The organism is Nocardioides pakistanensis, from assembly GCF_054781215.1.
In genome coordinates this window covers 1-57671 of sequence record NZ_BAAGUV010000074.1, presented here as the reverse complement: position 1 = coordinate 57671, position 57671 = coordinate 1, and the positions used below count along the sequence as shown (strand labels likewise).

Annotated in this window: 49 protein-coding genes and 1 tRNA gene (1 of these 50 running past the window's edge); 20 read left to right on the top strand and 30 right to left on the bottom strand. The window is 72.4% G+C overall.

From position 1 onward, the window contains the following. On the top strand, nt 1-729 hold the end of the coding sequence (locus ACYVIH_RS21630; protein ID WP_460871621.1) for an NAD-dependent succinate-semialdehyde dehydrogenase. It extends 759 nt beyond the left edge of the window; 729 of the gene's 1488 nt are visible here — the last part of the coding sequence; the start codon falls outside the window, past its left edge; the stop codon is at nt 727-729. 15 nt (nt 730-744) lie between these two features. On the opposite strand, the gene pgm is transcribed toward ACYVIH_RS21630, so the two are convergent. Beyond that, complete coding sequence (gene pgm, locus ACYVIH_RS21625) at nt 745-2385, bottom strand: phosphoglucomutase (alpha-D-glucose-1,6-bisphosphate-dependent) (RefSeq protein WP_460871620.1); 1641 nt, start codon at nt 2383-2385, stop codon at nt 745-747. Nucleotides 2386-2553: 168 nt separating this feature from the next. Here pgm and ACYVIH_RS21620 point away from each other — a divergent pair, with 168 nt between their 5' ends. The 3 genes from ACYVIH_RS21620 (at nt 2554) to ACYVIH_RS21610 (ending at nt 5653) form a co-directional block, all read left to right on the top strand. Continuing rightward, nucleotides 2554-3636, top strand: a complete 1083-nt coding sequence (locus ACYVIH_RS21620) for an ABC transporter ATP-binding protein (RefSeq protein WP_460871619.1) — start codon at nt 2554-2556, stop codon at nt 3634-3636. Nucleotides 3637-4058: 422 nt separating this feature from the next. Next, the gene (locus ACYVIH_RS21615) at nt 4059-4466 is read left to right on the top strand and encodes a rhodanese-like domain-containing protein (RefSeq protein WP_460871617.1); all 408 of its coding nucleotides are present in this window, start codon (nt 4059-4061) and stop codon (nt 4464-4466) included. Then, nucleotides 4463-5653 carry an O-succinylhomoserine sulfhydrylase gene (locus tag ACYVIH_RS21610; protein ID WP_460871616.1) on the top strand — a complete coding sequence of 397 codons (1191 nt, stop codon included), beginning with the start codon at nt 4463-4465 and terminating at the stop codon, nt 5651-5653. The genes ACYVIH_RS21615 and ACYVIH_RS21610 overlap by 4 nt, the downstream gene beginning before the upstream one ends. Nucleotides 5654-5681: 28 nt before the next feature. Here the strand turns inward: ACYVIH_RS21610 and ACYVIH_RS21605 are convergent, their stop codons facing one another. Both ACYVIH_RS21605 and ACYVIH_RS21600 read right to left on the bottom strand, forming a co-directional pair. Then, complete coding sequence (locus ACYVIH_RS21605; protein WP_460871755.1) at nt 5682-6974, bottom strand: ATP-binding protein; 1293 nt, start codon at nt 6972-6974, stop codon at nt 5682-5684. Between the two features lie 29 nt (nt 6975-7003). Continuing rightward, nucleotides 7004-8149: an acyl-CoA dehydrogenase family protein gene (locus ACYVIH_RS21600; protein ID WP_460871615.1), complete on the bottom strand. Its 1146-nt coding sequence runs from the start codon at nt 8147-8149 to the stop codon at nt 7004-7006. A 160-nt stretch (nt 8150-8309) separates the two neighbouring features. On the opposite strand from ACYVIH_RS21600, the gene ACYVIH_RS21595 reads away from it, so the two are divergent. Next, nucleotides 8310-10121, top strand: coding sequence for an ATP-binding protein (locus tag ACYVIH_RS21595; RefSeq protein ID WP_460871614.1), 1812 nt, complete (start codon nt 8310-8312; stop codon nt 10119-10121). A gap of 4 nt (nt 10122-10125) precedes the next feature. Here ACYVIH_RS21595 and hemG read toward each other — a convergent pair whose 3' ends face one another. The 3 genes from hemG to ACYVIH_RS21580 all read right to left on the bottom strand — a co-directional run bounded on the left by hemG (nt 10126) and on the right by ACYVIH_RS21580 (nt 14213). After that, the gene (hemG, locus tag ACYVIH_RS21590) at nt 10126-11565 is read right to left on the bottom strand and encodes a protoporphyrinogen oxidase (protein WP_460871613.1); all 1440 of its coding nucleotides are present in this window, start codon (nt 11563-11565) and stop codon (nt 10126-10128) included. Beyond that, complete coding sequence (locus tag ACYVIH_RS21585; protein ID WP_460871612.1) at nt 11562-12680, bottom strand: TIGR04053 family radical SAM/SPASM domain-containing protein; 1119 nt, start codon at nt 12678-12680, stop codon at nt 11562-11564. Before ACYVIH_RS21585 ends, hemG begins: the two co-directional genes overlap by 4 nt. A gap of 129 nt (nt 12681-12809) precedes the next feature. Continuing rightward, nucleotides 12810-14213 (bottom strand): FAD-binding protein, encoded by a 1404-nt coding sequence (locus ACYVIH_RS21580; RefSeq protein ID WP_460871611.1) that lies wholly within the window; start codon nt 14211-14213, stop codon nt 12810-12812. Nucleotides 14214-14337: 124 nt separating this feature from the next. Between ACYVIH_RS21580 and ACYVIH_RS21575 the strand changes: the two genes are divergently transcribed. After that, nucleotides 14338-15246 (top strand): LysR family transcriptional regulator, encoded by a 909-nt coding sequence (locus ACYVIH_RS21575; protein WP_460871610.1) that lies wholly within the window; start codon nt 14338-14340, stop codon nt 15244-15246. An 81-nt stretch (nt 15247-15327) separates the two neighbouring features. Here ACYVIH_RS21575 and ACYVIH_RS21570 read toward each other — a convergent pair whose 3' ends face one another. The 5 genes from ACYVIH_RS21570 to selD form a co-directional block, all read right to left on the bottom strand. Then, complete coding sequence (locus tag ACYVIH_RS21570) at nt 15328-16611, bottom strand: L-lactate MFS transporter (RefSeq protein ID WP_460871609.1); 1284 nt, start codon at nt 16609-16611, stop codon at nt 15328-15330. A gap of 53 nt (nt 16612-16664) precedes the next feature. After that, nucleotides 16665-17744, bottom strand: a complete 1080-nt coding sequence (nrfD, locus tag ACYVIH_RS21565; protein ID WP_460871608.1) for an NrfD/PsrC family molybdoenzyme membrane anchor subunit — start codon at nt 17742-17744, stop codon at nt 16665-16667. Continuing rightward, nucleotides 17741-18703 (bottom strand): 4Fe-4S dicluster domain-containing protein, encoded by a 963-nt coding sequence (locus ACYVIH_RS21560; RefSeq protein ID WP_460871607.1) that lies wholly within the window; start codon nt 18701-18703, stop codon nt 17741-17743. The genes nrfD and ACYVIH_RS21560 overlap by 4 nt, the downstream gene beginning before the upstream one ends. Continuing rightward, nucleotides 18700-22008 (bottom strand): formate dehydrogenase, encoded by a 3309-nt coding sequence (fdh, locus tag ACYVIH_RS21555; protein WP_460871606.1) that lies wholly within the window; start codon nt 22006-22008, stop codon nt 18700-18702. Before fdh ends, ACYVIH_RS21560 begins: the two co-directional genes overlap by 4 nt. 74 nt (nt 22009-22082) lie before the next feature. Further along, nucleotides 22083-23063: a selenide, water dikinase SelD gene (selD, locus tag ACYVIH_RS21550; RefSeq protein ID WP_460871754.1), complete on the bottom strand. Its 981-nt coding sequence runs from the start codon at nt 23061-23063 to the stop codon at nt 22083-22085. Nucleotides 23064-23167: 104 nt separating this feature from the next. Between selD and ACYVIH_RS21545 the strand changes: the two genes are divergently transcribed. After that, a tRNA-Sec gene (locus ACYVIH_RS21545) sits at nt 23168-23262 on the top strand. Between the two features lie 15 nt (nt 23263-23277). On the opposite strand, the gene ACYVIH_RS21540 is transcribed toward ACYVIH_RS21545, so the two are convergent. After that, on the bottom strand, nt 23278-24006 hold the full coding sequence (locus tag ACYVIH_RS21540) for a helix-turn-helix transcriptional regulator (protein ID WP_460871605.1): 729 nt from the start codon (nt 24004-24006) through the stop codon (nt 23278-23280). Between the two features lie 65 nt (nt 24007-24071). Between ACYVIH_RS21540 and ACYVIH_RS21535 the strand changes: the two genes are divergently transcribed. From ACYVIH_RS21535 to ACYVIH_RS21525, 3 genes are read left to right on the top strand one after another with little or no spacing between them, the layout of a single operon-like run. Continuing rightward, nucleotides 24072-24512: a hypothetical protein gene (locus ACYVIH_RS21535; RefSeq protein ID WP_460871604.1), complete on the top strand. Its 441-nt coding sequence runs from the start codon at nt 24072-24074 to the stop codon at nt 24510-24512. Next, complete coding sequence (folE, locus tag ACYVIH_RS21530; protein WP_460871603.1) at nt 24509-25135, top strand: GTP cyclohydrolase I; 627 nt, start codon at nt 24509-24511, stop codon at nt 25133-25135. The genes ACYVIH_RS21535 and folE overlap by 4 nt, the downstream gene beginning before the upstream one ends. Next, nucleotides 25135-26355: an NAD(P)/FAD-dependent oxidoreductase gene (locus tag ACYVIH_RS21525; protein WP_460871602.1), complete on the top strand. Its 1221-nt coding sequence runs from the start codon at nt 25135-25137 to the stop codon at nt 26353-26355. Before folE ends, ACYVIH_RS21525 begins: the two co-directional genes overlap by 1 nt. A 58-nt stretch (nt 26356-26413) precedes the next feature. On the opposite strand, the gene ACYVIH_RS21520 is transcribed toward ACYVIH_RS21525, so the two are convergent. Together ACYVIH_RS21520 and ACYVIH_RS21515 are read right to left on the bottom strand one after the other, a co-directional pair. After that, complete coding sequence (locus ACYVIH_RS21520) at nt 26414-27226, bottom strand: hypothetical protein (RefSeq protein WP_460871601.1); 813 nt, start codon at nt 27224-27226, stop codon at nt 26414-26416. 227 nt (nt 27227-27453) lie between these two features. Next, nucleotides 27454-28215, bottom strand: a complete 762-nt coding sequence (locus ACYVIH_RS21515) for an IclR family transcriptional regulator (RefSeq protein WP_460871600.1) — start codon at nt 28213-28215, stop codon at nt 27454-27456. A gap of 114 nt (nt 28216-28329) precedes the next feature. Here ACYVIH_RS21515 and pcaH point away from each other — a divergent pair, with 114 nt between their 5' ends. The 4 genes from pcaH to ACYVIH_RS21495 all read left to right on the top strand — a co-directional run bounded on the left by pcaH (nt 28330) and on the right by ACYVIH_RS21495 (nt 32890). Next, nucleotides 28330-29130, top strand: a complete 801-nt coding sequence (gene pcaH / locus ACYVIH_RS21510) for a protocatechuate 3,4-dioxygenase subunit beta (RefSeq protein ID WP_460871599.1) — start codon at nt 28330-28332, stop codon at nt 29128-29130. Continuing rightward, complete coding sequence (gene pcaG / locus ACYVIH_RS21505) at nt 29127-29702, top strand: protocatechuate 3,4-dioxygenase subunit alpha (RefSeq protein WP_460871598.1); 576 nt, start codon at nt 29127-29129, stop codon at nt 29700-29702. The genes pcaH and pcaG overlap by 4 nt, the downstream gene beginning before the upstream one ends. A gap of 73 nt (nt 29703-29775) precedes the next feature. Further along, entirely contained in the window at nt 29776-31098 is a 1323-nt protein-coding gene (gene selA, locus ACYVIH_RS21500; protein ID WP_460871597.1) for an L-seryl-tRNA(Sec) selenium transferase, read from the top strand. Between the two features lie 4 nt (nt 31099-31102). Then, nucleotides 31103-32890 (top strand): SelB domain-containing protein, encoded by a 1788-nt coding sequence (locus ACYVIH_RS21495; RefSeq protein WP_460871596.1) that lies wholly within the window; start codon nt 31103-31105, stop codon nt 32888-32890. Between the two features lie 27 nt (nt 32891-32917). On the opposite strand, the gene ACYVIH_RS21490 is transcribed toward ACYVIH_RS21495, so the two are convergent. The 3 genes from ACYVIH_RS21490 to ACYVIH_RS21480 are packed head-to-tail and all read right to left on the bottom strand — an operon-like array spanning nt 32918 to nt 37141. Then, nucleotides 32918-33877 carry a pirin family protein gene (locus tag ACYVIH_RS21490; RefSeq protein ID WP_460871595.1) on the bottom strand — a complete coding sequence of 320 codons (960 nt, stop codon included), beginning with the start codon at nt 33875-33877 and terminating at the stop codon, nt 32918-32920. Nucleotides 33878-33879: 2 nt separating this feature from the next. Beyond that, nucleotides 33880-35973 carry a SpoIIE family protein phosphatase gene (locus ACYVIH_RS21485; protein ID WP_460871594.1) on the bottom strand — a complete coding sequence of 698 codons (2094 nt, stop codon included), beginning with the start codon at nt 35971-35973 and terminating at the stop codon, nt 33880-33882. A 7-nt stretch (nt 35974-35980) separates the two neighbouring features. Further along, a complete protein-coding gene (locus tag ACYVIH_RS21480; RefSeq protein ID WP_460871593.1) occupies nt 35981-37141 on the bottom strand; it encodes an acyl-CoA dehydrogenase family protein in 1161 nt (386 codons plus the stop codon). 208 nt (nt 37142-37349) lie between these two features. Between ACYVIH_RS21480 and ACYVIH_RS21475 the strand changes: the two genes are divergently transcribed. The 6 genes from ACYVIH_RS21475 to ACYVIH_RS21450 are packed head-to-tail and all read left to right on the top strand — an operon-like array spanning nt 37350 to nt 44252. Continuing rightward, entirely contained in the window at nt 37350-38222 is an 873-nt protein-coding gene (locus tag ACYVIH_RS21475; RefSeq protein WP_460871592.1) for an FAD binding domain-containing protein, read from the top strand. Between the two features lie 2 nt (nt 38223-38224). After that, complete coding sequence (locus tag ACYVIH_RS21470; protein WP_460871591.1) at nt 38225-38731, top strand: (2Fe-2S)-binding protein; 507 nt, start codon at nt 38225-38227, stop codon at nt 38729-38731. Further along, nucleotides 38728-41124 (top strand): aerobic carbon-monoxide dehydrogenase large subunit, encoded by a 2397-nt coding sequence (locus ACYVIH_RS21465; protein ID WP_460871590.1) that lies wholly within the window; start codon nt 38728-38730, stop codon nt 41122-41124. The genes ACYVIH_RS21470 and ACYVIH_RS21465 overlap by 4 nt, the downstream gene beginning before the upstream one ends. Then, complete coding sequence (locus ACYVIH_RS21460; protein WP_460871589.1) at nt 41121-42107, top strand: XdhC family protein; 987 nt, start codon at nt 41121-41123, stop codon at nt 42105-42107. The genes ACYVIH_RS21465 and ACYVIH_RS21460 overlap by 4 nt, the downstream gene beginning before the upstream one ends. Continuing rightward, nucleotides 42104-43063, top strand: a complete 960-nt coding sequence (locus ACYVIH_RS21455) for an AAA family ATPase (RefSeq protein WP_460871588.1) — start codon at nt 42104-42106, stop codon at nt 43061-43063. Before ACYVIH_RS21460 ends, ACYVIH_RS21455 begins: the two co-directional genes overlap by 4 nt. Continuing rightward, a complete protein-coding gene (locus ACYVIH_RS21450) occupies nt 43056-44252 on the top strand; it encodes a vWA domain-containing protein (protein WP_460871587.1) in 1197 nt (398 codons plus the stop codon). Before ACYVIH_RS21455 ends, ACYVIH_RS21450 begins: the two co-directional genes overlap by 8 nt. 198 nt (nt 44253-44450) lie before the next feature. On the opposite strand, the gene ACYVIH_RS21445 is transcribed toward ACYVIH_RS21450, so the two are convergent. The 13 genes from ACYVIH_RS21445 to ACYVIH_RS21385 form a co-directional block, all read right to left on the bottom strand. Next, complete coding sequence (locus tag ACYVIH_RS21445) at nt 44451-45635, bottom strand: 4-hydroxybenzoate 3-monooxygenase (protein ID WP_460871586.1); 1185 nt, start codon at nt 45633-45635, stop codon at nt 44451-44453. Further along, nucleotides 45632-46510, bottom strand: a complete 879-nt coding sequence (locus tag ACYVIH_RS21440; protein WP_460871585.1) for an ABC transporter ATP-binding protein — start codon at nt 46508-46510, stop codon at nt 45632-45634. The genes ACYVIH_RS21445 and ACYVIH_RS21440 overlap by 4 nt, the downstream gene beginning before the upstream one ends. Before the next feature lie 2 nt (nt 46511-46512). Next, the gene (locus ACYVIH_RS21435; RefSeq protein ID WP_460871584.1) at nt 46513-47295 is read right to left on the bottom strand and encodes an ABC transporter permease; all 783 of its coding nucleotides are present in this window, start codon (nt 47293-47295) and stop codon (nt 46513-46515) included. Continuing rightward, entirely contained in the window at nt 47292-48074 is a 783-nt protein-coding gene (locus ACYVIH_RS21430) for an ABC transporter permease (RefSeq protein ID WP_460871583.1), read from the bottom strand. The genes ACYVIH_RS21435 and ACYVIH_RS21430 overlap by 4 nt, the downstream gene beginning before the upstream one ends. A gap of 19 nt (nt 48075-48093) precedes the next feature. Next, entirely contained in the window at nt 48094-49065 is a 972-nt protein-coding gene (locus ACYVIH_RS21425; protein ID WP_460871582.1) for an ABC transporter substrate-binding protein, read from the bottom strand. 288 nt (nt 49066-49353) lie between these two features. Beyond that, nucleotides 49354-50130, bottom strand: a complete 777-nt coding sequence (locus tag ACYVIH_RS21420; RefSeq protein WP_460871581.1) for an IclR family transcriptional regulator — start codon at nt 50128-50130, stop codon at nt 49354-49356. A 38-nt stretch (nt 50131-50168) separates the two neighbouring features. After that, the gene (locus tag ACYVIH_RS21415) at nt 50169-50948 is read right to left on the bottom strand and encodes an IclR family transcriptional regulator domain-containing protein (protein WP_460871580.1); all 780 of its coding nucleotides are present in this window, start codon (nt 50946-50948) and stop codon (nt 50169-50171) included. Between the two features lie 7 nt (nt 50949-50955). Further along, nucleotides 50956-52419, bottom strand: a complete 1464-nt coding sequence (locus ACYVIH_RS21410) for a benzaldehyde dehydrogenase (protein ID WP_460871579.1) — start codon at nt 52417-52419, stop codon at nt 50956-50958. A 13-nt stretch (nt 52420-52432) separates the two neighbouring features. Then, the gene (locus ACYVIH_RS21405; RefSeq protein ID WP_460871578.1) at nt 52433-53566 is read right to left on the bottom strand and encodes an NAD(P)-dependent alcohol dehydrogenase; all 1134 of its coding nucleotides are present in this window, start codon (nt 53564-53566) and stop codon (nt 52433-52435) included. Next, a complete protein-coding gene (locus tag ACYVIH_RS21400; protein WP_460871577.1) occupies nt 53563-54978 on the bottom strand; it encodes an amidase in 1416 nt (471 codons plus the stop codon). The genes ACYVIH_RS21405 and ACYVIH_RS21400 overlap by 4 nt, the downstream gene beginning before the upstream one ends. Further along, nucleotides 54971-56005, bottom strand: coding sequence for a branched-chain amino acid ABC transporter permease (locus ACYVIH_RS21395; protein ID WP_460871576.1), 1035 nt, complete (start codon nt 56003-56005; stop codon nt 54971-54973). The genes ACYVIH_RS21400 and ACYVIH_RS21395 overlap by 8 nt, the downstream gene beginning before the upstream one ends. Beyond that, a complete protein-coding gene (locus tag ACYVIH_RS21390) occupies nt 56002-56868 on the bottom strand; it encodes a branched-chain amino acid ABC transporter permease (RefSeq protein WP_460871575.1) in 867 nt (288 codons plus the stop codon). Before ACYVIH_RS21390 ends, ACYVIH_RS21395 begins: the two co-directional genes overlap by 4 nt. Next, nucleotides 56868-57593: an ABC transporter ATP-binding protein gene (locus ACYVIH_RS21385; protein WP_460871574.1), complete on the bottom strand. Its 726-nt coding sequence runs from the start codon at nt 57591-57593 to the stop codon at nt 56868-56870. The genes ACYVIH_RS21390 and ACYVIH_RS21385 overlap by 1 nt, the downstream gene beginning before the upstream one ends. Between the last annotated feature and the right edge of the window lie 78 nt (nt 57594-57671).

Genomic DNA, 57671 nt, shown 5'->3' with positions numbered 1-57671 from the left:
GTCCTGCGCACCTCGATGGAGCTCGGCGGCAACGCGCCGTTCCTGGTGTTCGAGGACGCCGACCTCGACTCCGCCGTCGAGGGGGCGATGCTCGCCAAGCTGCGCAACATGGGCGAGGCGTGCACCGCGGCCAACCGGTTCATCGTGCACGAGTCGGTCGCCGAGGAGTTCGGCAAGCGGCTGGCCGAGCGGATGGCGGCGCTGCCGGTCAAGCGCGGCACCGAGGCCGACGCGAAGGTCGGCCCGCTCATCGACGAGAAGAGCAGGCAGAAGGTCCACGAGCTGGTGCAGGACGCGATCGCCTCCGGCGGGCAGCTGCGCACCGGCGGTGAGCCGCAGGCCGGCGCCGGGTACTTCTACGCGCCCACCGTGATCACCTCGGTCGGCCGTGACGCGCGGATCCTCACCGAGGAGGTGTTCGGCCCGGTCGCCCCGGTGGTCACCTTCGCCGACGAGGACGAGGCGGTGGCGATGGCCAACGACACCGAGTACGGCCTCGTCGCCTACGCCTACACCCGCGACGTCGCCCGCACGCTCCGGCTGGCCGACACCATCGAGTCGGGGATGCTCGGCATCAACGTCGGCGTCGTCTCCAACCCGGCCGCGCCCTTCGGCGGGGTCAAGCAGTCCGGGCTGGGCCGTGAGGGTGGCTTCGAGGGGATCGAGGAGTTCCTCGAGACCAAGTACGTCGGCCTCGCCGACCCGTTCGCGGACCGGCAGCGCGGCTGAGCGACGTACCCACGCTCAGGACCGCAGGGCGGCGGCGACGACGTCGCGGGCCTCGGCCTGCACCTGGGCGAGATGGTCGGGCCCCTTGAAGGACTCGGCGTAGATCTTGTAGACGTCCTCGGTGCCCGAGGGGCGGGCGGCGAACCAGGCGTGCTCGGTGGTGACCTTCAGCCCGCCGATCGCCGCGCCGTTGCCGGGTGCCTCGGTCAGCCGGGCGGTGATCGGGTCACCGGCGAGGGTCTGCGCCGTGACGTCGTCGGGCGAGAGCGCGGCGAGCTTGGCCTTCTCCTCGCGTCCGGCCGGAGCATCGATGCGGGCGTACGCCGGGTCGCCGTACGTCGCGGCGAGGGCGGCGTAGTGCCGGCTGGGCGTCTCCCCGGTCGCGGCGAGGATCTCCGAGCCGAGCAGGGCCAGGAGGATGCCGTCCTTGTCGGTGGTCCACACGGTGCCGTCGAAGCGGAGGAACGACGCCCCGGCGGACTCCTCGCCGCCGAACACCACCGAACCGTCGAGCAGGCCGGGGACGAACCACTTGAAGCCGACCGGGACCTCGGTGAGCCGGCGGCCGGCGCCGGCGACCACCCGGTCGATCATCGAGGAGGAGACCAGCGTCTTGCCGACGGCGGCGTCGGCCGACCAGCGCGGTCGCGCGCCGAGCAGGTAGCCGATCGCCACGGCCAGGTAGTGGTTGGGGTTCATCAGTCCGCCGTCGGGGGTGACGATCCCGTGCCGGTCGGCGTCCGCGTCGTTGCCGGTGGCCAGGTCGTACTCCGCGCGCCGCTCGATCAGGGAGGCCATCGCCGACGGCGAGGAGCAGTCCATGCGGATCTTGCCGTCCCAGTCCAGCGTCATGAACCGCCAGGTCGGGTCCACCCGCGGGTTCACCACGGTGAGGTCGACCCGGTGCCGCTCGGCGATCTCGCCCCAGTAGCCGACGCTGGCGCCGCCGAGCGGGTCGGCGCCGATCCGGATCCCTGCCTCGCGGACCCGGTCCAGGTCCACCACCGAGGGGAGGTCGTCGACGTAGCGACCCAGGAAGTCGTAGCTGCCCGCCTCCCTGCGTGCCCGGGGGAACGGGATCCGCTGGACGCCGTCGAGGCCGGAGCGGATGTAGGCGTTGGCCCGCTCGGCGATGTCCTTGGTCGCCTCGGACCCGGCGGGGCCACCGTGCGGGGGGTTGTACTTGAAGCCGCCGTCGGCGGGCGGGTTGTGCGACGGGGTCACCACGATGCCGTCGGCGAGGCCTGGCCCCTCGGTGCGGCCCCGGTTCGCCGCGAGGATCGCGTGGGAGACCGCCGGCGTCGGCGTGTAGCCGTCCCGCTCGTCGACCAGCACGGTGACCTCGTTGGCCGCGAGCACCTCGAGGGCGGAGGCCCACGCCGGCTCGGAGAGTGCATGCGTGTCGCGGCCGAGGAACAGCGGGCCGTCGTACCCCTGGTCGCGGCGGAAGTCGCAGATCGCCTGGGTGGTCCCCCAGATGTGGGTCTGGTTGAACGCGTTGCGCAGGCTGCTGCCCCGGTGCCCGGAGGTGCCGAAGACCACCGCCTGCTCGGGGTTCTCGGGGTCGGGCTCTGCGGTGTAGTACGCCGTGACGAGGTGTGCCACGTCGACGAGGTCGGAGTCCTGGGCGGGTGTTCCTGCACGCGGGTGGCTCATGCCCGCATGGTACTGACGGGCCGGCGTGGGACCTTCGGCCCTGGGCGCTCGGATCGCGGCGAAACCCGGCCGGACAGGGCTAGAGTCGGAGACGCCCCGGCCACCCGGCCGGGGTGCCTTTACTCGGATCGTCCGGCACGTACCTGCCGGTGAAGGAGATGTTCAACCATGGCTTCGGTGACCTACCAGAACGCCCAACGCCTCTACCCCGGCAGCGACAAGCCGGCCGTCGACAAGTTCACCCTCGAGATCGAGGACGGCGAGTTCATGGTGCTCGTCGGTCCGTCCGGCTGCGGCAAGTCCACCAGCCTCCGGATGCTCGCCGGTCTGGAGGAGGTGACCGAGGGCAAGATCTTCATCGGCGACCGCGACATCACCAACGTCCCGCCCAAGGACCGCGACATCGCGATGGTGTTCCAGAACTATGCGCTCTACCCGCACATGACGGTCGCCGAGAACATGGCGTTCTCGCTGAAGATGGCCAAGGTCCACAAGGACGAGCGGATGGCGCGGGTGGCCGAGGCGGCCAAGCTGCTCGACCTCGAGGAGTACCTCGACCGCAAGCCGAAGGCGCTCTCCGGCGGCCAGCGCCAGCGGGTGGCGATGGGCCGCGCGATCGTCCGCCAGCCGCAGGTGTTCTGCATGGACGAGCCCCTGTCGAACCTCGACGCCAAGCTGCGGGTCTCCACCCGCACCCAGATCGCCGCGCTCCAGCAGCGGCTGGGGATCACCACCGTCTACGTCACCCACGACCAGGTCGAGGCGATGACGATGGGCGACCGCGTCGCGGTGATGAAGGACGGCCTGCTCCAGCAGGTCGACACGCCGCTGGCGCTCTACGACCACCCGGCCAACCTGTTCGTCGCCGGCTTCATCGGCTCCCCCGCCATGAACCTGCTGCAGGCCAAGCCCACGGAGGGCGGCGCGAAGATCGGCGACTACGTCGTGCCGATCGACCGCGCGGCCGCCTCGAAGATGAGCGGTGACATCACCGTCGGCGTGCGCCCGGAGTCCTGGCGCGTCGTCGGCGAGGGCGAGGGCGGGCTCCCGATCAAGGTCACCGTCGTCGAGGAGCTCGGCGCCGACGCGTTCCTCTACGGCACCTGCGACGTCGAGGGCACCCCCAGCGAGGTCGTGGTCCGGCTCGAGGCCCGTCGCGACGTCGCCAAGGGCTCGATGCTCTACGTCACCACCGACCCCGAGCACGTCCACGTCTTCGACACCGCGAGCGGCGAGCGCCTCTCCGACTGAGCGCCCCGGTGGCGGCGGGCCCGGGAACCCGTCGCCACCGTCTCGGGCCGCTCAGCCCTACCTGCCCGTCCGAGACGCACGAAGGCCGTCCACCCGAGGTGGACGGCCTTTGTGCGAGTTGAGACGGGCCGGGGGGGAGGATGGCGCTAGGAACAAACTGTCGAGTGGGGGGTTGACTCGTTTGCCCTCGTCTCAATCTATTTCTTTGTCACGGCTGTCCCGAACCGCTTGCTAGAAGCATGACCCAGACAACTGCTCGAATCCACCTGAAACGGACGCAGGATTGTGCACTGCACGATCGTGCACCCGAACCCCGCCTGCCTGCCGCGCTCCAAGCCCAGCGGATCTCAACATGTGACATTCATGTTCATATTTTGGACGCTTGAGTCGTGGACCGTCGGCCGGTCCGTACCGTTTCGAGCATGACCTACGCCGGTGACCTCACCCCGACCGAGGCCTGGGACCTGCTCGCGCGCGAGCCCGAGGCCGTCCTCGTCGACGTTCGTTCGGAGGCGGAGTGGATGTTCGTCGGCGCGCCCGACCTCGCCGAGCTGGACAAGAAGCTGGTCATGCTCTCGTGGACGTACTGGCCCTCCGGTGAGCGCAACCCCACCTTCGCCGAGACGCTGGCCGGCCTGGGCCTCACCACCCCCGTGCTGTTCATCTGCCGCTCAGGCGCGCGGTCCCGGTCGGCGGCCATCGCCGCCACGGCGGCGGGCATCGGACCGTCGTACAACGTCGCCGAGGGCTTCGAGGGCGACCTCGACGCCGAAGGTCATCGCGGCGGGTCCGGCTGGCGGGCGCGCGGTCTGCCCTGGCGGCAGCAGTGAGCGCGGACCGTCCCGGCCCGGCCGGCTGGGGGCCCGACACGCTCGCGGTGCGCGGCGGGCTGCACCGTTCGGAGTTCGAGGAGACCGCCGAGGCGCTCTACCTCACCTCCGGCTACGTCTACTCCTCGGCTGCCGAGGCGGAGGCGGCGTTCAAGGGCGAGGCCGAGCACTACATGTACTCCCGCTTCAGCAACCCGACGGTGACCGGGTTCGCCGAGCGGCTGCGGCTCGTCGAGGGTGCCGAGGCGTGCTTCCCCACCGCGAGCGGGATGGCCGCGGTGTTCAACGCGCTGCTGGCCCTGGTGCGGTCCGGTGACCGGGTGGTGGCCGCCCGCAGCCTGTTCGGGTCGTGCTTCGCGATCCTCGACGACCTGTTACCCCGCTGGGGCGTCACCACCGAGTTCGTCGACGGACACGACCTCGAGCAGTGGGAGAAGGCGCTGGCCACTCCCGCGAAGGCGGTCTTCTTCGAGTCGCCGTCGAACCCGATGCAGGAGCTCGTCGACATCCGAGCGGTCTGCGACCTCGCCCACGCCGCCGGCGCGACCGTGATCGTGGACAACGTGTTCGCGACCCCGGTCCTCCAGCGTCCGCTCGAGCTCGGCGCCGACGTGGTGGTGTACTCCGCGACCAAGCACATCGACGGCCAGGGCCGCACCCTCGGCGGCGCGATCCTCGGGCCGAAGGACCTGATCGAAGGTGAGGTGAAGACCCTCATGCGCAACACCGGGCCGTCGCTGAGCCCGTTCAACGCCTGGGTGCTCACCAAGGGCCTGGAGACGTTGCGGATGCGCGTGCTGCACTCGACCGCGGCGGCGGAGCGGATCGCCGGCTGGCTCGAGCAGCACCCGCGGGTCGACCGGGTGCTCTACCCGTGGCTGGAGTCCCATCCGCAGCACGAGCTCGCCCGGCGGCAGATGAGCGGCGGCGGGACCGTGGTGACCTTCGAGGTCGCCGGCGGCAAGGAGCGTGCGTTCTCGGTGCTCGACCGGCTCGGGATCATCGACATCTCCAACAACCTCGGTGACTCCAAGTCGCTGGTCACCCACCCGGCGACGACCACCCACCACCGGATGGGCGCCGAGGGCCGGGCCCGGGTCGGCATCACCGACGGGTTGGTGCGCCTCTCGGTGGGGCTCGAGGACGTCGAGGACCTGCTCGGCGACCTCGAGCAGGCACTGGCCTGAGGCGCCGCCGCGACGGCGACCCCGCCGGTCAGGCGCGTGCCAGCTCGGCGACGAAGACGGTCCGGCCGTCGGCGGCGCCTTCGGTCCGGATCGTCATCTCCACCTCGACCTCGGTGCCGTCGCGGCGCACCGCGGGCACGACCACCGTGCGACCGATCAGCGTGGACCGGCCGGAGAGGAAGTGCATGGTGAAACCGGCCAGGTGGGCCTGCCGGTAGCGGCGTGGGATCAGCTCGACCAGCCGCCGGCCCACGAGGTCCGCAGGATCGTCGTACCCGAGGATCTCGAGTGCGGGGCCGCTGACGGCGGCGATCCGGTCGTTGTCGTCGGCGGCGACCATGCCCCTGGTCGACCGCTGGACGGGAGCCGGGTCCCAGGTCGGCGGCGGCGCGTCGGCCGGTGGAGCCGGCGCCACCGCGGTCCACGAGGTCGGAGCGCTCCCCCCGCTCTGCGCCAGGACCTCCCCACACAGCCAGGCCCGCAAGGAACGCAGCTCTGGCTGGGTCGGGGCGGTGAGCAGGTCACCGGCGTCGGCCATCGCCGCGGCGGCGGTGATGGTCTCGTCGAGGGTCCGGAAGCTGGCCACCGAGTCCGGCGGCACCGGCACCTCCACGAGCGGGCTGCTCACGAACGGCTCGGTCGCGGTGACCATCACCTCGGCCGGGTCCTCGCCGACCCCCGACGGCGGGATGTGCTCGGCGAGGAGCGCGATGGCGTCGCTGGCCCGGGCGTGCTGCAGGATCGGGTCGGTCGCTGTCGTGGCGTCGATGGTGGCCAGCAGGTACTCACGCAGCAGCGCCTCAGCGTGCTGGCGCCAGGCCTCGTGCAGCAGCAGCGGGACGTCCAGCAGCGCCACGGACACGGGCTCCGGTCCCGGGCTGCGCCCGGGGCCGGAAGGCTCCGCGAGCGGGCGGCCCTCGGCGACGATCGTGCCGGGGTCGGTCGCGATGTGGAACCACACCGTCTTCCCCGGATCCTCGGGGAGGACGCCCCAGTCCTCGCCGAGCTCCTCCAGGAGCATCAGCCCGCGACCGGTGCCGGCGCTCGGACCGTAGTCCCGCGGCGACGGCACGTGCGGGCTGCCGTCGGTCACCTCGACGCGCAGGCCACCGTCGACGAAGGAGACCGCCACGTCGATCGGGGTGCCGGCGTGGACGATCGCGTTGGTGACGATCTCGCTGACCAGCAGCTCGGCGGTCTCGACGAGGTCGTCACGGCCGGCCGCCGTGAGCAGCTCGCGGACCATGGCGCGCGCCTGGCCCACGCTCGACGGGCGCGGCGGGAACCGTCGCCGTCCCGGATGCACCTGCTCGCAGACCATCATCACGCGTTCGGGCGGTGCGCCGCGGGTCAGAACCCGAGGTCGCGCCCGATCAGCTCCTTCATGATCTCGTTCGAACCGGCCCAGATCTTGGTCACCCGGGCGTCCCGCCAGGCGCGCGCGACGCGGTACTCGTTCATGTAGCCGTAGCCGCCGTGCAGCTGGAGGCAGTGGTCGATGACGTCGTTCTGCACGTCGGCCGACCACCACTTCGCCTTGGCCGCGTCGATCGGGGTGAGCTCCTTCTTGGAGTGGGCCATCACCGCCTGGTCGACGAACGCCTGGGCGACCTCGATCTTGGTGACCAGCTCGGCGAGCAGGAACTTGTTGTGCTGGAACTGGCCGATCGACTGGCCGAACGCCTTGCGCTCCTTGGCGTACTCGATGGTCTCGTCGAGGATCTGCGCGGCATGGGCGATGTTGGTGATCGCGGTGCCCAGGCGCTCCTGCGGCAGCCACTGCATCATGTGGATGAAGCCGTTGTCGACCTCACCGACGATGTTGGCCGACGGCACCCGGACGTCCTCGAAGAACAGCTCGGCGGTGTCGGCCTCGGGCTGACCCACCTTGTCGAGCTTGCGACCCCGCGAGAAGCCCTCCATGCCCGCCTCCACGGCGAACAGGGTGATCCCGCGGGCCTTCTTCTCCGGGCTGGTGCGGGCGGCGACCACGACCAGGTCGGCGGAGTAGCCGTTGGTGATGAAGGTCTTCGAGCCGTTGAGGATCCAGTCGTCGCCGTCCTTGACCGCGGTGGTGCGCAGCGCGGCCAGGTCGGAGCCGCCCGAGGGCTCGGTCATCCCGATCGCGGTCAGGATCTCGCCGCTGGCCACGCCCGGCAGCCAGCGCTCGCGCTGCTCCTCGGTGGTCAGGTGCACGAGGTACGGCGGGACGATGTCGGCGTGGATGCCGAAGGAGGAGGCCAGCGCCATGTTGACCCGGGCGAGCTCCTCGGTGATCACCGCGTTGTAGCGGTAGTCGCCGGCCTCGGACCCGCCGTACTGCTCGGGGATCTCCAGGCCGAGGAACCCCTGCCGGCCCGCGGCCAGCCACATCTCGCGCGGCATCGCCTTCGCCTCGGCGTGCTCCTCGAGGTGCGGCCGCACCTCGCGGTCGAGGAACTCGCGGACCGAGTCACGGAAGGAGTCGTGGTCTGGCTCGAAGATCGATCGCTTCACGTGCGCAACTTACCGCACGGTCACTTGCGGATCCCTGGGGTGTACCCGAGGCCTGGACCGCAATGGCGTGAAAAGCAACCTTTTGGCCACTGAAAGCGGATAATGGCAGAAGGTGCCACAACTGTGTTCGGCGCCGACAACGAGCAGGGGGCAACTCGGCGTGAGCTACGAAGGACCACGCGAGGTCACCACCTTGCGCCGCCTGCACGAGCTGATGTGCCGGGTGAACGCAGGCGAGGACCTCGCCTCGGTCCTTCAGTCGCTGGTCGAGGGCGTCTCCGACGTCACCGGGTTCGGCGTCGCCGCGGTCAGCTACCTCCACCCCGACCGGCACCTCGAGGTGGTCTCCGTCGCGGGCGACGAGACTGCGCGGGAGCAGCTGATCGGCGTGCGCACCCCCGTGGACGAGATCCAGGACGAGTTCGCGATCGCCGACCACTGGGGTCTGCTCCGGTTCATCCCCCACGAGCGGCTCAACGGCGAGGTGGGACGCGGCTGGATCCCCGACGTCGCGCCGCTGGACGCCCCGAACGCCTGGCACCCCGAGGACGCGCTGCTCGCGCCGCTGTCCGGGCCCACCGGCGAGATGGTCGGCCTGCTGTCGGTCGACCTGCCGCGCGACGGGCTGCGCCCGGGCCAGTTCGCCCGCGACGCGCTGGAGATGTACGCCGCCCAGGCCGGCATCGCGATCAGCAACGCCAAGGTCCGCGAGCGGCTCCGCGAGGAGATCCGCCTGGCAGCCGTCGTCCGCGAGGTCGCCCAGACCGCCGGCAACGCCCTCGACCTGGTCCGCGTGGTCGAGTCCGCAGTCACCCCGATCGTGAAGGGGTTGGCCTGCGACGCCCTGTGGATCCGCACTTTCGAGGGGCAGGGCGAGGTGCTCGGCCGCGGGGTCAGCGCGAGCTTCCCCGCCCCGGCCGTCTCCCCCGACGAGGTCGTCGGAGTGGCCACCCGCCTGGCCCACCTCGGCTGGCGGGGTCGGCGGGCGTTCGTCCTCCCCGGCACCCAGATGTCGGACCTGCCCGGCCTGACCGAGGCCGAGATCGACCACGCGCTCGGGTTCGTGGCGCTGGCCGGATGCCGGTCCACCGTGCTGGTGCCGATGGGTGCCGGCCCGGAGTGTCTCGGCTACCTCGCCCTCGGCCGCGACTCCGACGCCGGCAGCTGGACCGACCAGGAGATCGCCGCGGCCCTCGAGATCGGCCGTGACCTCGGCCGCGCGGTGCTCCATGCGCGCATCTACGAGCGCGAGCACACCCTGGTCAAGGAGCTGCAGCAGCTCGACCAGTACAAGACCGAAATGATCTCCACGCTCGCGCACGAGCTCAAGAGCCCCCTGACGGCGATCATCGGGCACCTCGAGCTGCTCGAGACCGCCGAGGACGGCACGGTCACCGACATGTCCCTGGCCGCGATCGAGCGCGGCGCGACCCGGCTCTCCGACCTCGTCGAGGACCTGCTGCTGCTGTCCAAGGTCGGCGACCCGCACCGGCCGTTGGTGCCGACCCCGGTCGACCTCGCCGAGATCGTCACCGTCGCCGGAGAGCTGCTCGAGCCGCAGGCGACCAAGCAGCAGGTGCGGGTCGTGCTCGAAGGCACGCAGGACACGGTCACGGCGTACGGCGACGCCGCCGAGCTCGACCGCGTGGTCAGCAACCTCATGGGCAACGCGGTGAAGTTCAGCCCCGCCGGCGGCGTGGTGACCTGCAGCCTCGAGCGGGGCGACGGCACCGTCACCTTCCGCTGCAGCGACCAGGGCATCGGGATCTCGCCGGCCGACCAGGAGCAGCTGTTCACCGAGTTCTTCCGCTCCACCAACCCGGCCGCGCTCGAGATCCCCGGCACCGGTCTCGGCCTGACGATCGTCAAGCGCATCGTGGAGCGGCACGGCGGCACGATCGGCATCGACTCCGACCTCGGCCTCGGCGCGACGTTCACCGTGACCCTGCCGTCGACCGCCGCGGACGACTGACCCGTCACACCACGCGGGCGCTCGTCCCCGTGATCGGCGGACCGGTCCGCGACAGGTGCGCCACCACGGCGTCCGCCGCCCGGCCGGCCGAGACGATGCAGTCGGGCACCGCGGCCCCGTGGAACGCGCTGCCGGCCACGAGCAGGCCGGGGTGCCGGGCCAGCACCGACTCGATCTCGGCCACCCGGTCCGAGTGTCCCACCGTGTACGACGGCATCGCCCCGCGCCAGTCGTGCACCCGGGCGAGCACGGGGGCGGCGGTCAGCCCGATGCGGGCGAGCTCGTCGCGGGCCAGCGCGACGAGGTCTTCCCGGTCCGCCTGACCCACCGAGCGGCCCGGCCCACCGAGGGACACCCGGGCGAGCAGGTGCCCCTCGGGGGCGCGCCCGGGGAACTTCACCGAGCTCCAGGTCACCGCCCGGGCGGCGCGTCGTTCGCGGGCCGGCACGAGGTAGCCGTGCCCACCGACCGGCGGCGCGTCGCCGGCGAAGCCCAGGTTGACCGTCACCGTCGACCCGTAGCGGAGCTGGTCGAGCACCGGCGGCAGCGCGGCGTCCAGGGTGCGCACCGCCCGCGCGGCGGCCGGTGCCGGCACGGCGAGGACGACCGCGTCGGCCGGCAGGTCGCTGCGGGTGCCGTCGGCCGCGGCGAGGCCAACCCGGTAGCCGCCGGGCTCCGCGGTGACGGACTCCACCGTCGTCGAGGTGCGTACGTCGACCCCGGCCAGCGCGCCCTCCAGCGCCGTGACGAGCTCGGCCATCCCACCGACCGGCGCGAGCAACGAGGACACGGCCGGTCCGGCCGCTCCCGCAGCCCGGCGGCGCTCGGCGAGCACGAACCGGGTGAGGCTTCCGTGTGCCTGCTCGGCCCGGCGCAGCTGCGGCAGGGTCTCGCGCAGGCTCAGCTCCGCGGGGTCGGCGCCGAAGATGCCGGCGACGAGCGGCTCCACGAGTCGCTGGTAGAACTGCCGGCCCAGCCGCCGGGACACGAAGTCCGCGACCGACTCGTCACCCGGTCCACCGGCCGGCACAGCCCACTCGAGGCCGAGCCTGAGCTTCGCCCCGGGCGGGAGCAGCGGTGTGGTGACCATCGGCCACAGCCGTCTCGGCACGAAACCGGTGAAGCCGTCCGGCATCCTGCGCAGGCGGTCGCCGTCGGCCAGGAAGGTCCCCGCCGAGCCGGGGTCGGCGGGCACCAGACGCGGAGTCAGGCCCAGCTCCTCGGCCAGCGCGAGCCCGGCCGGCTTGAAGCCGACCAGGGCGTCGGGCCCGCCCTCCAGGACGAAGCCGGCGACGCGCTCGGTGACCAGCTTCCCGCCGAGCCGGCCGGAGGCCTCGACGAGGGTCACCCGCAGTCCCGGGTCGGCATGACGCAGCCGGTGGGCCGTGGTCAGGCCGGTGACTCCCCCGCCGACCACGACCACGCGGTGTGCGGGTCGGTTCACGCGGTCCAGCCTGCCGGCACGTAGGCGCAGGCGGGGTCGGAGGCCAGCGGGTCGCCGGTGACGGCGTACGCGCGGCCTCGCTGGCCGCCGCAGACGTCGGCGTACTCACACGCCCCGCACTTGCCGGTCAGGCGGGCGGGGTCGCGCAGCGCCCGGAACAGCTCGTTGGTTCGGTAGACCTCGACGACGTCGTCCTCGCGGACGTTGCCGACCGAGATCGGCAGGAACCCCGACGGCATGATCTCGCCGAGGTGCGAGATGAACAGGAAGCCGCGCCCGTCGTTGACGCCCTGCACCGGCCGGTCCAGGCCGTCGTGGAAGGCGAAGCCGGCGCCTCCGACCGGCCCGTCCCCGTGCCGGTGCTGCGCGGCGATGCGGCGGTACATCGGAGCCGCCGTGGCCTTGATGTCGAAGTCGCCCTGCCGGGAGAGCTCGTGGAGCCAGGTGAGCACCCGCTCGTGCTCCTCGGGAGAGATCATCGACAGCTCCTGGCCGCGGCCCATCGGCACCAGGAAGAACACGCTCCACTGCACCGCACCGACCTCGCGCACGAACTGCACCATGTCGGGGAGCAGGTGGACGTTGTGCGCGGTGACCGTGGTGTTGATCTGGGCGCTCAGGCCCACCTCCTGCGCGTTGCGCAGGATCGTCATCGTCCGCTCCCAGGACCCGTCGACCTTGCGGAAGGCGTCGTGCACCTCCGAGTTCGGCCCGTCCAGGCTGAGCGCGATCCGACGTACCCCCGCCAGGGCCGCCAGCCGCAGCCGCTCCCGGGTCGGCGAGGTGGTCGCGGTGGGGGTCAGCGAGCAGCGCAGCCCCTTCTCGTCGGCGTACGAGATCAGCTCGAAGAGGTCGCGACGCATCATCGGGTCGCCGCCGGTGAACACCAGGATCGGCGACCCGAACTCGGCGAGCCGGTCGATCAACGCGTAGCCCTCCACCGTGGTGAGCTCCCGAGGGTCCCGCCGCCGCTGCGCGTCGGCCCGGCAGTGCACGCAGGCGAACACACACGCCCGGGTCACCTCCCAGGCGATCGTGAACGGTGCCCGGTCGAAGTCGACCTCCGCCATCCACCCGTCACGCGCACGTCGCTCGGTCAGGTGCTGAACGGACATGAAGGGACCGCCTTCGACGAGACAACGCCAACCCTCGCGGGTGGCCGGCTCCACGGAAGGTAGCCCGCCCGGGGCCGGTCGAAAACGGGCCGAACGTCCCGGGTCGGGCATCCCTTGGTCCTGCGTCGGTCAGTCCCGGGCGACCAGCGCGTGCCCGTGGCAGAACGTGTTGCCCGGGTCGACGGCCTGCTTGACCTCGAGCAGGCGCCGGTGGACGTCAGGCTGCCAGGCCGCGGCCACCGCCTCCGGCGTGTGCGCGTCGCCAAGGAAGTTCAGCTGCGCGGTGCCGGTGTGCCACGGCTCCAGGGCGTCGAGGATGCCTCGGCCGACCGCGGGTACGACGTTCTCGAGACCCGGCATCAGCGGGCCGACCACGAACGCACTGAAGGCCGCCTCGCGTCCGGTCACCGCGTTCGGCACCTTCGGCTGCCGCGAGAGCGCTCCACCCATGAGCCGCAGCTCCACCATCGCCAGCGGGATCTCGACGTCCGGGCCCACGACCGCGAGCAGGTTGTCGATCGCCTCGGCCGGCAGCTCGGCGAGCAGCCGTCCGCGCTCCCAGGCCGGCATCGGGTCGGTCGGGTCCTGGTGGATGGCGTCGGCCTCGGCGTACGGCATCGTCGCCAGCATCGGTGCGATCACCTGCCCCGCGCTGAGCATCGGCCCGAGCAGCCGCTTCCCTTGCTCGGCCGCCCCGGTCCAGGCGAAGCGCAGGTGCACGACGAACGTGCCCCTCAGCGGCTCCGGGATCTCCTCGAGCGGTGGCAGCCGCAGCATCGCCACCGACGTGCCGGCCTGGTCGGGAAGGGCGGGCGCCCACTCGCGGAACGCGTGCAGGACGTCCGCGGCCGAGGAGCCCTCGAAGAACACGCCGCCGCCGTAGATCTCCGGCACCGCGACCAGGCCGAACTCGAGCGAGGTGACGATCCCGAAGTTGCCCTTGCCCCCGCGCACGGCCCAGAACAGGTCCGGCTCGTGCTCGGCGTCGAGGTGGCGGACCTGCCCGTCGGCGGTGACGATCTCGACGCTCTCCACGAGGTCGGCGGCGAAGCCGTGCTGACGGGAGAGCGCGCCCATCCCGCCACCGAGGGTGTAGCCGACCACGCCGACCTGCGACGAGGAGCCGCTCAGTGGGGCCAGGCCGTGCGGCGCGGCGGCGGCCACCACGTCGGCCCACCGGGCGCCGGCTGCCGCGGTCGCCGTACGACGGTCGGGGTCGACGACGACCTCGCGCATCCGCGAGGTGGTGACGAGCAGGGCACCGTCGGCACCCTTGACCGGGCCGTGGCCGGTGGCCTGGACCGCGACGGGGAGCCGGTGCCGGCCGGCCCAGGTCACCGCAGCCGCGACGTCCTCGGCACAGGTCGCCCCGACCGCGACCGCCGGCCGGTGGGTGATCGCGAGGTTGAAGGTGGCCACCTCGTCCGCGAGCCGGGGGTCGTCGCCGGCCAGCACGGGGCCGCGGACCGTCGCGGCCAGCGCGTCGAGGTCCGCCCGGGTGGTCCCGGTCGAGATCGGGTTGGTCATGCTCATGCAGTGCTCCCAGAAGTTGACGTCCCGGACCGTCCGGGCCGCTCCCGAAGGTGGCGCAGACCAGTGGCCGGGGTCGATGTCTTTTCGTCTCACCGGCGTTCGACGGTGCCTAACATGGCTGGTCATGGAGCTGCGGCAGCTTCGCTACTTCGTCGCGGTGGCCGAGGAGCTGCACTTCGCCAGGGCAGCGTCTCGGCTGCTGATCACCTCCCCCACGCTCAGCCAGCAGGTCAAGGTCCTCGAGCGCGACCTCGGCGTGCGCCTGTTCGAGCGCGGGGCGGCCGGCGTGCGGCTGACGCCGGCCGGAGCAGAGCTGCTGCCGCTGGCCCGCAGCACGCTCGCCGGTGCGGGTGCGCTGGAGGAGACCGCCCGGCGGCTGGCGCTCGGACGGGCATCGACCCTGCAGGTCGGGTTCCTGTCCTTCTCGCTGACCGCACCGGTGCGTCGGCTGCTCAACGAGTTCGGTCGCGCGGAGCCGACCGTGGACCTCCAGCTGCGGCAGTACGAGTGGGACGACCCGTCGGCCGGCCTGGCCGACGGCTGCAGCGACGTGGCGATCCTGCGACCGCCGTTCACCGGCATGGAGTGCCTGAGCACGCTGGAGATCGGCAGGGACCCGCTGGTCGCGGTGATGGCCGAGGACCACCCGCTCGCCGGTCTGGCGTCGGTGCCGGCACGCCGGCTGGCGCGGACGCCGTTCCTGGAGACCCGGCTGGTCACCGACCCGGTGTTCGCCGACTACTGGTACCAGCGCCGGATCCGGGCGGCCGGCGTCGACGCCGTGCTCAGCCGGGCGACCACCGTCGAGGAGTGGCTGGCCGACATCGCCCTGGGCCGGGGGGTCAACCTGGTCCCGGCCGGCCTGGTCGAGGAGTACCACAAGCCCGGGTTGGCGTTCGTGCCGGTCGAGGACCTCGAGCCCTCGGTGTTGGTGGTGGCGTGGGACCCGCGGCGGGAGAGCCCGGGCGTGCGGCGGTTCGTCGCGCTGGCGGCCGAGGCGGTCGCCGAGCGCCGTACCACCGCTCCGCTCTGATGCGGGGCTGTGGACGGTTCCCCGGCCGTACACCGCGTGTGGACCGTCCGTAACCCCGCGTTACACGGGCTGGGGGCGGTGCTACGCGGGCTGGGCGGCGCGGGCGCGGGGCTTCTTCGTGATAAGGGTGAGCAGCACCGCGGCGAGCCCGATCACACCCATGGTGGTGTAGCCCAGGGTGTAGTTCGGCTCGCCGTCACCGAGCAGGGTGGAGATCACGATCGGGCCGACGACGCCGGCGATGCTCCACGCGATCAGCATCAGGCCATAGATCGCGCCGGCGTTCTTCACGCCGAAGTAGTCACCGGCCGTCGCCGGCATCGTGCCGAAGCCGCCGCCGTAGCAGAGGTAGATCACCGCAGCGAGCACGAACCAGAGCGCTGCGTTGCCCGCGTGCGGGAGGAGCACCAGGCAGATGCCCTGCAGGCCGAGCATCGCCGCGAACGCCGGCATCCGGCCCATGTAGTCCGAGGCGGCGGCCCACACGATCCGGCCGGCTCCGTTGAAGATCGCGAGCACACCGACGACCGTCGCGGCGGCAGCAGCGCTGTAACCGGCGATCCCCGACGCGCTGCCGGCGGCCTGGGAGATCAGTGCGATGCCGACGGTGGTGTTGAGCGCGAGGATCGCGGTGAGCAGGTACCACTGCGGCGTGCGCAGCGCCTCGCCCTGGGTGTAGTTCACCGCCGCGTCGGTCTCCGCGCCTCCGGCACCGCCCTCGTAGCCGGGCACGACGTAGCCGGCCGGGGGGTTCTTGAAGAACGACGCGCCGACCAGCGACATCACCAGGTAGGCGATGCCGAGCCAGAGGAAAGCCTTGGTCGGCTGGTCGGGGTCCTGGTCGATGAGCCACTTCGCGACCGGGGAGGTGAGCACCGCGCCGAAGCCGAAGCCGCCGACGGCGAGGCCGGTGATCAGGCCCTTCTTGTCGGGGAACCACTTCTGCAGCATCGCGATCGGGACGATGTAGGCGACACCGAGACCGAAGCCGCTGATCACGCCGTAGCCGGCGATCAGCAGCCACAGCTGCTCCTCGCCGCGGGCGAACCCGGCGAGGATGATCCCGATCGCGTAGATGACGCCGCCGGCGAGCGCGACCACGCGGGGGCCCTTGCGGTCCTGGATCCGGCCGCCGATGTAGGTGCCGATGAAGATCATCGCGATCGTCACCGTGAACGGCAACGACGCCTGGACCTTGCTCAGCTGCCACGGTCCGGCGTCCTGCAGTGCCGCGGAGAAGGTGCTCCAGGCGTAGACCGCCCCGATCGAGAACTGCAGCAGCAGTCCGGCCGCCACCAGCAGCCAGCGGTTGCCGGAGGGCGTCTGCGTGCCGGGCGCGTCGCCGGCCTGGGTCGAGCTCGCCATGGTCTGACTCCTTCTCGTCACACGCCTCTCCCGAGCGGGGCGGCGCGTCGGATCTAGCCCTGGTAGCGGATCGGTTCTCCTCGGTCGAGCCGCTCGCGCTGGGGTACGACGGTGTACTTCGGGTCGCGAGCGGACTCCTGTCCGGCCTCGAAGACCCCGAACCTGGTCAGCGCGGACCCGGCCATCAGCGCGGCCCCCGACAGCATCGCGATCCCGCGGCTGCGTCCCGAGAGCAACGTGCCGGCGGCGCCGGCGGCGGTCAGCGCCTTCGCCGCCTTCATCAGGTTGCCGGCGTGGCCCTTGTGCAGCGGCTCGGCGGTGAGCCCCATCGAGCGCTCCATCAGCTGCTCGGCCAGCAGCTCGGCCACCGCGCCCCCGGCCGCCGCGCGCCGCGCGGGTCCGGCCTGGTCCGTCGGCGTGCCGATCATCGCCAGGCCACCCGCGGCGGCCAGCCCGGAGCTGACGAACACGAACGGCAGCTCCTTGTAGGCCGAGTGCCACGACGGGGTCGCGGTGTCGGCGAGGAGGACCGCGGTGTAGGCGGCCACCGGCGGCGCGGTGAGCCCGGCGAGCAGCCCGGCCGGGCGGCCGGCGAGCCGCAGCAACCGCAGCGGTCCCTTGACCTTGCCCTCGGGCAGCAGGCCGACCACCTCGCCGGCCGCGGCCGCGCCGGCGAACGGCCCGTAGATCGAGAGGATCCAGGTGCCGACCGACATCGGCGAGGTCAGCTTCATCGTGCGCAGCATGTTCAGGAACCGCGACGGCCGGCCGAGGTCGTGGACCAGCGCGGCCATGCTGAAGCCGAGCGCGCCCAGGGCGCCGATCCGGCCGACCCGGCGCAGCGCCGGCAGGTCGTTGAGGTCGGCCCCGGCGGCGAGCAGCGAGGAGCCGGCGGCGAGGCCGCCGGCGAAGAGGTACGCCGGGATGTCGTGCTCCCACGGCGAGGGCTTGACCACGGGCCGGCCGTAGTAGGAGGTGAACTCGGCTTCGGGCACCATCGAGCGTTCGCCGCCGCGACCGGCCCGGCGGCGTCCCCCCCTGCGGCCGGGGCGGCGGCCGCCGTCGGACCCGATCGGCGCCGTGCGGCCGGGGTCGGTCCTGGTCTGTCCGTGGCGGTCGACCTCCGGGCTCATCCGCGCCTCCCCAGGAACGAGATCGCAGCGCCCGCGAGCATGGTCAACGCTGCCGCGGTCGCACGGTTGAACATCTTCGGCAGGTCGCGGGTGGTGACCACCGGGTCGGGCGGGAACCCGTAGACCTCGGGCTCGTCGAGCAGCAGGAAGAACGCGCCGGCGCCGCCGACCCCGTCGTGGGGGTCGTTGCCGTAGAGCCGGGCGTCCATGATCCCTGCCTCGTGGAGCCGGGCGACCCGGTCGTTGGCCCGCTCGCGCAGCTCGTCGAGGTCGCCGTACTGGATCGACTCGGTCGGGCAGGCCTGCGCGCACGCCGGCTTCTGGTCGGCCTTGAGCCGGTCGTAGCACAGCGTGCACTTCTGGGCGACGCCCTCGTTGAGCACCGCCTTGCCGTCGCTGCTGCCCTTGCGCCGGTCGATCACGCCGTAGGGGCAGGCGGGGACGCAGTAGCCGCAGCCGTTGCAGATGTCCTCCTGCACCACGACCGTGCCGAACTCGGTGCGGAACAGCGAGCCGGTCGGGCACACGTCCAGGCAGGCGGCGTGGGTGCAGTGCTTGCACACGTCGGACGACATCAGCCAGCGGAAGTCCGGCTTCTCCGCCTCCGTGCCGTCGGGCAGCCGGACCTCCGGACCGTCGGACCCCACCGTCGGCATCCCGAGGTCCACCGGGGGCTGGCGCAGCCGCGCCTCCTGGTCGCCGAGCCGCTTGGGCTGCTCGATGAAGGCCACGTGGCGCCACTGGTTGGCGTTGAGCGAGTGGCTGTTGTCGTACGACGAGCCGAGCATGTCGAAGCCGTGGTCGGGGACGTCGTTCCACTCCTTGCACGCCACCTCGCAGGCCTTGCAGCCGATGCAGATGCTGGTGTCGGTGAAGAAGCCCTTGCGCGGAGGCGGGTCGTCGTACCCCGCCTCCCGCGCCGGGTCGACAGGGCCGAACAGGCTGTTCTTGCCGATCACGTGTCAGCCTCACTGGGATCGGGGGTGGGGTTGCCCTCGTCGTCGGAGCCGGCGGCCGCGCCGACGGTGACCACCGGGGCGTAGACGTCGTGCCGGATGCCGGCGCGGTCGCGGTACTCCTCGACGAGCCGGAGCAGGGCGGCGCCCTTGGGGCGCCGGCCGGGCAGGACGTCGCAGGTGCCGACCTTGCTCTCCTGGATCAGGACGTTGGGGTCGAGGGTGATCCCGAGCAGGTCGTTGGCGGAGTCGCCGGTGACCATGCCGCCCGAGCCCCAGTGGTAGGGAAGCCAGACCTGGTGCACCGTCCGGCCCTCCACCCGCAGCGGGCTGAGCCGGTCGGTGACCAGCACCCGCCCCTCGACGGCGGCCCGCGCTGTCACCACGTGGCACCAGCCGTTGTTCTCCAGGCCGCGCTCCCGCGCCAGCTCCGGGGAGACCTCGACGAACATCTCCGGCTGCAGCTCGGCGAGGTGCTCGAGGTAGCGGCTCATCCCGCCGGCCGTGTGGTGCTCGGTCAGCCGGCTGGTGGTGAACACGAACGGGAAGACGTCCGCGTGCGCCTCCGGAGGGCTGGGGTTCATCCGGTTGTCCTCGCGGTCGTACTGCTTGCGGGTCGGGTTCGCCTGCTGCCCGTAGAGGGGGTTGCGGAACGGCGACTCGACCGGCTCGTAGTGGGTCGGCAGCGGACCGTCGATCAGCCCCTGCGGGACGTAGAGCGCGCCCTTGCCGTCGCCCTGCATGATGAACGGGTCGAGGCCCGAGATCGCCTCGACGCCCTCGGAGCCCTCCGGCGGGCGGTACGACGGCGGCTTGGTCTTCTCGAAGTCGGGCACGTCGTGGCCGGTCCACTCGCCCTTCTGCTCGTCCCACCAGACGTAGGCCTTGCGCTCGCTCCACGGCCGGCCGTCGGGGTCGGCGGAGGCGCGGTTGTAGAGGATCCGCCGGTTCATCGGCCACACCCAGCCCCACTCCGGAGCCACCCACGACTGCTCCGAGCCCGGCTTCCGGCGGGCGGCCTGGTTGACCCCGTCGGCGAAGACGCCGGTGTAGATCCAGCACCCGCCGGCAGTGCTGCCGTCGTTCTTCATCTCGTTGAACGTCGACAGCGGCCGGCCGGTGGCGACCTCGTAGCCGTTGATCTCCTTCAGCACCGCCTCGGCGCTCGGCTCGGCGTGCTCGCCGTGCACGGGGTAGTCCCAGGCGAGGTCGAGGATCGGCCGGTCACGCTCCTCGGTGGAGTCCTTGAGCCGCTCCCGGACCAGCCGGCCGAGGTGGTAGAAGAACCAGAGCTCGGAACGGCAGTCGCCCTTGGGCTCCAACGCCTTCTCGCGCCACTGCAGCATCCGCTGGGTCTGGGTGAACGTGCCCTCCTTCTCGACGTGGGAGGCTGCCGGCAGCAGGAACACCTCGGTGCGGCACTCCTCGGGCACGATCTCGCCGGTCTCGACCTCGGGGGAGTTCTTCCAGAACGTCGCGCTCTCGATCTCGAACAGGTCCCGCACCACGAGCCAGTCCAGGTTGGCCATGCCGAGGCGTTGCGCCTTGCCGTGCGCGGAGCCGACCGCGGGGTTCTGCCCGAGGAGGAAGTAGCCCTTGACCTTGCCGTCGATCATGTCCAGGACGGTGCGGTAGGTGCCGTGGTCGCCGGTGATCTTCGGCAGGTAGTCGAAGCAGAAGTCGTTCTCCGGCGTCGCCTTGTCGCCCCAGTAGGCCTTGAGCAGGTTGACGCCGTAGGCGTCGGCGTTGTGCCAGAACCCCTTCGACCCCGGCTTGCGCACCGCGTCGATCCACTCCGCCAGGCTGGTGTGCTCCGAAGCGTTCGGCATCGGCAGGTAGCCGGGCAGGATGTTGAACAGCGTCGGGATGTCGGTGGAGCCCTGGATGCTGGCGTGCCCGCGCATCGCCATGATCCCGCCGCCGGGGCGGCCCATGTTGCCCAGCAGCAGCTGGAGGATCGCCCCGGTGCGGATGTACTGCACACCGACGCTGTGCTGGGTCCAGCCGACGCTGTAGACCAGCGCCGTGGTCTTGTCGCGCCCGGAGTTCTGCGTCCACGCCTCGCAGACCTCGAGGAAGGCCTCCTTCGACACGCCGCAGGTCTCGGCGACCATCTCCGGGGTGTAGCGGGCGTAGTGCCGCTTGAGGATCTGGTAGACGCAGTTCGGGTGCTGCAGCGTCTCGTCGCGCGGCGGGTGCGCGTGCACCGAGATGCCGTGCGTCTCGTGCTGGAGGGCACTGGCGGTCTCGCGCTGCATCGCCTGGTCCTGGCGCCTCGAGCCCTCGGCCTCCTGCTCCTGGAACTGCCAGCTGGCCGGGTCGTAGGTGCGCGTCTCGGGGTCGAAGCCGGAGAACAGCCCGTCGAGGTCCTCGGCGTCCTGGTAGTCCTCGCTGACGATGTGGGCGGCGTTGGTGTAGTGCGCGACGTACTCGCGGAAGTCGAGCTCGTTGCTCAGGACGTAGTTGATGATCCCGCCGAGGAACACGATGTCGGTGCCCACGCGCAACGGGACGAACGTGTCCGCGAGCGCGCTGGTCCGCGTGAACCGGGGGTCGACGTGGATGATCTTGGCGCCCCTGGCCTTGGCCTCCACCACCCACTGGAAGCCCACCGGGTGGGCCTCGGCCATGTTCGAGCCCTGGATGATGATGCAGTCAGCGTTGGCGAGGTCCTGCTGGAACCCGGTGGCGCCGCCGCGCCCGAAGCTGGTCCCCAGACCGGGGACGGTGGCGGAGTGTCAAATACGGGCCTGGTTCTCGATCTGGATCGCGCCCATCGCCGTGAACAGCTTCTTGATGAGGTAGTTCTCCTCGTTGTCGAGGGTCGCGCCCCCGAGGCTGGCGATGCCGAGCGTGCGGCGCACCTTGCGGCCGTCCTCGTCGAGGTCCTGCCACGTGTCGTTGCGCGCCTTGACCACCCGGTCGGCGATCATCTCCATCGCGGTGCCGAGGTCGAGGTCCTCCCACTCGGTGCCGTACGGCCGGCGGTAGCGGACCTTGGTCTGGCGCATCTCGCTGGTGACCAGGTTCTTGCTGGCCGAGCCCTTCGGGCACAGCCGGCCGCGCGAGATCGGGCTGTCGGGGTCACCCTCGATCTGGATGACCTGCTCGTCCTTGACGTAGACCTTCTGACCACAGCCCACCGCGCAGTACGGGCACACGCTGCGCGCGACGCGGTCCGCGGTCTCGGTGCGGGCGGAGAGCTGCTCGGTGTGCTCGGAGCGCACCGCCGGGCCGCGCCCGAGCGGGTCCTTGCCGGCGAACTGCCGCAGCACCGGCCAACCGAGGAACGCCTTGCCAGAAACCATCGCTCTGCTCTCCTCCCGTTTCGCCGGAACCTACCCCAACCACCGAGCTTCATGCGAGGGGTGGACGACGAGCTTCAACGAACTTCGACCAGGTGCTCCCGTCGCGGGACCAGCTCACCGACCACCGGGTGGCCGGGCAGCTCGCCGGCGACGAGCAGTCCACCGGAGGTCTGCGCGTCGGCGAGCAGGACGAGCTCGTCCTCGCCGTGCGCCGAGCTCAGGTGCGGCCTGACCCAGTCCAGGTTGCGCCGGCTGCCGCCGGGGACGAACCCCTGGGCGAACGACTCCCGGGCACCCTCGACGTACGGCACGGCGGCCGCGTCGACGACCGCGGTGACCCCGCTGGCGCGGCACATCTTCATCAGGTGCCCGAGCAGCCCGAACCCGGTCACGTCGGTCGCGCAGCGGATCCCGGCGGCGACGGCGGCGCGCGAGGCGTCACGGTTCAGCGTGGTCATCTGCGCGATCGCCTCCTCGAACCTCTCACCGGTCGCCTTGTGGCGGTTGTTGAGCACGCCGAGGCCGAGCGGCTTGGTGAGCGTGAGGGGTACGCCGGGCACGCCGGCGTCGTTGCGGAGCAGCCGGTCGGGTTCACCCATCCCGGTCACCGCCAACCCGTACTTGGGCTCCGGGTCGTCGATGCTGTGGCCACCGGCCAGATGGGTCTTCGCCTCGACACAGATGTCGGCGCCGCCGCGGAGCACCTCCGCGGCGAGCTCGAAGGGGATCTTGTCGCGCGGCCAGGCGAGCAGGTTCACCGCCACCACCGGCGTGCCGCCCATGGCGTAGATGTCGGAGAGCGCGTTGGCCGCGGCGATCCGGCCCCAGTCGTAGGCGTCGTCGACGACCGGGGTGAAGAAGTCGGCGGTGGCGAGCACCGCCCGGTCACCGTCGATCCGGACCGCCGCCGCGTCGTCGCCGTGGTCGAGACCCACCAGCAGGTCCCCGCCGGCTCGGCTGGTCGGCAGGTCGCCGAGGATCGCCTCGAGCTCGCCGGGTGGCACCTTGCACGCACAGCCGCCACCCGCAGCGTACTGGGTGAGCCGGATCCCCACGCCCGGACCGGCCGTGCTTGCTGGGTGCGGTGTGGTCGCGGTCACGAAGGTCACCCTACGTGCCGTTTCGACGAGGGCCTAGAGTGTCACGCCAGTGGTCGCGGGGAGGCGTTTCTCGTCTGGTGACGGGCGCGGTCCTCAAAACCGTAGGGGCCCGGCATCCGGGTCCGGCGGGTTCGATTCCCGTCCGCCTCCGCCACCACTGTCCCCCGCGCTACCGGGCGTCCTCGATCCTGACGCAGCAGAGCCCGGGCTGCGGCGCGAGCACGGCGCGCGCGTTGCGGGTCTCGAGCCCCTCCAGGACGGCACCGATCAGGGTGTGGTTCATGCCGCACACCAGCGCGGTGTGCTCGGCGGCCAACCGGTCGAACGGGCAGTTCGCCAGGCAGACCTCCCGCTCGGCGACCCTCGGCTCGTAGCCGTGCCCGCCCAGCACGTCGGCAACCTGCTCGAGCTCGCCCGCGGGCGGGTCGCCGGCGGTCTCCGCGAGGTAGCCGGCCACCATCCGCCTGCCGGCGTCACGCGCGGCTGCGGCCACGGTCTCGGCGACCGGGCGGCCCTCGGCTATCGAGGTGTCGATCGCCGCGGCCAGCACGTCACCGGCGAGGTCGTAGTGCCGCTCCGGCAGCGAGACCGAGAGCTGTCGCGCCGAGCGCCGGTAGAGCTTGGCGGGCCGCCCGGCACCGGGCCCGGACCTGCCCGACAGCCGCCGGAACTCGGTCTCGAGGAGCCCCTCGTCGACGAGGCGGTCGAGGTGGAACTTCACCGAGTGCAGCGGGAGGGCGGTCGCGTCCGCGGCCTGCTCGCGGCTCACCGCATCGGGTTGGGCGGCGACGTAGAGGTAGAGCTCCCGGCGCGCCGGCTCGACCAGGCTGCCCACTCCGGACAGCTGTCGGGCGAGCTCCTCGCGCGCGGCCGCGCGCTTTCTAAAAGAGAAGACCATTGACTAAAACCTCTCGGGCGCTCTAACGTCCAGATAATACTTCTTTAGAGCCGTTGGAGGCAGCCATGACCCAGACCCGCCCCACCCCGGCAGCCGAGCTCAGCGTCGACGGGCCCGCCCGCGAGGCGTTCGTGCTCCTGCGCACCGTGTTCACGATCGCTCCGATCGCCTTCGGCCTCGACAAGTTCCTCGGCCTGCTCACCGACTGGGAGGACTACCTGGCTCCCTGGGTCAACGACCTCGTGCCCGGCGACGCCCACCAGGCGATGCTCGCGGTCGGCGCGGTCGAGATCCTCGCCGGCGTGCTCGTCGCGGTCCGACCGGCCCTCGGCGGCTACGTCGTCGCCGCCTGGCTGCTCGGCATCATCGTCAACCTGGTGACGATGGGTGGGTACTTCGACGTCGCCCTCCGCGACTTCGGCCTGCTCGTCGGCGCACTGGCGCTGGCGCGGCTCGCCTCGTCACCGCGCACCGGCCGCACCGGCGTCCGGACGGACGCGGCGTGACCGCCCGGCCGGAGACGGAGGACGCCGTCCTCCGCTGGCGGCCGCGGGTCGTGCACGACGGCGCGCCGGTGGACCTCCGGGCGGCGGAGCAGGCGGCCGCCGACCTGCTCACCGCGCTGGGCATGAGGCTCGAGGGCGACACCGAGCGGACGCCGCTGCGGATGGCGCGGGCCTACGCCGAGCTGCTCACGCCCCCGGAGTTCGAGATGACCACCTTCGACAACACCGACGGCTACGACGAGCTGGTCCTGGTCCACGACATCCCGGTCCGGTCGGTCTGCGCGCACCACATGCTCCCCTTCGTGGGGGTCGCCCACGTCGGCTACCTGCCGGCCGCGCGGATCCTGGGTCTGTCCAAGCTCGCCCGCGTCGTGGACTTCTTCGCACACCGGGCACAGACTCAAGAGAGGCTCACCCAGCAGGTCGCCGAGCACCTCGAGGACCAGCTCGCGCCGCGCGGCGTCGGCGTCGTGGTCGAGGCCGAGCACTCGTGCATGACCGTCCGCGGCGCCCAGGCCCTCGGCACCCGCACCGTCACCTCGGCCCTGCGCGGGACGCTCCGGGAGAACCCCGCCTCGCAGGCGGAGTTCCTGTCGCTGGCTCGCCACACCAGGGAGGGATGATGGCCGGACCCGAGAGCATCGTGATCGTCGGCGGCGGGCTCGCCGCCGCCAAGGCCACCGAGGAGCTGCGCGGCCAGGGGTTCGCCGGCCGGCTGGTGCTGGTCTCGAGCGAGCCGCACCGGCCCTACGAGCGGCCTCCGCTGTCGAAGGGGTTCCTGATGGGCGGCGACCTCGAGAAGGTCTTCGTGCACCCGCAGGAGTGGTACGTCGACCACGACGTCGAGCTGCGGCTGGGGACGACGGTCACCGCGATCGACGTACCCGGCCACACGGTGAGCACCACCGACGGGCCGCTCGGCTACGACCGGCTGCTGCTGGCGACCGGGTCGCGGCCCCGGCGCCTGCAGTCGGCCGACGACAGCGGCGCGCCGGTGGCGTACCTGCGCACGATCGAGGACAGCCGGCGGCTGCGATCACAGCTGCAGCCGGGCGCCCGGGTCGCGATCATCGGGGGCGGCTGGATCGGTCTCGAGGTGGCCGCCGCGGCACGCACCGCGGGCTGCGAGGTGGTCGTGCTCGAGGCGCTGGAGCTGCCGTTGGTGCGCGTGCTCGGCCCGGAGGTGGCGCGAGTCCTCACCGACCTGCACCTCGAGCACGGCGTCGACGTGCGGACCGGCACCACGGTCGCCGCGGTCGACAGGCGCGACAACGGGGCTCTGCTGACGCTCGGCGACGGGACGACCGTCGCGGCCGACCTGGTCGTGGTCGGCATCGGCGTGCAGCCGAACGCCGAGCTGGCCGCGGACGCCGGGCTCGAGACCGAGAACGGCATCGTGGTCGACGAGCAGCTGCGCACCTCCGACCCTGACGTGTTCGCCGCCGGCGACGTCGCGAACGCGCGCCACCCGCTGCTCGGGCACCGACTCCGCGTCGAGCACTGGGACAACGCGATCGGGCAGGGCGTCACCGCGGCGCACAACCTGCTCGGGGCCGCCGAGCCCTACGACCGGCTGCCGTACTTCTTCACCGACCAGTACGACCTCGGCATGGAGTACGTCGGTCACGTCGGCCCCGACGGCTACGACGAGGTCGTGCTGCGCGGCGACGTCACGGGGCGTGTCTTCACCGCGTTCTGGCTGCGCGAGGGGGCGGTGCTGGCCGGGATGCACGTCAACGACTGGGACGCCATCGAGCCGGTTCGGGCCATCGTGACGGCCGGCCGGGTCGACGCCGCACGGCTGCGCGACGAGAACACGCCGCTCGCCGCGGTCACCGGCTGAGCGTTGCCGGCGCCACGCGGCCCGCACCCGGAGGCGCGGGCCGCCCGTCAGCGCTCGGCTACCTGCCGGACGCGAACGACGAGACGCACTGCCCCTGGTTCTTGTAGGCGCCCGGGAAGTTGGTTGCCCAGCCGCCCTTCTTGCAGTCCTCCTTGGTCCACACGCGCGGACCGAAGTCGAAAGTCGTCGTGTCACCGGCGACCCCGACGCTGAGCCAGTCCACCGCTCCGCTGATGTCGGGGTTGCTGGAACCGAGGTTGAGACCCAGGCTGCCCGGGAAGTCCGGCGCCTCGGTGATGGTCGCGTCCGGGAACAGCGCGAGGACGTCGTCGAGCGTGCAGTCCGCGGACTGCCCGCAGCCGGCGGCGGCCACCGGACCGCTGCCCCACCAGACCGCGTCACCGTCGTTCACGGCGTCCCAGGTCTGCCACTCGCCGGTGAGCACCGCTGCGTTGCCCTGGTCCTGGTAGGGCTCGTAGACCAGGTAGGAGTCGGCGACCTCGTCACCGTTGGTGTCGAGCCGCAGGTTGAGTGCCGGCAGTCCCGCGACGAACCCGCCGGTGGGCAGCTTGTAGGTGGTGTAGCGCAGCTCGGTGAGGTCGGCGAGCCGCACTCCGTCGTACCGGTCGGTGAGCAGCTGCACCTTGTCGGCGTTCGAGGCGGTTGTCGACAACAGCGCCGCTCCGCGGCCGTCGACGTCGGCGAACTGCAGATCTCCGGCGGCGCGGGTGTCGGCGGTGAACCAGTCGGCGCCGAGGTCGGTCTGCGTGACGGCCACGGTTCCGGCGGCCAGGGCCGGCGCCGCGACGACGGCTGTGCCTGCGGCAAGGACTGCCGAGGCGAGCAAGGTGCTGGGCTTGGACAGACGCACGTAGGTGTTCCCCCTCTTGTTGCCCCGATCGCGGGGACTGCTGAGGCGGCGGCGTGGTCGGCGTCGCCGCGGCCGAGGCCGACTCGGCCGTTGGCAGTCTCGCAGCCGTCGGCAGCCGGCACGGTGGCTTCGCGGTTCGTCGCCACAGGTGCACGGTTCGTCCCTCGTCGTCCGGTTTGGCGGTCCTCCACCCGGGGGACGGGGAACCAAACAGCCGCGGCCACCGGTCAGCGAGACGGCGGCCGCGCCAGCGTGCGCTGGATGCCCTGGGCGGCGACCTGGAGGGCCGACACCAGCCGCCCGCGGTCCCGGCGCAGGCTGGGCACGACGATCCCGACTGCCCCGACGACCTCGTCGCCGTCGCCGCGCACCGGAACCGCCACCGAGCAGGCGCCGAGCGTCATCTCCTCGTGCGTGGTGGCGTAGCCGTCGTGGCGCACCCGGGCCAGCTCCCGGCGCAGCCGGCCGGGCTGGGTGATCGTGTGCGGGGTGACCCGGCGCAGGTCGGAGAGCACCTCGAGCTGCACCTCCTCGGGGGCGTAGGCCAGCAGCACCTTCCCGACCCCGGTCGCGTGCATCGGCAGCCGCGAGCCGACCGTGCTCACCACCGGCACCGACATCCGTCCGGCCAGCCGGTCCAGGTAGAGCACCTGGTTGCCGTCGCGGACCGCGAGGTGCACCGTCGCCAGCGTCGCGCCGTAGACGTCGTGCAGGAACGGCGAGGCTGCCTCGCGCAGACCGGTCTGCACCGGCGCGAGCAGGCCGAGCTCCCAGAGCCGGTGGCCGACCAGGTATCCGTCGGCCCCGCGCTGCAGGGCTCCCCAGGCGACCAGCTCGGCGACCAGCCGGTGCGCCGTGGCCGGTGGCAGGTCGGCGCGCCGGGCGATGTCAGTGAGCCGCAGCTCGCGGTGCCGCTCGTCGAAGGCGCCGAGCACCGCGAGCACCCGGCTCGCCACGGTGGCGCCCGGTCGCGAGGTGTTGCCGGCCAATCCCGACCCCCTTCCACTCAGTGGAAGCATACGTTCGCGGCGCGCACAGCGGTTCGCCTACCGTCTCCGATGCGGCCCCGTGCGGGCCGGTCACAGCCATCAGAGGAGGGACCCATGGCACAGACCCCGCCCGACGTACCGTCGTCGGACGCCGCGTCGACCACGCAGGCGGCGGTGAGCGAGGAGATCGCCACGATCGCCAAGGAGTACGCCGCGGTCGCGGACGAGCGCCCGGAGACGCAGCCCCGGCTGGACTACCCGCCGTACCGCAGCAGCATCCTGCGTCACCCCACCAAGGACCTGCACCACGCCGACCCCGAGACCATCGAGCTGTACGCGCCGGTCTTCGGACACCGGGACGTCGACATCCTCGAGTCCGACCTCACCATCCAGCACACCGGTGAGCCGATCGGTGAGCGGATCGTGGTCACCGGGCGGGTGCTCGACGGCCAGGGCCGGCCGGTGGCGAACCAGCTCGTGGAGATCTGGCAGGCCAACTCCGCCGGACGCTACGTGCACAAGCGCGACCAGCACCACGCGCCGGTCGACCCGAACTTCACCGGGGTGGGCCGCTGCCTGACCGGTCCCGACGGCAGCTACCGGTTCCAGACCATCAAGCCCGGCCCCTACCCGTGGAAGAACCACACCAACGCCTGGCGGCCGGCGCACATCCACTTCTCGCTGTTCGGCACCGACTTCACCCAGCGGATGATCACCCAGATGTACTTCCCCGGCGACCCGTTGCTCGGCCTGGACCCGATCTACCAGTCGATCACCGACCAGCGGGCGCGCGACCGGCTGATCGCGGCCTACGACCACGACGTGTCCACGCACGAGTGGAACACCGGCTACCGCTGGGACATCGTGCTCACCGGCGCGAGCGCCACCTACATGGAACCGGAGGACGAGCAGTGACCGAGTCTCCCCTGACCGAAGCTCCGCCGGCGGCGACCCCCGGCCAGACGATCGGCCCGTTCTACCACTTCGCCCTCCCGTACGACGGCGGCAGCGAGCTCGTCCCGCCGGGCCACGCCGACGCCGTCCGCCTCACCGGTCGCGTGCTCGACGGCCGCGGGCAGCCGGTGATCGACTCCATGATCGAGATCTGGCAGGCCGACGCCGACGGCAACGTCGTGCAGCGGGCCGGCTCGCTGCACCGCGACGGCTGGACCTTCACCGGCTTCGGCCGGACCTCCACCGACAACGACGGGCGCTACAGCTTCACGACCGTGCTCCCGGGGGCGGTGGACGGCCGGCCGCCGTTCATCGCGATGACGGTCTTCGCCCGAGGACTGCTCAACCGGCTCTTCACCCGGGTCTACCTGCCCGGCCACGACCACGCCGGCGACCCCCTGCTCGGCTCGCTCCCCAAGGAGCGGGCGCGGACGCTGGTCGCCGAGCAGCGGGGCAAGGAGCTGCACTTCGACGTGCGGCTGCAGGGTGAGGACGAGACGGTCTTCCTGAGGTACCCGCAGCAACCTGCGTGACCCGTCACGGGTGGCGCGGCGCGGCAGGGTAGCGTCGCAGGTCACAGGCCTGCTCGACCTCGGGAGGATCGCCGTGACCGACCAGCGACGCGCGACCCCGCGGACCGACCACGTGCTCGCGGACCCGCGGCTGCGCGCGGCGGCGGGCAGGGTCGGCGAGAAGCTGGTCAAGGCCGCGGTCACCGAGGCGCTGGATCGTTGCCGCGTCGGCGACATCTCCCCCGCTGACGTCGCCGACGAGGCCGTCCGCATCGTGCCCGCCCACGCCACGAGCATGCGCCCGGTCGTGAACGCCACCGGGGTGATCGTGCACACCAACCTCGGCCGGGCACCGCTGTCGCAGGCCGCGGTCGAGGCGGTCACCGTCGCGGCCGGGGCCACCGACGTCGAGCTCGACCTCGACACCGGTCGACGGGGACGGCGTGGCCGCTCGGCGATGGCCGCGCTGGCGGCCGCGGTCCCCGAGGCGGGCGGCGTCCACGTGGTCAACAACGGTGCGGCCGCCCTGGCCCTGGTCACCTGCGCGCTGGCGATGGGCCGCAACGTGGTCGTCGCGCGCGGGGAGATGGTCGAGATCGGCGACGGCTTCCGGATCCCCGAGCTCGTCGAGTCCGTCGGCGCGCGGCTGCGCGAGGTGGGCACCACCAACCGGGTGCGGCTGTCCGACTACGAGCGGGCCGTCGACGACGACACGGCGTTCGTGCTCAAGGTGCACCCGTCGAACTTCGTGGTCGAGGGCTTCACCTCCTCGGTGTCCGTCCGGGAGCTCGCCGGGCTGCCGGTACCCGTGGTCGCCGACATCGGCTCGGGCCTGCTCGCCCCTCATCCGCGGCTGCCCGACGAGCCGAGCGCGTCCGCCGCGCTCCGCGCCGGAGCGGACCTGGTCACCGCGTCGGGCGACAAGCTGCTCGGCGGCCCGCAGGCGGGGCTGCTGCTCGGCCGCGCCGACCTCGTCGAGCAGCTGCGCCGGCACCCGTTCGCCCGGGCGCTCCGCGTGGACAAGCTGACCCTGGCGGCGTTGGAGGCGACGCTGACCGGGCCGACTCCCCCGGTCGCCGCGGCGCTGGAGTCCGACGCCGCAGCGCTCCTGGTGCGAGCCGAGAAGCTCGCCGCCGAGCTGGCCGGGGTGGTCCCCGCCGAGGCGGTCGTCTCCGCCGCTGCCGTGGGTGGCGGCGGCGCCCCCGGGGTCGAGATCACGAGCGCCGCGGTCGCGCTCCCGGCTGAGCTCGCCGGCCCGTTGCGTCTGGGCTCCCCGCCGGTGGTCGGGTACGTCGCCCGGGGCCGGCTCCTGCTCGACCTGGTCGCGGTGCCGGCCGAGCAGGACGCGCTCCTGGTGACCGCCGTACGACGGGCCGCCGGGGCTGTCCTGGGCAGCGACGAGACGCGGGAGGACTGACCGGGTGCACGTCATCGCCACCGCCGGTCACGTCGACCACGGCAAGTCCACCCTCGTGCGCGCGCTGACCGGCCAGGACCCGGACCGGCTGGCCGAGGAGCGGCTGCGCGGGTTGTCGATCGAGCTCGGCTACGTGTGGGCGGACCTGCCGCCGGTCGGCGAGGTGGCCTTCGTCGACGTCCCGGGGCACGAGCGGTTCATCACCACGATGCTCGCCGGGATCGGGCCGGTGCCGGCGGTGCTGTTCGTGGTCGCCGCGGACGACCCGTGGATGCCGCAGGCCGCCGAGCACCTGGCCGCCCTCGACGCGCTCGGTGTGCGGCACGGCGTGGTCGCGGTGACGCGGGCCGACCTCGCCGACCCCGGCCCGGCGATGGCGCGCGTCGCCGCCGAGCTGGCCGGGACCACACTGCACGGGGCGCCGGTGGTCGCGGTGAGCGGCCACACGGGTGCGGGGCTCGACGAGCTGCGCGACCACCTGGTGGCCATGGTGCGGTCGCTTCCGCAGCCCGAGCCCGCGGCCGACGTCCGGCTGTGGGTGGACCGCAGGTTCACCGTCAAGGGCGCCGGGACCGTGGTGACCGGCACGCTGCCGGCCGGCACGGTCGCGGTCGGCGACACGCTGGCGTTCGATGGCCGGGCGGCCAGAGTGCGCGGCGTGCAGTCGCTGGGCCGAGAGATCGGTTCGGCGACAGGGGTGGCCCGGGTGGCGCTCAACCTGGCCGGGGACGGACTGGCCGACCTGGACCGCGGCGCCGTGCTGGTCACCCCGGGCGCCTGGGAGCCCACCGACAGCGTCGACGTGCGGATCTCCGCCGGGCACGGCGCCGCAGGCCTCCCCCCGGAGCGGCCAGTGCTGCACGTCGGCGCCACCTCGGTCGGGGTGCACTGCCGTCCGCTGTCCGACGACCTGGTCCGGCTGCGGCTCGAGCGCCGGCTGCCGCTGCGGATCGGGGACCGTGCGCTCCTGCGTGACCCCGGTAGCCGGCTGGTGTGGGGGGTGGCGGTCCTGGATCCCGCGCCGCCCGGGTTGCGCCGGCGCGGGGCCGCCGCACGACGGGCCAAGGCGCTCACCGCGGTGGACGGGCCCGACCTTGCCGGCGAGGTGGCCCGCCGCGGGCTGGTCCACGTGGACCTGCTGCGGCGGATCGGGGTGCCGGTCGGCCAGGTGTCCGGCGCGCTCGGGTCCGGAGCGGTCCCGGCCGGCGTCGTCGCCGCCGACGGTTGGCTGCTGAGCTCGGAGCGGGCAGCCACGGCAGCCGAGGCGCTCGGGGCGTGGGTGACCGAGCACGACGCGGCGGCTCCGCTCGAGGCCGGCCTGCCCCTGACGGTGCTCGCCGAGCGGCTCGGGCTGCCCTCCCCCGCACTGGTCCGAGCGCTCGTCGGTGAGCCGCTGCGTGTGGACGGTGGACGGGTGACGAGCAGGCGGACCGTCGTACTCCCCGAGCGGGTGCAGCGGGCCGTCGAAGCGGTCAGGCACGACCTCGAGACCGACCCGTTCGCGGCCCCCACCGCCGACCGGCTCCGGGAGGTCGGCCTGGACAACAAGGCGGCCGCGGCGGCGGCCAAGGCGGGCCTCCTGCTGCGCCCGGCGCCGGGCATCGTGCTGCTCCCGGGGGCGGACCGGCTCGCCGCCTCGTGGCTGGCCGAGCTGCCGCAGCCGTTCACCACCAGCGAGGCGCGGGTGCGGCTGGGGACGAGTCGCAGGGTGGTGCTGCCGCTGCTGGAGCACCTCGACCGCGCCGGGCTCACCCGCCGGCTGCCCGATGACCGGCGCGAGGTCACCGGCTGACCGGCACCTGCGCCGCCGCGGAGCGGGTCAGCCCCAGGCGCTCGGGTCGCCGGGGCCGGGTGGGCTGACCCGGGGCTTGATCCGCACGTTCGGCAGCGGCGGTGCGGGGATCCGGTCGACCTCACCGACGTACCCCTCCACGCGGCCGAACCGGTCGGAGCCGGCTTCCCACGCCTCGCGGTACTCGACGATCTCCTCGTGGGAGCGGCCGACGAAGTTCCACCACATGACGATCTGCTCGCCGAACGGCTCGCCGCCGAGCAGCATCACGCGCGCCGGCTCGCCCGAGGTGTTCGCGATCCGCAGCTCGGAGGCGCCGGGCGCGACGTAGCCGAGCTCGGCAGGCTTGAGCTCGGTGTCCCCGAGCTGCACCGGGCCGAGGTCGACCAGCAGGCCGTGCTCGAAGGCCGGGTCGACGTCGAGCGCGAGCTCGGCGCCGGGCTCCAGCAGGATCTCGGCGCCGAGCAGCGGCGTGTGCGTCGCCACCGGTGAGGTGTCCCCGGCGAGCGTCCCGAGCAGCACCCGGACGCTGGCCCCGTCGAGCGCGACCGACCGCGGCGCGTGGTGGGCGAAACCCCGGGGCATGTCACGCGCGGAGTCCGGCAGCGCCAGCCACAGCTGCACCCCGTGCAGGACCGTGGTCTGCGGGGTGGAGACCTCGGAGTGGGCGACACCGTGGCCGGCGGTCATCAGGTTCAGCTCGCCGGGCCGCACGGTCGCGTGCACCCCATGGGTGTCGCGATGCTCGATCTCGCCGGTGAACAGCCAGCTGACCGTCGCCAGCCCGGTGTGCGGGTGCGGCGCCACGTCCATCCCGCCGGTGACCTCCACGTCGTCGGGCCCGTAGTGGTCGACGAAGCACCATGCCCCGACCATCGAGCGCCGGCGCTGCGGCAGCGTGCGCCGCACGGTCATGGCCCGCGGGCCGCCGAGCGGCACGTCGCGGGCGGTGATCACCTCGACGGGGGCGGGCTGGTGCGCGGGCATGCTCACCACTGTGACACGGTGGCCGCCCCGCGCCCAGAGGGTGCGACGGGGGTGCGCAGGCGTACCGCGACCAGCGCGACGTCGTCGTCGTTCTCCGCGGGGATCATCTCCGCGAGCAGACGGTCGCACATCGCCTCCAGCGGCAGGTCGGCGAGCCGGTCGACCGCGTCGAGCAGCGTGCGGACGCCCTGGTCGATCGACTCCCCGCGCCGCTCGACGAGCCCGTCGGTGTAGAGCAGCAGGGTGCCCCCGGGAGCCAGCGTCGCCGGGCGCTCGGTCCGCTCGGTGTGGGCGAGCACCCCGAGCAGCAGGTCGGCCTCGTCGTTCTCCAGGGCGACCGCTCCGCCGCCGGGCGGGACGACGATCGCCGGCGGGTGCCCGGCGTTGGACCAGCACAGCCGCGCGGAGCCCGGGTCCCCCGGCTCGCGCGGTCGCACGCGTACGACGAGACCGGTGGCCGTCGTACGGATGTCGAGGCCCTCGATCGCGGCGTCGAGCCGGCTCAGCATCTCCGCGGGACCGGTGCCGGTGGTGTAGCTGATGCCACGCAGCAGAGCACGCAGCTGACCCATCGCCGCGGCCGCCCGCGTGTCGTGGCCCATGACGTCGCCGATCACGAGGACGGTGCTGCCGTCGGCCTGCACGAAGGCGTCGTACCAGTCGCCGCCGACCTGAGCCTCCTGGGTCGCGGCGACGTAGCGCACCGCGATCTCGGTCTGGTCGTTCTCCGGCGGATCGGTGAGCAGGCTGCGCTGCAACCCCGCAGCGATCTCGCGCTGCTGTGCGTGGAGCGCCAGGGTGTCGAGGGCGACGCCGGCCCGGCGGCCGACCTCCACGGCGACAGCGAGGTCCTGCGGCGTGTACGCCGGTGACCCCGAAGCCCGGACCAGGCTGAGCGAGCCGCGGATCTCGTCGCGGCCGGGCATCGGCACGGAGACCACGCTGCCCACGCCCAACCGGGCGACGACCAGGCGGGTGGTCTCGTCGTCGATGAACGAGGTGAGCTCCTCGGCGGTCACCGACGGCCGCAGGACGGGCTGGCCGAGGCGGACCACCGTGCGGCTGGGTGAGTCGTCGGCAAGCCCGGCCATCAGGCCCTCGCGGATGGTCGCGGACTCCCGTTCCAGGGCCCGGTCGCGGTGCCGTACGACGACGCGGACGCTGCGGCCGCGCTCGTCGTAGGTCTGCAGGCTCACCCAGTCGGCGAACATCGGGACCAGCTGGTCGGCGAGCCGGCCGAGCGCCATGTCGACGTCGAGGGTGCCCGAGAGCGCCTCCGACACACGGCCGAGGAGACCCACCTGCTCGGCCAGCCGGTCGCGGGTGCGCTCGGCCTGCCGGCGGCCGGACACGTCCTGGACGAGCACCAGCACCGCGTCCTCACCGTTCTCGAGCCGGGTCGGGGCGGCGCTCACCTCGACCGCGGTGTCGTCGGGACCCTCGACGGTGGTCGCGGCCGCCTCGTCCAGCCGGCCGGCTCGGGCGAGCAGGAAGGCCGACTCCAGGTAGTCCGGCGACGGGAACAGCGCCGGGAGGTGTGCGCCGGCGGCCTCGTTGGGCAGCTCGAGCAGGTCCCCGGCCCACCGGTTCCAGGTGACCAGCCGCGCGTCGAGGTCGCCGACCAGCACCCCGAACGGCGCATGGTCGAGCAGCGCACCGAGCGATGCGGGGGCCAGCGCGTGGGGCGTCGACACCGTCTCCTTGGCGGTCACCGCGGACAGCGTCTGCTGGTGGGCACGCTGGAGACGGCTGGCCTCGAGCACCTCGCCCACCCGCTCGACGAGCCGCCCGTCGGTGGCCTCGAGGATGGCGAGCGAGGCCGGGATGCCGGGGGCGTACATCGACGCACGCCGCAGCTCCGCGTCGCTCTCCGGCGTGGTCAGCACCACCACCCCGCAGAGCGGGTGCGCCCGATGCACCCACTGCACCGCGGCGAGCGCGTTGTCCGCGGTGGTGCCGAGGACAACCATGGCCACGTCGTCGTCGAGTGCGCTGCGGAGCTCGGTGAGCGGCACGGACCGGCACTCGTGGGCGAAGGTCTTCGTCAGGGTGGATTCCTCGTCGGGCCCGGCCGCGACGAGCAGGAGATCTGGCACGGCAGCGTCAGGTCCCGAGCAGGGGTACGTCGAGCAGGGCGCGCCCGGTCCACGTCCGCAGGATGTCGGTCGTCGGGCTCATCACGTGTGCGGCACGGGCGTCTCGGAGGTGGCGCTCCATCGGGTGCTTGTCGCGGTAGCCCATGCCCCCGACCAGCGTCATCGCCTCGTTGGTCACCCACGTCGCGGTGTCGGCCACCTGCGCCTTGGCCGCGGTCAGCGCCGGCAGCGCGTCGGGGCCGCCGGAGTCGGCCTCCTCGGCCGCCCAGAGCACCAGCCGGCGGGTCGCGTGCACCTGTGCCCAGAGCACGCCGAGGCGGTGCTGCAGGACCGGCTCGCTGCTCAGCGCGCGGCCGGTGTGCGCATGCCGCCGGGTTTTCAGGTGTTCGGTCGCCTCGGCCAGCGCCGCGTGAGCCACCCCGAGGTAGGTGCCGGCCATCGCCGTGAGGAAGTACGGCGCGACCACCTCGAAGACGTACCAGATCTGGTCGCCCTCCTCGCCGAGCAGGGCCTCGGGGCCGACCTCGACGTCCTCCAGCCGGGCGGCGAGGGAGGAGTTGCCGCGCATCCCGATGCCGTCCCACGTGCCGTGCCAGGTCAGACCCGGGCTGTCCCCCCAGACGACCACCGCGGAGAACTCGCCGTGCGGGGCGTCGGGGTCGGCGGCGACGGTGGACACGACGTAGGAGTCGGCCTTCGAGCCGTTCGTGACGAAGCTCTTCTCTCCGTTGACCAGCCAGCCCTCGCCGTGGGAGGTGAGCCGCGTCTGCGGCAGCCAGAACTCCGCGCCGGTGCCGGGCTCGGAGAGGGCGAGGGTGGTGAGGTGCTCGCCGGCCGCGATCGGGCGCAGGAACTCCTTGCGCTGGCGCTCGGTGGGCTTGGCCGCCATCACCGCTGCGCCGACGTGGTGCATCCCGAAGCAGATCGCGGTCGACGCACAGGCCTGGCCGAGGGTCTCGCACACCTCCGCGAGGGCACGCAGGCCGAGCCCGGAACCGCCGTCCTCACGGGGGACGACGAGCCCGCCGAGCCGGGTCTGCAGGACGCGGAGTGCCTCCTCGGGCCACACGCCGGTGTCGACCAGCTCCGCACGCGGAGCCGCTACTTCGTGGGCGACCTCGCGGGCGCGCGCAACCGCCTCCTGGACTGATGCAGCAGGTGCTGACATGACCCAAGCCTAATGGCGCGCGGAAAGTCGGCCCCCGGCGGCACGGGTCGGGGTCTCGACAGGCTCGACCACCGGCACGGGTCGCGGGCCGCGACGGGCTATTGCGACGGGGTGTGACCTGGAGCACACTGACCCGCATCCGGTTTCGTCTCTCGGGGACCGTGGGGCGAGCCGCCGGACTCTCCGTCCGACCGAGAGGGGCAGACCTGTGCAGACACCCGCGCCCGTCGACTACGCCAGAGCCACCAGCGTCGAGCACGCGCTCGAGCTCTTGGAGCAGCTGGGTCCGGAGTCCAGACTCATCGCCGGCGGGCACAGCCTGCTGCCGATGATGCGGATCCGGCTGGCTCGTCCCGACTGCGTCATCGACATCAACGGCCTCACCGACCTCGACTACATCCGCGTCGAGGGCGACCGGCTGTGCATCGGTGCGATGACCCGGCACGCCACGGTGCTGAGCTCCCCGGTGGTCGGCGAGCACTACCCGATCCTGCACGACGCCGAGCGGCTGATCGCCGACCCCCCGGTCCGCAACCGCGGCACGGTGGGCGGCTCGTTCTGCCAGGCCGACCCCGCCGAGGACCTGGCCGCGGTCGGGTCGGCGCTGAAGGCCGAGCTGGTGCTGCGGTCCTCGGGCGGGACCCGGACCGTCCCGGCGCGGGAGTTCCACAGCGGGCCCTACGAGACCGTCCTGGGCGACGCCGAGATCCTCACCGAGATGCGCGTGCCGATCCGGCCTGGCGCGGCCAGCGCCTACGACAAGGTCAAGCGCAAGACCGGTGACTGGGCCGCGGCCGCGGTGGGCGCCTACGTCGTGCTCCGTGACGGGGTGGTCGCCGACGTCGGGATCGGGCTGACCGCCCTGGGCGCCCCGCACTTCTGCGCACCCGAGGCCGAGGAGTACCTCCTCGGCCAGCCGCTCACCGAGGAGCACATCGTCGAGGCCGGGCGGATCGCCGCCCAGGCCTGCAACCCACGCGCGGACCAACGCGGTCCGGTGGCCTACAAGGTGCACCTCGCCGACGAGCTCACCCGCCGTGTCCTGCGCCGTTGCGCCGACCGCTCACAAGGAAGGTCCTGACCATGCAGGTGACGATGACCGTCAACGGCGAGCAGGTGACCCGCGAGATCGAACCGCGGCTGCTGCTCGTGCACTTCATCCGTGACGAGCTCGGACTGACCGGGACGCACTGGGGCTGCGACACCTCCCAGTGCGGCACCTGCGTGCTCCAGCTCGACGGGCTGCCGGTGAAGAGCTGCACGGTGCTGGCGGCGATGGCCGACGGGCACGACGTGCGCACCGTCGAGAGCCTCGAGGTCGACGGGCAGCTCGACCCGGTGCAGCAGGGGTTCATGGAGGAGCACGGCCTCCAGTGCGGCTTCTGCACCCCGGGGATGATGATGACCGCGCGGTGGCTGCTGGACCACGACCCCGACCCCGGCGAGGACACGATCCGCGAGGCGATCTCCGGTCAGCTGTGCCGCTGCACCGGCTACGAGAACATCGTCCGCGCGATCCGCTGGGCCGCCGAGCACGAGCAGGCCGCGGCCGCCGAGACCGAGCCGACGACCCAGGAGGTCCAGGCATGACCACGCACGCCGCGCCCCCGACCACCAGCCCCGCCGGCAACCCGATGGGCTTCGGCCGCATGCTCCGCAAGGAGGATGCCCGTTTCCTGCGCGGCCAGGGCCACTACCTCGACGACCTCGTGCTGCCCGGCATGCTGCACGCCGCGATCCTGCGCAGCCCGGTCGCGCACGCCCGGATCGTCTCGATCGACACCTCCGAGGCGGAGGCGCACCCGAAGGTCAAGGCGGTGATCACCGGGGCGACGCTCGAGTCGCTGAACCTGGCGTGGATGCCGACACTGAGCGCCGACGTGCAGGCCGTGCTCGCCACCGACAAGGTCCGGTTCCAGGGCCAGGAGGTCGCCTTCGTCGTCGCCGAGGACAAGTACGCCGCCCGCGACGCCCTCGAGCTGATCGACGTCGAGTACGACGTGCTCCCGCCCGTCGTGGACGCGCACAGGGCGCTCGACCCGGACGCGCCGGTGATCCGCGACGACGTCGAGGGTCGCACCGACAACCACATCTTCGACTGGGAGTCCGGCGACAAGGCCACCGCCGACGAGGTGTTCGCCAAGGCCGACGTGGTGGTCAGCCAGGAGATGCTCTACCCGCGGGTGCACCCCGCGCCGATGGAGACCTGTGGGTCGATCGCGAGCATGGACCGGGTCACCGGGAAGCTCACCGTCTGGTCGACCAACCAGGCGCCGCACGCGCACCGGACCGTCTACGCGCTGGTCGCCGGGATCCCCGAGCACAACATCCAGATCATCTCTCCCGACATCGGCGGCGGGTTCGGCAACAAGGTCGGCATCTACCCCGGCTACGTGCTCGCCGTCGTCGGCTCGATCGTGACCGGCAAACCGGTCAAGTGGGTCGAGGACCGCAGCGAGAACCTGATGTCGACCTCGTTCGCCCGCGACTACCACATGAAGGGCGAGATCGCGGCGACCCGCGACGGGAAGATCCTCGGCGTACGCGTCGACGTCCTCGCCGACCACGGCGCCTTCAACGGCACCGCCCAGCCGACGAAGTTCCCGGCCGGGTTCTTCCACATCTTCACCGGCAGCTACGACCTCGAGGCGGCGTACTGCAAGGTGACCGGGGTCTACACCAACAAGGCCCCCGGCGGCGTCGCCTACGCCTGCTCGTTCCGGATCACCGAGGCGGTCTACCTGGTCGAGCGGATGGTCGACCTGCTCGCCGACGAGCTCGGCGTCGACCCGGCCGAGCTGCGGATGAAGAACCTGATCCGGCCCGAGCAGTTCCCCTACATGTCCAAGACCGGCTGGGAGTACGACTCCGGCGACTACCCGCGCGCGCTGCAGAAGGCACTCGACATGGCCGGCTACGACGAGCTGCGCCGCGAGCAGGCGGAGAAGCGCGAGCGAGGCGAGCTGATGGGGATCGGGATCAGCTTCTTCACCGAGGGTGTCGGCGCCGGGCCGCGCAAGCACATGGACATCCTCGGCCTCGGCATGGCCGACGGCTGCGAGCTGCGGGTGCACCCGACCGGCAAGGCCCAGCTGCGGCTGTCGGTGCAGACCCAGGGCCAGGGCCACGAGACGACGTTCGCGCAGATCGTGTCCCAGGAGCTCGGGCTCCCGCCGGAGGACATCGACGTGATCCACGGCGACACCAGCAACACCCCGTTCGGCCTCGGCACCTACGGCTCGCGGTCCACGCCGGTCTCCGGGGCGGCGGCCGCGGTGGTCGCGCAACGGATCCGTGACAAGGCGCGGGTGATCACAGCAGCAGCGCTGGAGTGCAGCCCCGACGACCTCGAGTGGGAGCAGGGCCGCTGGTACGTCAAGGGCGACCGCACGCAGGGCAAGACCATCCAGGAGGTGGCGATGCTCTCGCACGGCACCCTCGAGCTGCCCGAGGGGGTCGAGGGCCACCTCGACGCGTCCGTGGTCTACGACCCGCCGAACCTCACCTACCCGTTCGGCGCGTACATCTGCGTCGTGGACGTCGACCCGGGCACCGGCCAGGTCGACGTACGCCGGTTCATCGCCGTCGACGACTGCGGGCCGCGGATCAACCCGATGATCGTCGAGGGCCAGGTGCACGGCGGCCTCGCCGACGGCGTCGGCATGGCGCTGATGCAGCTGATCGCGTTCGACGACGAGGGCAACTGCGTCGGCGGCTCGTTCATGGACTACCTGCTGCCCACCGCGCTGGAGTGCCCGAGCTGGGAGACCGGGGAGACGGTCACCCCGTCGCCGCACCACCCGCTGGGCCTCAAGGGCATCGGCGAGTCGGCGACCGTCGGCTCTCCCGCGGCGGTGGTCAACGCGGTGATCGACGCCCTCGAGCCGTACGGCGTCCGCCACGCCGACATGCCGCTCACCCCGGCGAACGTGTGGATGGCGATGCAGGGCAGGCCGATGCGCACCGACCTGGCGGTCCAGTGAGCCGGGCCGAGGTCGAGCACCGCGCCGCCGAGCTGCGTGCGGAGCGGGTGCCGTTCGTGCACGCCCGCGTGGTGCTCGCCGACCGGCCGACCTCGGCGAAGCCAGGTGACGAGGCGATCGTCTTCCCCGACGGCACCATCGAGGGGTTCGTCGGCGGCACCTGCGCCGAGTCGACGGTGCGCGCGCAGGGGTTGACGCTGCTGGACTCCGGTGAGCCGCTGCTGCTGCGGATCACGCCCACCCCTGAGGAGGAGCCGGAGCCGAGACCGGACCGGCTGACCGTGCACAACCCGTGCCTGTCCGGGGGGACCCTGGAGATCTTCCTCGACCCGGTGATCCCCGCACCGCTGCTGGCCGTCCACGGGGACAGCCCGATCGCGGTGGCACTCCGTGGCCTGGGCGAGCGACTCGGCTACGACGTGGCCGACGGCGACCAGGCGGACCTGTCATCGGCGGCGGCGCTGGTGTGCGCCTCCCACGGACGCGACGAGGAGGAGGTGCTGGGCCGGGCGCTCGCGGCCGGGGTCCGCTACGTCGCGCTCGTGGCCAGCCGCAAGCGCGGCGAGGCCGTGGTGGCCTCCCTCGACGTGGACGAGGCCACCCGTGCCCGGGTGCACACACCGGCCGGCCTCGACATCGGCGCGCGCACCCCGGAGGAGGTGGCGCTGTCGATCCTCGCGGAGATGGTGGCCGAGCGCCGGCGTGCCTCAGGGCGGCCGGTCGACGAGGGCGCGCAGGCCGCGCACGACCGGGGCCACCACCATCCCGGGCACGCCGCCTCGGGTGGCGGACATGGTGCACACGAGCTGCCGCTGGTGCCGTCGACCGCGCCCGGCACGGCGCTCGACCCGGTGTGCGGGATGAGCGTGGCGACCGTGGAGACCTCGCTGCACCTGGACCACGAGGGTGAGCGGTACTGGTTCTGCGGCAGCGGCTGCCTGCGGGCCTTCGCCGCCGACCCGGGTGGGTACCTCGCCTCGTGACCGGTGACCCGAACCCGCCCGGCGAGCCCCCGCTGGTCGAGCCCCAGCCGCTGGTCGAGCCCGCCGAGACCCCGCTGGCCGAGCTGGTCCCGGACATCGACACGCTCCGCAAGGAGCTCGAGGAGACCGGGTACCTCACCGACGCGGGCCTGGCGACGGCGCTGTTCTGCGCCGTGCGGCTGGGCCAGCCGATCCTGCTCGAGGGCGAGGCCGGGGTCGGCAAGACCCAGTCCGCGAAAGCACTGGCCGAGCTCCTCGACACTCCGCTGATCCGGCTGCAGTGCTACGACGGGATCGACGCCGCCGAGGCGCTCTACGAGTGGAACTACCCGCGCCAGCTGCTCGCGATCCGGCTCGCCGAGGCCGAGGGCACCCACCTGCGCGAGGCGGACCTGTTCGGGCCGGAGTTCCTCGTCGAGCGGCCGCTGCTGCGTGCCGTGCGCCATCGCGGGTCGCGACCGGCCGTGCTGTTGATCGACGAGGTGGACCGGGCCGACGAGCAGTTCGAGGCGTTCCTGTTCGAGCTGCTCGCCGAGGGCGCGATCACGATCCCCGAGATCGGCACCGTGCGGGCCGACGTGCCGCCGATCGTCGTACTCACCTCCAACCGCACCCGCGACCTGCACGACGCACTCAAGCGGCGCTGCCTCTACCACTGGATCGACTACCCAAGCGTCGAGCGAGCCGCGGAGATCATCCGGCGCAAGGTGCCCTCGGCGGCCCAGGAGCTCACCGTCTCCGTGGCCGGCGCGGTGCACCGGTTGCGCAGCCTCGACCTGCAGAAGCCGCCGGGGGTCGCGGAGGCGATCGACTGGGTCGGGGCGCTGGCGCTGCTCGGAGTGACCCGGCTCGACGCCGACGTCACAGGCAGCACGCTGGGCTCGGCGCTGAAGTACCGCGAGGACGTCGAGGTCGCGACCGACCGCGGGCTCGCCTGGGTGGCCGGCGGTGGCTGACATCGGCAGCTCCACCGCGACACCCCGCGGCCCCGACCTCGCCGACCTGCTGGCCGCGTTCGCGGCCCGGCTGCGGGCAGCCGATGTGCCTGCCGGTCCGGAACGCACCTCCCGGCTCGCAGCGGCCGTGGCGACGAGCAGGCCCGAGCGGGTGCGCGAGCTGTACTGGCTGGCCCGGGTGACGCTGGTAGAGGACCGCGACCAGCTCCCGGCGTTCCAGCGGGTCTTCGACGAGGTGTTCGGTGGGCTGGCAGACCTGGACGCGGACCGCGGCGACACCGCGGCCCCGAAGCTTCCGCCACAGCTGCGGCCGGGGCCGAAGGTGCGGCCGCCCGAGCAGGCACCGACCACCGACTCCGCCGCGCCCGCCCCCACCCCGGGCGGCGGGGACGGTGCGGCCGACGACGACACGGGCCGGGTGCTGATGACCGCGAGCACCGACGAGCGGCTGCGCCGCAAGGACTTCGCCGACTACACCGCCGAGGAGCTGCTGACGCTGCGCCGGCTCGCCGAGGAGCTCCGGTTCGCCGCACCGCTCCGGCGCACGAGGCGGACGGCGCCGGCCACGACCGGGCACCACCTCGACCTGCGCCGGACGCTGCGGCGCGCGCACCGCACCGGCGGTGACCCGGTCCGCAGGGTGCACCGTCGCCGGCAGACCCAGCGGCGGCGGATCGTCCTGCTCGCCGACGTCTCCGGCTCGATGGAGGCCTACTCCCGGGTCTATCTCCAGCTGCTCCAGGGCGCGGTGCGCGGCGCGGGCGCCGAGGCGTTCGTGATGGCGACCCGGCTCACCCGGCTCTCGCGGGTGCTGGCCGGCGCCAACCCCGACCTGGCACTGGCCCGCGCCGCCGAGGAGGCGCCCGACTGGTCCGGCGGCACCCGGATCGGCGAGGCGCTCAAGACCTTCCTCGACCAGCACGGGCGGCGCGGCATGGCCCGCGGCGCGGTGGTGGTGATCGTCTCCGACGGCTGGGAGCGCGCCGACCCGGGCCTGCTCGGCGAGCAGATGGCGCGGCTGGGCCGGCTCGCGCACCGGGTGGTCTGGGTGAACCCGCGCACGGCGGCCGACGACTACGAGCCTCTGGTCGGTGGGATGGCCGCCGCACTCCCCCACGTCGACGTGCTCGTCTCCGGGCACTCCCTGCACGCCCTCGACGAGGTGCTCGCGGCGATCGGCGAGCCCTGACACTGTCTGCGCCCCGGTGAGCGGCCGGCCGTGTCGCCGTCATTCGAACAGGCAGGTTGGCCGCCGTACGCCGTGGCTGAGCGTGACTCCCCTCCCGCGCGGCCCGACCTGCCTGTCGAGGTGACCGCACCAACCGATGCGGCGGGCCCGGTCCTCCTCAGATCGGCGGCGATGCCCGTCAGTAGCCGAGCGGGCGTGTCAGTAGCCGATGGTGAGGCCGGCGTAGTTCTCCGCCAGGCCCGCGGCGCCGGCGCTGGACTTCGCCACCCACTGCAGCTGCGAGAGCTGGAGCTGGGCGTCGAACGGGTCGCCGCTGGTGTGCAGCATGCTGGTCATCCACCACGAGAAGTGGGTGGCCCGCCACACCCGCCGCAGCGCCGTGTCGGAGTAGGCGTCCGCGAGCCCGGGCGCACCCTTCTGCACCAGGTCGACCAGCGCCCGGGACAGCACCGCGACGTCGGCGATCGCCAGGTTGAGCCCCTTCGCGCCGGTCGGTGGCACGATGTGGGCGGCGTCACCGGCGAGGAACAGCCGGCCGTGGCGCATCGGGGTGGAGACGAAGCTGCGCATCGGCAGCACGCTCTTCTCGGTGATCTGCCCGGTCTGCAGGTGCCAGCCGTCCTGGCCGTGGCCGAGCCGCTCGGCCAGCGCGGACCAGATCCGGTCGTCGGACCAGTTCGCGATGTCCTCGTCGGGGGTGACCTGCAGGTAGTAGCGGCTCACCTCGTGCGAGCGCATGCTGTGTAGCGCGAAACCCTCGGGGTGCCAGGCGTAGATGAGCTCGTCGGTCGAGGGCGCGACGTCGGCGAGGACACCGAGCCAGGCGTAGGGGTAGACCCGCTCCCACGTCTGCTGCACGCTCGTCGGCACCGAGGGGCGCGACGGGCCGTGGAACCCGTCGCAGCCGGCGACCGCCATCGCCTCGACCCGCTGGGGGTTGCCGTCGGCGTCGGTGAAGGTGACGTACGGCGCCTCACCGTCGATGTCGTGCAGCGCGACGTCGGCGGCGCTGTAGTAGGCCTGCTGGCCGGCCTTGCTCCGGGCGTCCATCAGGTCCTTGGTGACCTCGGTCTGGCCGTAGACCCACACCGACCGGCCGACGTGGTCGACGAAGTCGATGTGGTGCCGCTCGTGCGGCCACTGCAGGTAGATCCCGCGGTGCTCCATGCCCTCACGGTCGAGGCGGTCGCCGACGCCGGCCTCGCGGAGCAGCTCGACGCTGGAGGCCTCGAGCACGCCGGCGCGGATCCGGCTCAGGACGTACTCCGGGCTGCGCGCCTCGATCAGGACCGACTCGACACCTGCCCGGTCCAGCAGCTGGGCCAGCAGCAGGCCGGCCGGCCCGGCGCCGACGATCGCGACCTGGGTGCGCACCGTGGTCATCGGGCCGAGACCTGGGTGTCCACGGCCTGCTCCTCGCCGACGGCCACCTCCGGAGTGGCTTCCTGGCGGACCCGCGAGTGGTGCGACTTCGCCTGCTGGATCAGCTCGTAGATGCGGGTGCGCAGCTCCGCGAACCGCTCGCTGGAGCGGGTGCCGAGCTGGTCGCGCTCGTCGGGCAGGTCGATCTTGACGTCCTCCATGATCACCGTCGGCGAGGCCGACAGCACCAGCACGCGCTCGCCGAGGTAGACCGACTCGTCGATGTCGTGGGTGACGAAGATGATCGTCACGCCCAGCCGGTGCCAGAGCCGCCGGACCAGGTCCTCGAGGTCGGCGCGGGTCTGGGCGTCGACCGCGGCGAACGGCTCGTCCATCAGCAGCACGTGCGGCTCGTAGGCCACCGCGCGCGCGATCGCGACCCGCTGCTGCATGCCGCCCGACAGCTGCCACGGGTAGGCCGCGTGCACGTCGGCCAGCCCCACCGCGTCGAGCGCCTCGTGCACCAGCTCGGCGCGCCGCGCCTTGGGGATCTTCTTCTCCTTCAGCGGCAGCTCGACGTTCTGCCGCACGGTGAGCCACGGGAACAGGCTGCGGCCGTACTCCTGGAACACCACCGCCATGCCGGCGGGCGGGCCGGAGACCGTCTCCCCCTCCATCACGACCTCGCCGGCAGTCGGCTCGAGCAGGCCCGCCATGCACTTGAGCAACGTGGTCTTGCCGGCACCGGAGGGGCCGACGATGCACACCAGCTCGCCCGGCGCGACGGAGAAGGTCAGGTCGCGGACGGCCTCGACGGTGCGGTTGCCGCCGCCGTACACCTTCTTCACACCGCGCACGTCCAGCATCGGCTGGGTGCTCTGGGACGGACTGGACATGGTCACTCTCCTCGTTGGGCGCGGCGCAGACCGAGGTACCACGCGAGAGCGCGACGCTCGGCGAAGCCGAAAAGCAGGGACAACGTGACGCCGACCAGGCCGAGCACCATGATCCCGGTCCACATCTCGGGGATCGCGAAGCTCCGCTGGAACTGGACGACCGTGAAGCCGAGGCCGTTGCTCGCGGCGAACATCTCGCTGATCACCATCAGGATGATCGCCAGCGAGAGCGCCTGGCGCATGCCGGCGAAGATCTGGGGACTGGCCGAGCGCAGGGTCAGGTGCCGCAGCCGGGCCACCCCGGTGACGCCGTAGCAGCGGCTGGTGTCGCCGAGCACCTCGTCGACCGCGCGCACCCCCTCGACGGTGTTGAGCAGGACCGGCCAGATGCAGCCGAAGACGATCACGATCACCTTCATGGTGTCACCGATGCCGGCGAACAGCATCACGATGGGGATCAGCACCGGCGGCGGGATCGCGCGGAAGAACTCCAGCACCGGCTCGGCGATGCCGCGGACCACGCGGAAGCTGCCGATCACCACACCGAGGCCGACACCGAGCAGCACCGCGAGGGCGTAGCCGATCAGCAGCCGGACCAGGCTGGGCACGACGTCGTCCATGAGCCGCGCGCTGGTCCAGGTCTCCGGGAAGGTCGCGAAGATCTCGCGCAGCGGCGGGACGTAGGGATCCGTGCTGCCCTCGGTGGCCACCCACCAGACCGTCAGCAGCACGATCGGCAGGGCGACCACCAGCCCGACCTTCTTCACCGGTGCGAGCGCGCTCATGCCAGCGCCTCCGCCCGCAGCGACGGGTGCCAGGCGAGGGTACGGCGCTCGACGGCTCGCGCGAACAGGTTGACCAGCACGCCGAGCACCCCGGTGACCAGCACCAGGGCGTACATCGAGGGGACGTTGCCGCTGTTCTGCGCCACCGCGATCTCCTTTCCGATGCCGGGGCTGCCGATCACGAGCTCGGCGGTGATGGTGAGCACCAGGGCGACCGTGGCGGCCAGCCGGAAGCCGGTCATCACGTAGGGCAGTGCGGTCGGCCAGACCACGTTGCGGACCTGGGCCCACGCGCCGAACCGGTAGGACCGGGCGGTCTCGCGCACGACGGGGTCGACGTCCTGGACGCCGTAGAGCACCTGGATCAGCACCTGCCACAGCGAGGCGTAGACGACCAGCACCAGGGTGGACTCGATGCCGGTGGCGAACAGCAGGGAGACCAGCGGGATCAGCGCGACCGACGGGATCGGCCGCAGGAACTCGATCGTGGAGTGCGTGAGCGCTCGCAGCACCGGGACGCTGCCGATCACCAGCCCGAGCGAGATGCCGAGGGCGAGGGCGATCGCGAGGCCGACCGCCCACGAGGTGGCGCTGTGGCCGAGCGCGGTCCAGAACTGCTCCTGGCCGAGCTTGGTGACCAGCGCCTCCATCATGGTGCTGAAGGGGGGCAGGTAGTCGGAGGAGACGACGCCGACCCGAGGCAGGAGCTCGAGCACGACGACCATCGAGACGAGCCCCACGAGGCCCTGCCCCCACTTCAGCAACCGTGACCTACTCATTACTGCTGGAACTCTCCGATCAGGGCAGCAGGGCGGCGACGTCGACGGGCTCCTTGACCAGGCCGTCGGCCTCGGCGAGGTCGGCGAGCTTCTGCGTCGACTCCTCGTTGATCTCGGTCGGGAACTTCGGCAGCGTGACCTTCTCCAGCGTCGCGTCGTCGATCTCGGTGTAGGTCTTCACGATTGCCTTGGTCTCGTCGGGGTGCGCCTCGGCGTACTCCAGGGACTCGGTGATCGCGGCGACGAAGTCGTCGACGAGCTCGGGGTCGTCGGCCAGCAGCTGCTCGGAGGTGAAGTAGCCGGCGATCATCAGCTCGGGGAAGGTGTCGACCAGGTTCCAGGCGATCACACGGTGCCCCTGGTCCCCGCTGATCGCGACGAACGGCTCGACGACCCACGCGGCGTCGACGTTGCCCTGCGCGACCGCGGCGGGCATGTCGGGGAAGCCGAGCTCGACGAACTTCACGCTGTCGGGGTTGCCGCCGGCCTTGCGGACCGACTCGCGCACGGTGATCGTGCCGATGTTGTTCAGCGTGTTCACCGCGACGGTCTTGCCCTCGAGGTCGGCCGCGGACTTGATCGGGCTGTCCTCGGCCACGACGACGGCACTGAAGTCCTCGCCCTCGACCCCCGTGGAGGAGTTGCCGGGGGCCACGATCTTCAGAGGGAGGTTCTCGCCGCGCGCGAGCATCAGCGAGGTGACGTTGCTGAAGCCGAACTGGAACTGACCGCTCATCACACCGGGGACGATCGCAGCGCCACCCTGGCCGCTCTCCATGGTGAGCTCGATGTTGCGCTCCTCGAAGAAGCCCTGCTCGTCGCCGAGGTAGATGGGGGCGACGTCGACGATCGGGATCAGGCCGACGGTGACCTGGCGCATCTCGTCGCCGTCGCCCGTGGAGCCGGTGTCCTCGCCGCCGCAGGCGGCGGTTGCCGCAAGGACGGAGATGACGGCTACGGCCTGGAGGGCCCTCGTCCTCAGTGTGCGCATGTGCGGTTCTCCCCTGGAAGGTGGGCATGACGTTCGCATGCCGAACATGTGTTCCCTATACGATACACAGATCACACCCTCTTGGGGAGACCTGGACCACAGTCGGGGCGATCTGAGACACAACGGAGACCTTCCGGCGTCCTAGCCGACCCGCTCCCTGTCCACTCCGATAGGGCGAGTTCTGCGCGCACGCGCGATTTCGAACCTCGAACCGGAGGAACGTGGTCGACACCCGCGCAGCTGCGCGATGTCCAACGGCGCCGACGGGGGCTCCGTCGGCGGTGGCGCTCAGGAGCGGCGCAGGTCGGCCTCGATGCGGGAGGAGGTCTCCAGCAGCAGCGGCAGGAAGTCGCGCTTGGCCTTCTCCCGGGTCAGCCGGCTCACGTGCGAGGAGATGTTCACCGCCGCCACCACCCGGCCGCGGCGGTCGTGGACCGGCACCGCCAGCGAGCGCAGGCCGGCCTCGAGCTCCTGGTCGACGAGGGCGTAGCCCTGCTGTCGCACCTCGTCGAGCCGCTCGCGCAGCTCGTCCACGGACGGCACGGTGAGCTCGGTGAGCGGGTCGAGGTGGACCTTGGCGAGGTACGACGACAGCCGGTCCTCGTCGAGACCGGCGAGCAGCACCCGGCCCATCGACGTGGCGTAGGCCGGGAACCGGGTGCCGACGTTGATCGCGACCGTCATGATCCGCGAGGTGGGGACGCGAGCGACGTACACGATGTCGAGGCCGTCGAGCACCGACATCGAGGAGGACTCCCCGGTCTCGTGCACGAGCCACTCGAGGTGCGGCTCGGCGACCCCGGGCAGCGAGATGCTGGACAGGTAGGCGTAGCCGAGGTCGAGCACGCGGGGGGTGAGCTCGAACAGCTTGCCGTCGGTGCGGACGTAGCCGAGGTCGACGAGGGTGAGCAGGAACCGGCGCGCCGCGGCCCGGGTCAGCCCCGCGGCGCGGGCGACGTCGCTGAGGGTCAGCTGCGGCGAGTTCGGACCGAACGCGGTGATGACCGCCAGACCACGCTCCAGCGACTGGACGTAGTAGTCCTTGCGCTCGGGCTCATCGGACACGACCGGATCTTGCACCCGGACACCTTCTCATGCGCAGCTCACCCGGACCGCAGATCTGCCTCGATGCCGTCGACACAGCGGCGCAGCGCCGGCAGCAGCAGGTCCTCGACCTTCTCCGCCGGAACCCGCGTCACCAGCGACGACACGTTCACCGCCGCCAGCACCCTGCCGTCGCGGCCGCGCACCGGCACGGCGAGGGAGATCAGCCCCTCCTCCAGCTCCTCGGCGACCATGGCGTAGCCGAGCCGCCGGACCTCCTCGAGCCGTTCGGCGAGCTCGTCGGCGGACCTGACCGTGCGGTCGGTGAACCGCCGGATCTGCAGGCCGGCGAGGTAGCCCCCGAGCGCGGCCGGCTCGACGTGGGCGAGCAGCGCGCGGCCCATGGAGGTGGCGTACGCCGCGAACCGGGTGCCGACCTTGATGTCGACCGACATGATCCGCGACGTCGGCACCCGGGCGACGTACACGACCTCGCCGCCGTCGAGCACCGCCATCGACGAGGACTCGCGGACCTCGCGGACCAGCTGCTCGAGGTGCGGCTCGGCGATGGCGGGCAGGGTCAGGCTCGACAGGTACGAGTAGCCGAGGTCGAGCACCTTCGGGGTGAGGGTGAAGACCTTCCCGTCGCTGCGGACGTAGCCGAGGTCGACGAGGGTGAGCAGGAAGCGCCGCGCACCGGACCGGGACAGCCCGGTCCGGCGGGCGACCTCGCTCAGCGTCTGCTCGGGCCGGTCGGGACCGAACGCCCGGATCACGCTGAGCCCCCTGGCCAGCGACCGGACGTGGTGGTCCGAGCGCGGCGCCTCCTCCACGGTCATCGTGGGCTCAGAAGGGGTACTGGGCCGGCTCGCCCCGCATCGTGATCCACCGGGTCTCGGTGAACGCCTCGACGTTCGCGCCCGCCCCGCCGAACCGCGAGCCGGTGCCGGAAGCACCGACGCCGCCGAAGGGTGCGTTCGCCTCGTCGTTGACCGTCTGGTCGTTGATGTGCACGATGCCGGTCGGGATCTGCTCGGCCACCGCGAGGCCGCGCATCACGTCCTTGGTGACGATGCCCAGCGACAGGCCGTACTCGCTGGCGCCGGCGAGCTCAGCGGCCTCCTCGACCGAGCCGAACCGGGTCACCGGAGCGACCGGGCCGAACACCTCCTCGGCGAACGCGGGGGCGGTCAGGGGTACGTCGGCCAGCACGGTCGGCTTGTAGAACAGCTCCTCGAACGAGCCGCCGGCCGCGATCTTGGCGCCCTGCTCGGCGCTGGCGGTGACCATGCCGTGGATCTTGTCGCGCTGGCCGGCGTCGATGACCGGGCCGAGCGCGACCTCCTGCGAGGCCGGGTCGCCCACCGGCAGGTGCGCGGCCTTGTCGGCGAGGCGCTCCACGAACTCGTCGTAGAGCCGGTCGGCGACCAGGTGGCGGCCGGTGGTCATGCAGATCTGGCCCTGGTGGAAGAACGAGCCCCAGGCGGCGAGGTTGACCGCGGCGTCGACGTCGGCGTCGTCGAGGACGAGCAGCGCGGAGTTGCCGCCGAGCTCGAGGTGCGCGCGCTTGAGGTGCTTGCCGGCGAGCTCGCCGATCCGGCGGCCCACGGCCGTGGAGCCGGTGAACGAGATCACCCGGACGGACGGGTCGGTGACCAGTGCCTCGCCGACGTCGGCGCCACCGGGCAGCATCTGCAGGACCCCCGGCGGGAGGCCGGCCTCCTCGAAGATCCGGGCCATCAGGGTGCCGCCGGTGACCGCAGTGCGCGGGTCCGGCTTGAGCAGGACGGCGTTGCCGAGCGCGAGCGCGGGAGCCACCGAACGGATGCCCAGGATGATCGGCACGTTGAACGGCGAGATCACGCTGACCACCCCGGCCGGCATCCGGCGCACCATGGACAGCCGCGGCTGCTCCGAGGGGATCACCTCGCCGATGGCGCGGCCCGGAAGACCCGCGGCCTCGTAGCACTCCTCGGCCGCCACGTGCAGCGCGAAGCCCGCCATCCCCGGGACCGCACCGACCTCACGGACGTTCCAGCCGCTGATCTCCTCGGCGTGCTGGGCCCACAGGTCACCGGCTCGGCGCAGCACCGCCGCGCGGGCGGTGTGCGGCATCGCCGCCCACTCCCGCTGCGCGTCGAGCGCGATCCTGCCGGCCTCGGCCACGTCCTCGGCCGTTGCCTGGCCCATCCGACCGAGCTGGGCGCCCGTGGCCGGCTCGACGACGGCGTAGTCACCACCGCGACCGGGCTGCCACTTGCCGCCCTTGAAGATGTTGCCCTGCCATTCGACGCTGTCGAGAAGTCCCACAGCGCGCTCCCTTCTAGTCGTGGCCCGCGGAGCTCATCCGCAGCACCGGCTTGAGTACGTCCCCCCGGTGGCTTGCTGCCAGGGCGTCGTCGATCTGGTCGAGCTCGAAGAACCGGACCATCCGGTCGAACGGGAACCGGCCCTGCGCGTGCAGGTCGACCAAGGTCCCGATCAGCGTGTCACTGCGGCCGCTGCCGCCCAAGGTGCCCACGATCCGCTTCCCCCACAGGGTGGTGAGGTGGTCGAGGGAGAACTCCGCGCCCGCGGGAGCCCCGCCGATGAGCACGCAGGTGCCGAGCATGCCGACGGAGTCGGCGGCCTGCCGGAGCACGTCGACGTTGCCCGTGCACTCCAGCGAGTAGTCGGCCGGACCGCCGCAGATCTCCTGCACCGCCGCGACCGGGTCCTGCCGCCCGGCGTTCACGACGTGCGTCGCGCCGAGCTCGGTGGCGGTCTCCAGCCGGCTGTCGTGCAGGTCCACGGCGATGATCCGGGTCGCCGGGGTGAGGCGGGCGGCCATCACGGCGCTGAGCCCCACGGCGCCGGCGCCGTACACCACCAGGCTGCTCCCAGGCGTCGGCCGCAGCGTGTTGAGCACCGCACCGGCCCCGGTCGAGATGCCGCACGCGAGCGGGCCGAGGATCTCCAGCGGCGCGGTCGGGGGTACGACGACCAGCGACTCGGCCCACGTCAGGGCGTGGCTGGCGAACGACGACTGGCCGAAGAAGTGGCTGTGCACCGGCGACCCGTCCTCGCGGCGCAGCGCGGTCTCGCCGGCGCGGGGACCCAGCAGCCGGCCACCGCCGCAGAGCGCCTCCCCGAGCCGGGCGCAGTAGCGCGGCTCACCGTCGAGGCAGTTGCGGCAGCTGCCGCACGACGGCCAGCCGATCACGACGTGGTCGCCGGGACGGACCTTGGTGACCCCCTCGCCGACGGCCTCGACGACGCCGGCACCTTCGTGGCCGAGCACGCCGGGGAACGGCATCGGCAGGTCGCCGTGCCGGGTGATCTCGTCGGTGTGGCAGATACCGGTGGCCACGACCCGCACCAGCGCCTCACCGGGGCCGGGCTCGTCGAGCTCGAGCTGCTCGATCCGGAAGTCGCCGCGCAGCTCCTCCACGACCGCTGCCTTGACCTTCACGCTCACTGACGTCCTCCTCCTTCGACCTGGGGGCGCGGGATGCGCGGGACGAGCTGCTCGACGAGCCGGGCCACGCCGAGGGCGGTCGCGTCGTCGAGCCGGCGGCCCACGACCTGGACCGCGACCGGGAGGCCGTCGACCAGCGCGACCGGCACCGAGACCGCCGGGAGCCCGGTCGCGTCGAACGGCGACGTGAGCCGGGTCAGGACGAGCTCGACCGGGAGCACCTTCCCGCCGACCTCGACGGTGGTCGCTCCGATCTCCGGCGCGAGCGTCGGCTCGGTCGGCGCGACCAGCACGTCGCAGCTCTCCAGGGCGGTGTGCAGCACCGCGCTGAACCGGCTGATCACCGCCTCCGTGTGCGCCAGCCGCGCGGGCGTCGGCGCGGGCAGGCGCATCAGCTCGGCGATGTCGGCACCGAAGCCGCCCGGGTCGGACTCGAACGTTCGCCGGTGGATCGCGCCGGCCTCGGCGAGGATCCGGGTGAGCACCGCCTCGGTCATCGCCGGCTCGTCGGGCACCTCCACGTCGACCGTCTCCACGCCCGTCTTCTCGAGCCGGGCACGGACGGACTCGTACTCCGTCCGGACCCGGTCGTCGAGCACCGCGGTGAACCAGCCGCCGAGCCAGCCGACCCGCATCCGGTTCGACGGGTCGGCCGGTTCCCCGCTGAGCGCCGGGACCTGGTCGGCGAGCGTGCGCGGGTCGGCGGGGTCGTGGCCGGCGACGGCGGCGACGAGCGCGGCCGCGTCGGCGACGGTGCGCCCGAGCGCCCCGAGGTGGTCCAGGCTCGGCGCGAGCGGCATCACCCCGTGCAGGCTGACCAGCCCGCGGGTCGGCTTGTAGCCGACACAGCCGCTGAGCGCCGCGGGGATCCGCACGCTGCCGGCGGTGTCGGTGCCCAGTGAGCCCAGCGAGCTGCCGGCCGCGACCGAGGCCGCCGAGCCGCCGGACGACCCGCCGGGGATGTGCCCGTGCCGGTAGGGGTTGTGCGTGGGTCCGTAGAACGCGCTGTCCGTGCGCCCGCCCCAGGCCAGCTCGTGGGTGCGGTGCTTGCCGAGGAGCACCGCGCCGGCGGCGCGCAGCCGCGAGACGGCGGTGGCGTCGTGCAGCGGCACGTGGTCGGCGAAGCGCGGTGAGCCGTACGTCGTACGCAGCCCGGCGGTGTCGATGAGGTCCTTCACCCCGACGGGCACGCCGTGCAGCGGACCGAGCCGCTCGCCGCGCTGCACCGCCTGCTCGGCCGCGCGCGCCTGGGACCGGGCACCGTCGACGTCCACGCATGCGTAGGCGTGCAGCACCGGCTCGGTCTCCTCGATCCGGGCGAGGTGGTGCTCGGTCAGCTCGACCGGGGAGAGCTCGCCGTCGCGGACGGCGGCGGCCGCCTCGACCAGCGTGAGGTCGCCGAGGTCACTCATCGGCACGCCCCCTCCGGTCCACGTAGTAGCCCACGGGGAACAGCGAGATCGAGGTGCGGTCGGAGAACAGCCCCCACAGGCCACGAGGCAGCCGGATCGCGACCAGGATGCCGATCAGGCCGAGCAGCACGAGGTACCACGAGCCATAGTCGGCCAGAGTCTGCTGGAGGGCGAAGAAGACCACCGCGCCGAGCAGCGGCCCCTCGATGTAGCCGATCCCGCCGATCACGACGATGAAGATCATGTACGCCGACCACTGCACGTCGAAGATCGCGTCCGGGTTCACGCTGAGCGAGGCGATCACGATCACCGCACCGGCGGCACCGCACCCTGCCGCGGAGACGAGGTAGACGATCCGCTTGGCGAGGCCGACGTTGATGCCGACGGCGTTGGCCGCGGTCTCCTCGTCACGCACCGCCATCAGGGACAGGCCGAGCCGGGAGCGCAGCAGCAGGTAGACCACCAGCACCGACCCGAGCGCGAGGCCCAGCGCGACCCAGTAGGTCAGCGCCCCGCGCATCGCCTGGTCGAAGTCCGACAGCCCGGTCAGCGACTTGCCGCTGCCGCCGCCGAGCGCGTCGACCCGGACCACCAGCAGGCGGTAGACCTCGGCGATGACCCAGGTGCCGACGGCGAAGTAGTCGCCGCGCAGCCGGAAGGCCAGCCACGAGGTCGGGACCGCGAACACCGCTGCGGTGAAGGCGGCGAGCGGGACGGCCAGGTAGGGCAGCACGCCCATGTCGGCGAACGCGATGACCGAGTAGGCGCCGATGCCGACGTAGGCCTGCTGGCCCACCGAGACCAGGCCACCGAACCCGGCCAGCAGGTTCCACATGCTGGCGAGCACGACGAGCACGAACAGGTTCACCAGCGCGTCGGTGACGGTGGCGAAGACCAGGAACGGCAGCGCTGCGAGCACGGCGACACCGAGGAGCATCACGCCGGCCGTCATCCGGTAGGAGCGTGCCGCCCGGCGTACGGTGACCGCGCCGCGGGCGGCGTCGGTCAGGGTCTCTGTGAGGGTCATGAGGTCCGTCCGGGGATGAGGCCCTGCGGCCGGAACGCCAGCACGGCCAGGAAGACGAGGTGTCCGGCGAGGATGGTCAGCGCCGGGTCGATCTGGGCGCCGATCGACTGGGTCAGCCCGAGCACGAGGCCACCGATCAGCGTGCCCCACAGCGAGCCGAGGCCACCGATCACGACCGCCTCGAAGGCGAACAGCAGTCGGGAGGGGCCCATCGACGGGTCGAACGAGGAGCGCATCGCCATCATCAGGCCGGCCAGCGCCACCGTGCCGAACGCGATCGCCGTCGCGACGCCGTACACGTGCCGGCTGTCGGCGCCGACCAGCGTGGCGGTGTCGCGGTCGTCGGACGACGCGCGCAGCATCCGGCCCAGGCCGGTGCGGGCGAGGAACAGCTGGATCGCGACCAGCACCACGACCGCGAGCACGAAGGTGGCCAGCGAGAGGTAGGGCAGCGAGATCTGCTCGGTGATCTCGAACGCACCGGTGCCGAACGAGCCGCCGTCGAGGGTCTCGGTGTCGGCGGAGAAGATCTCCAGCAGCAGGTTCTGGATCACGATCGAGAGCCCGAAGGTGACCAGCAGCGTGGCCAGCGGCCCGGCGCTGAGGCTGCGCTGCAGCAGCACCCGCTGGGTGAGGTAGCCGAGCGCCGCGAACAGCGGCACGGTCACCACGAGAACCACCCAGATCGGCAGCCCGGTGCCGCTGACCATCGCGAGGGCCAGGAACGACGCGACGATCGCGAGGTCGCCGTGGGCGAGGTTCACGATCCGCATCACCCCGAACATCAGCGACAGTCCGGTGGCGAACAGTGCGTAGAGGCCGCCGAGCAGCAGGCCTTGGATGACGGCGTTGAGCCAGTCCACTAGTTCTCTCCTCGAGCCAGCTCGGCACCGATGCCGAAGTAGGCCTGCTCGACCTGGTCGGCGCTGAGCTCGTCGGGTCGTCCGGAGAGCACAGTCCTCCCCTCGAGCAGGCAGTGCACGTGGTCGGCGACCCGCATCGCCTGCGACACGTCCTGCTCGACGATCAGCGCCGTCGTACCGGCGGCGACGATCTCGGGCAGGGTCTGGTAGATCCGGCGCACGATGACCGGCGCCAGACCCAGGGACAGCTCGTCGATGAGCAGCAGGTCGGGGTTGGACACCAGCGCCCTGCCGATCGCGACCGACTGCTGCTCGCCACCCGACAGCTGGGCGGCGCTCTGCTTGCGCCGGTCGGCCATCCACGGGAAGAGCTCGTAGACCCGGGACACCGACCAGGGGCCGGGCCGCTTGCGGTAGGTGCCGGTGAGCAGGTTCTCCTCGACCGTGAGCGACGGGAACAGCCTGCGCCCCTCGGGGACCAGCGCGATGCCCTCCGCGACGCGGCTGTAGGCGGGCATCCTGGTGATGTCGCGGCCGTCGAGGTGGATCGTGCCGGCGTGCGGGGTGATGCTGCCGGCCAGAGCGCGCAGCAGCGTGGACTTGCCCGCGCCGTTGGCGCCGATCACCGCGATCACCTCGCCCTGCGCGACGTCGAGGTCGAAGTCGCGCACCGCGCGCAGCTGGCCGTGGCGGACGTCGAGGTCGCGCACCGAGAGCAGGCTCACTGGTCTACCTTCCTCACTGGTCTACCTTCCTGAGGTCATCGCTTCTGGATGGGGCGGTGATGCACCCCGGGTGCCACC

Excerpts from the sequence above, each read along its gene's own strand:
- pgm (WP_460871620.1), bottom strand. The coding sequence starts at position 2,385 with ATGAGCCACCCGCGTGCAGGAACACCCGCCCAGGACTCCGACCTCGTC.
- ACYVIH_RS21620 (WP_460871619.1), top strand. The coding sequence starts at position 2,554 with ATGGCTTCGGTGACCTACCAGAACGCCCAACGCCTCTACCCCGGCAGC.
- ACYVIH_RS21615 (WP_460871617.1), top strand. The coding sequence starts at position 4,059 with ATGACCTACGCCGGTGACCTCACCCCGACCGAGGCCTGGGACCTGCTC.
- ACYVIH_RS21605 (WP_460871755.1), bottom strand. The coding sequence starts at position 6,974 with ATGGTCTGCGAGCAGGTGCATCCGGGACGGCGACGGTTCCCGCCGCGC.
- ACYVIH_RS21585 (WP_460871612.1), bottom strand. The coding sequence starts at position 12,680 with ATGTCCGTTCAGCACCTGACCGAGCGACGTGCGCGTGACGGGTGGATG.
- ACYVIH_RS21580 (WP_460871611.1), bottom strand. The coding sequence starts at position 14,213 with ATGAGCATGACCAACCCGATCTCGACCGGGACCACCCGGGCGGACCTC.
- ACYVIH_RS21575 (WP_460871610.1), top strand. The coding sequence starts at position 14,338 with ATGGAGCTGCGGCAGCTTCGCTACTTCGTCGCGGTGGCCGAGGAGCTG.
- ACYVIH_RS21570 (WP_460871609.1), bottom strand. The coding sequence starts at position 16,611 with ATGGCGAGCTCGACCCAGGCCGGCGACGCGCCCGGCACGCAGACGCCC.
- nrfD (WP_460871608.1), bottom strand. The coding sequence starts at position 17,744 with ATGAGCCCGGAGGTCGACCGCCACGGACAGACCAGGACCGACCCCGGC.
- ACYVIH_RS21540 (WP_460871605.1), bottom strand. The coding sequence starts at position 24,006 with ATGGTCTTCTCTTTTAGAAAGCGCGCGGCCGCGCGCGAGGAGCTCGCC.
- ACYVIH_RS21535 (WP_460871604.1), top strand. The coding sequence starts at position 24,072 with ATGACCCAGACCCGCCCCACCCCGGCAGCCGAGCTCAGCGTCGACGGG.
- ACYVIH_RS21525 (WP_460871602.1), top strand. The coding sequence starts at position 25,135 with ATGGCCGGACCCGAGAGCATCGTGATCGTCGGCGGCGGGCTCGCCGCC.
- pcaH (WP_460871599.1), top strand. The coding sequence starts at position 28,330 with ATGGCACAGACCCCGCCCGACGTACCGTCGTCGGACGCCGCGTCGACC.
- ACYVIH_RS21490 (WP_460871595.1), bottom strand. The coding sequence starts at position 33,877 with ATGCCCGCGCACCAGCCCGCCCCCGTCGAGGTGATCACCGCCCGCGAC.
- ACYVIH_RS21480 (WP_460871593.1), bottom strand. The coding sequence starts at position 37,141 with ATGTCAGCACCTGCTGCATCAGTCCAGGAGGCGGTTGCGCGCGCCCGC.
- ACYVIH_RS21470 (WP_460871591.1), top strand. The coding sequence starts at position 38,225 with ATGCAGGTGACGATGACCGTCAACGGCGAGCAGGTGACCCGCGAGATC.
- ACYVIH_RS21465 (WP_460871590.1), top strand. The coding sequence starts at position 38,728 with ATGACCACGCACGCCGCGCCCCCGACCACCAGCCCCGCCGGCAACCCG.
- ACYVIH_RS21445 (WP_460871586.1), bottom strand. The coding sequence starts at position 45,635 with ATGACCACGGTGCGCACCCAGGTCGCGATCGTCGGCGCCGGGCCGGCC.
- ACYVIH_RS21440 (WP_460871585.1), bottom strand. The coding sequence starts at position 46,510 with ATGTCCAGTCCGTCCCAGAGCACCCAGCCGATGCTGGACGTGCGCGGT.
- ACYVIH_RS21435 (WP_460871584.1), bottom strand. The coding sequence starts at position 47,295 with ATGAGCGCGCTCGCACCGGTGAAGAAGGTCGGGCTGGTGGTCGCCCTG.
- ACYVIH_RS21430 (WP_460871583.1), bottom strand. The coding sequence starts at position 48,074 with ATGAGTAGGTCACGGTTGCTGAAGTGGGGGCAGGGCCTCGTGGGGCTC.
- ACYVIH_RS21425 (WP_460871582.1), bottom strand. The coding sequence starts at position 49,065 with ATGCGCACACTGAGGACGAGGGCCCTCCAGGCCGTAGCCGTCATCTCC.
- ACYVIH_RS21415 (WP_460871580.1), bottom strand. The coding sequence starts at position 50,948 with ATGACCGTGGAGGAGGCGCCGCGCTCGGACCACCACGTCCGGTCGCTG.
- ACYVIH_RS21400 (WP_460871577.1), bottom strand. The coding sequence starts at position 54,978 with ATGAGTGACCTCGGCGACCTCACGCTGGTCGAGGCGGCCGCCGCCGTC.
- ACYVIH_RS21395 (WP_460871576.1), bottom strand. The coding sequence starts at position 56,005 with ATGACCCTCACAGAGACCCTGACCGACGCCGCCCGCGGCGCGGTCACC.